This window comes from Actinomadura rubrisoli, from assembly GCF_004349215.1.
Lineage (GTDB): Bacteria > Actinomycetota > Actinomycetes > Streptosporangiales > Streptosporangiaceae > Spirillospora > Spirillospora rubrisoli.
The window spans coordinates 1-42,926 of record NZ_SMKU01000036.1; the positions used below are offsets into that span (position 1 = coordinate 1).

Annotated in this window: 26 protein-coding genes and 1 pseudogene; 16 read left to right on the forward strand and 11 right to left on the reverse strand. The window is 72.2% G+C overall.

Annotation, left to right across the window (positions count from 1 at the left end; all coding sequences use genetic code 11):
- Both E1298_RS10325 and E1298_RS10330 read left to right on the forward strand, forming a co-directional pair.
- Positions 1-500, forward strand: a pseudogene (locus E1298_RS10325) (AAA family ATPase); the annotation flags it as partial.
- Positions 501-537: 37 nt separating this feature from the next.
- Entirely contained in the window at positions 538-1,113 is a 576-nt protein-coding gene (locus E1298_RS10330; protein ID WP_131891731.1) for a hypothetical protein, read from the forward strand.
- On the opposite strand, the gene E1298_RS10335 is transcribed toward E1298_RS10330, so the two are convergent.
- The 6 genes from E1298_RS10335 to E1298_RS10360 all read right to left on the reverse strand — a co-directional run bounded on the left by E1298_RS10335 (position 1,091) and on the right by E1298_RS10360 (position 7,656).
- Positions 1,091-1,765: a hypothetical protein gene (locus E1298_RS10335; RefSeq protein ID WP_131891734.1), complete on the reverse strand. Its 675-nt coding sequence runs from the start codon at positions 1,763-1,765 to the stop codon at positions 1,091-1,093. The genes E1298_RS10330 and E1298_RS10335 overlap by 23 nt on opposite strands.
- A complete protein-coding gene (locus E1298_RS10340) occupies positions 1,765-2,457 on the reverse strand; it encodes a Crp/Fnr family transcriptional regulator (protein WP_207944547.1) in 693 nt (230 codons plus the stop codon). The genes E1298_RS10335 and E1298_RS10340 overlap by 1 nt, the downstream gene beginning before the upstream one ends.
- A 173-nt stretch (positions 2,458-2,630) precedes the next feature.
- Complete coding sequence (locus E1298_RS10345; RefSeq protein WP_131891740.1) at positions 2,631-6,197, reverse strand: WD40 repeat domain-containing serine/threonine-protein kinase; 3,567 nt, start codon at positions 6,195-6,197, stop codon at positions 2,631-2,633.
- A gap of 144 nt (positions 6,198-6,341) precedes the next feature.
- Positions 6,342-6,548 carry a DUF397 domain-containing protein gene (locus E1298_RS10350; RefSeq protein ID WP_131891743.1) on the reverse strand — a complete coding sequence of 69 codons (207 nt, stop codon included), beginning with the start codon at positions 6,546-6,548 and terminating at the stop codon, positions 6,342-6,344.
- Positions 6,549-6,649: 101 nt separating this feature from the next.
- Positions 6,650-6,856: a DUF397 domain-containing protein gene (locus tag E1298_RS10355; RefSeq protein ID WP_131891746.1), complete on the reverse strand. Its 207-nt coding sequence runs from the start codon at positions 6,854-6,856 to the stop codon at positions 6,650-6,652.
- On the reverse strand, positions 6,853-7,656 hold the full coding sequence (locus E1298_RS10360; RefSeq protein ID WP_131891748.1) for a helix-turn-helix domain-containing protein: 804 nt from the start codon (positions 7,654-7,656) through the stop codon (positions 6,853-6,855). The genes E1298_RS10355 and E1298_RS10360 overlap by 4 nt, the downstream gene beginning before the upstream one ends.
- Positions 7,657-7,791: 135 nt before the next feature.
- Between E1298_RS10360 and E1298_RS10365 the strand changes: the two genes are divergently transcribed.
- The 6 genes from E1298_RS10365 to E1298_RS10390 all read left to right on the forward strand — a co-directional run bounded on the left by E1298_RS10365 (position 7,792) and on the right by E1298_RS10390 (position 12,299).
- Positions 7,792-8,121 carry a hypothetical protein gene (locus tag E1298_RS10365; RefSeq protein ID WP_131891750.1) on the forward strand — a complete coding sequence of 110 codons (330 nt, stop codon included), beginning with the start codon at positions 7,792-7,794 and terminating at the stop codon, positions 8,119-8,121.
- Between the two features lie 61 nt (positions 8,122-8,182).
- Complete coding sequence (locus E1298_RS10370; RefSeq protein ID WP_131891753.1) at positions 8,183-8,503, forward strand: hypothetical protein; 321 nt, start codon at positions 8,183-8,185, stop codon at positions 8,501-8,503.
- 224 nt (positions 8,504-8,727) lie between these two features.
- A complete protein-coding gene (gene hisS / locus E1298_RS10375) occupies positions 8,728-10,044 on the forward strand; it encodes a histidine--tRNA ligase (RefSeq protein WP_131891756.1) in 1,317 nt (438 codons plus the stop codon).
- 36 nt (positions 10,045-10,080) lie between these two features.
- Entirely contained in the window at positions 10,081-10,692 is a 612-nt protein-coding gene (locus tag E1298_RS10380) for a hypothetical protein (RefSeq protein ID WP_131891758.1), read from the forward strand.
- Positions 10,693-10,744: 52 nt separating this feature from the next.
- Positions 10,745-11,653, forward strand: a complete 909-nt coding sequence (locus E1298_RS10385) for an LLM class flavin-dependent oxidoreductase (protein ID WP_131891760.1) — start codon at positions 10,745-10,747, stop codon at positions 11,651-11,653.
- Between the two features lie 220 nt (positions 11,654-11,873).
- Positions 11,874-12,299: a hypothetical protein gene (locus tag E1298_RS10390; protein ID WP_131891762.1), complete on the forward strand. Its 426-nt coding sequence runs from the start codon at positions 11,874-11,876 to the stop codon at positions 12,297-12,299.
- A gap of 50 nt (positions 12,300-12,349) precedes the next feature.
- Here the strand turns inward: E1298_RS10390 and E1298_RS10395 are convergent, their stop codons facing one another.
- The gene (locus tag E1298_RS10395; protein ID WP_131891764.1) at positions 12,350-13,318 is read right to left on the reverse strand and encodes an alpha/beta fold hydrolase; all 969 of its coding nucleotides are present in this window, start codon (positions 13,316-13,318) and stop codon (positions 12,350-12,352) included.
- A 267-nt stretch (positions 13,319-13,585) separates the two neighbouring features.
- Here E1298_RS10395 and E1298_RS10400 point away from each other — a divergent pair, with 267 nt between their 5' ends.
- Both E1298_RS10400 and E1298_RS10405 read left to right on the forward strand, forming a co-directional pair.
- Complete coding sequence (locus E1298_RS10400) at positions 13,586-14,971, forward strand: protein kinase domain-containing protein (RefSeq protein ID WP_131891766.1); 1,386 nt, start codon at positions 13,586-13,588, stop codon at positions 14,969-14,971.
- 145 nt (positions 14,972-15,116) lie between these two features.
- On the forward strand, positions 15,117-17,219 hold the full coding sequence (locus E1298_RS10405; protein WP_131891768.1) for a nuclease-related domain-containing DEAD/DEAH box helicase: 2,103 nt from the start codon (positions 15,117-15,119) through the stop codon (positions 17,217-17,219).
- Between the two features lie 65 nt (positions 17,220-17,284).
- Here E1298_RS10405 and E1298_RS10410 read toward each other — a convergent pair whose 3' ends face one another.
- Positions 17,285-18,889, reverse strand: a complete 1,605-nt coding sequence (locus E1298_RS10410; RefSeq protein WP_243725499.1) for a carboxylesterase/lipase family protein — start codon at positions 18,887-18,889, stop codon at positions 17,285-17,287.
- Between the two features lie 242 nt (positions 18,890-19,131).
- Here E1298_RS10410 and E1298_RS10415 point away from each other — a divergent pair, with 242 nt between their 5' ends.
- Positions 19,132-19,959: an SAM-dependent methyltransferase gene (locus tag E1298_RS10415; protein ID WP_131891772.1), complete on the forward strand. Its 828-nt coding sequence runs from the start codon at positions 19,132-19,134 to the stop codon at positions 19,957-19,959.
- A 67-nt stretch (positions 19,960-20,026) separates the two neighbouring features.
- On the opposite strand, the gene E1298_RS10420 is transcribed toward E1298_RS10415, so the two are convergent.
- Positions 20,027-21,064 carry a S1 family peptidase gene (locus tag E1298_RS10420; RefSeq protein WP_131891774.1) on the reverse strand — a complete coding sequence of 346 codons (1,038 nt, stop codon included), beginning with the start codon at positions 21,062-21,064 and terminating at the stop codon, positions 20,027-20,029.
- Between the two features lie 595 nt (positions 21,065-21,659).
- Between E1298_RS10420 and E1298_RS10425 the strand changes: the two genes are divergently transcribed.
- Both E1298_RS10425 and E1298_RS10430 read left to right on the forward strand, forming a co-directional pair.
- Complete coding sequence (locus tag E1298_RS10425; RefSeq protein ID WP_131891776.1) at positions 21,660-21,935, forward strand: hypothetical protein; 276 nt, start codon at positions 21,660-21,662, stop codon at positions 21,933-21,935.
- Between the two features lie 78 nt (positions 21,936-22,013).
- Positions 22,014-22,463, forward strand: coding sequence for a hypothetical protein (locus E1298_RS10430; RefSeq protein WP_131891778.1), 450 nt, complete (start codon positions 22,014-22,016; stop codon positions 22,461-22,463).
- A gap of 7 nt (positions 22,464-22,470) precedes the next feature.
- On the opposite strand, the gene E1298_RS10435 is transcribed toward E1298_RS10430, so the two are convergent.
- A complete protein-coding gene (locus tag E1298_RS10435; protein WP_131891780.1) occupies positions 22,471-22,785 on the reverse strand; it encodes a hypothetical protein in 315 nt (104 codons plus the stop codon).
- A gap of 132 nt (positions 22,786-22,917) precedes the next feature.
- Here E1298_RS10435 and E1298_RS10440 point away from each other — a divergent pair, with 132 nt between their 5' ends.
- The 3 genes from E1298_RS10440 to E1298_RS10450 all read left to right on the forward strand — a co-directional run bounded on the left by E1298_RS10440 (position 22,918) and on the right by E1298_RS10450 (position 29,160).
- The gene (locus E1298_RS10440; protein ID WP_243725500.1) at positions 22,918-23,667 is read left to right on the forward strand and encodes a DinB family protein; all 750 of its coding nucleotides are present in this window, start codon (positions 22,918-22,920) and stop codon (positions 23,665-23,667) included.
- A 308-nt stretch (positions 23,668-23,975) separates the two neighbouring features.
- Positions 23,976-25,865 carry an AfsR/SARP family transcriptional regulator gene (locus E1298_RS10445; protein ID WP_165975398.1) on the forward strand — a complete coding sequence of 630 codons (1,890 nt, stop codon included), beginning with the start codon at positions 23,976-23,978 and terminating at the stop codon, positions 25,863-25,865.
- 256 nt (positions 25,866-26,121) lie between these two features.
- Positions 26,122-29,160, forward strand: a complete 3,039-nt coding sequence (locus tag E1298_RS10450; protein ID WP_165975399.1) for an AfsR/SARP family transcriptional regulator — start codon at positions 26,122-26,124, stop codon at positions 29,158-29,160.
- Positions 29,161-29,230: 70 nt separating this feature from the next.
- On the opposite strand, the gene E1298_RS10455 is transcribed toward E1298_RS10450, so the two are convergent.
- Complete coding sequence (locus tag E1298_RS10455) at positions 29,231-42,922, reverse strand: amino acid adenylation domain-containing protein (RefSeq protein WP_341770612.1); 13,692 nt, start codon at positions 42,920-42,922, stop codon at positions 29,231-29,233.
- Positions 42,923-42,926: the final 4 nt, after the last annotated feature.

Here is a 42,926-nt window from a genome sequence, read left to right on the forward strand (position 1 = left end):
ACATCTCCAAGGGTCAGGGGATGGGGTTCCAGCGCCAAAACGACGAGCAGGGCTCCTACGACCGGATGAAGTCCAAGGTGGCCGAGGAGCTCAAGCAGCACTTCCGGCCCGAGTTCCTCAACCGGGTGGATGACACGGTGGTGTTCCACCAGCTGACGCCCAAGGAGATCATCCAGATCGTGGATCTGATGGTCGCCAAGGTCGATGAGCGGCTCAAGGACCGCGACATGGGGTTGGAGTTGCGGCAGGACGCCAAGGACCTGCTGGCCGAGCGGGGCTATGACCCGGTGCTGGGCGCCCGGCCGCTGCGGCGCACCATCCAGCGCGAGATCGAGGACAACCTGTCGGAGAAGATCCTCTACAGCGAACTCAAATCCGGCCAGATCGTCATCGTCGGAGTCGAGGGCACCGGCGAAGACGCCAAGTTCACCTTCAAGGGCGTCCCCAAACCCACCGGCGTCCCCGACATCCCTCCAGCGGCCGGAATCACGTCCGCCTGAGCGTGCCGCCGGAATCACGCTCCTGGAGGGGATTTCGATGAGCACGCAGCAGGCTTTCTGGCTCGACACCCGGCGGGACAGGGAACTGGGCCAGGGCGGCGGCGGACGCTACGCGGAGCGGGTGGCGGCCAACATCGGCGAGTTCGAGGAGACGTGGGGCGACATCGCGCCGGTCACCTTCGCCTGCGCCGCCTGGCGCGTGGCCACGCCGCCGGTCACCTCGCCGGGCTTCGTGCGCTGGCACCGCCGCGTCCTGTCCGCGACCTGCGTCCGCAACACCTGGGACGGCTCGCTGGTCGCGAAGGTGACGCTCGTGTCGCCGCTGCCGGAGGCCCTCACGGCGACCCGCGCGTGGTGGCGCGATCGCGGATGGCAGGGCTGGCCGGAGATCTTCGGCCAGTTCGTCGAACCGGCGGAACAGGATCTGGCCAAGGTGCCGCACGCCCGCGCGACCCTGCTCGTCGACGCCCCGCTGCCGATGGACGGGCTTCCGAGCGCCCCGGACGGCCCGGACGATCACCCGCAGGAGGCCGCGCACCGGGCGCTGACCGTCATGGTCGGCGGCCTGAACGAACTGCTGTCGCCCGTCCTCACCCAACTGGAAGGCGGCTGAGCCGTTGCGGCGACTGCGCCGGGCCGACGTGTGCGGGGAAGTCGATGAGGTTGTCGGGGATCTCCGCCGCGGACTCGGTGTCCGCGCAGGCGAAGCCCCGGTACCTGATGCCCTTGACGAGGATGCCGACGGACTGGAAGCCGGACGGGTCGAGCGCGCAGAAGCCGGTGCTCACCACGTCGTTGTAGAGGGAGTCGGAGACGATCAGGGCCAGGTGCCGGTCCTGGCGCTCGCTCAGCAGGCGGCGCAGCGGCGCGGCGTCCAGCAGGCGGCTCACGACGATCGGCGCGTCGCCCGCCGGGCCGAACGGCCCCGGCGTCAGCGTGCCGTGGTGGAAGGCCAGCCGGATCCGCAGCCGCTCCTCGTCGGGCCTGCCCCGGTTGAGGTCCGCCAGCGCGGCGGCCAGTTCGGCGGGCAGGGCGCCCACGGCCTTCGGGATCTCCACGTCCTGGGGGAGGACGGCCAGTTCCCCGTCGCCCCGGGGCTGCCGCTGCCAGCCGTCGCGGTCCAGGCCCGTCCGGGCGGCCGCCTGGTCGAGCACGCGGCGCAGATCGCTCTGCACCATGAGCTGGCGCCGGGCGCTCCGTCCGCTGTAGCGCTCGATGTCGACCGCCATGAGCAGCCGGTACTGGAGCCGGGTCTGCGTCGTCATCACGCCTCGTCGGCCAGCTCGGCCCGCGCCCGCAGGGCGTCCAGATCGCGGATCGAGGTGTGCCGGTAGCCGGTCGCGATCAGCCCCTGGGACTTGAACTTGCGCAGCTCCTTGCCCACGGTGTCGGCGTCGGCCCCGGCCAGCGCGCCCAGCTCGTCCTGGGTCAGCTCCACGTCGAAGACGATGCCCTCCGGGCCCGGGTGGCCGTAGGCCCCGGTCAGCTCGACCAGGATCCGGGCGAGCCGCACCCTGGTGGGGTAGCCGTAGAAGTCGGCGCGCCTCCGGTTCGCCCAGCGGAGCCGCTGCCCGATCATGCTCGACACCTTGATGCTCAACTCCGGCGACCCGCCCATCAGCCCCAGGAAGTCCGTCCGCGGGATGATCCGCACCACCACCTCGCCGCAGGCGGTCACGGTGGCCGAACGCGGGGAGCCGTCCAGCGCCGCCATCTCGCCCACCGCGTCGCCGGCCACCCGGATGCCGAGCAGCGCGACGCGGCCGTTGCCCAGGTTGGAGGTGACCTTCGCGAACCCGCTGAGCATCACGACGACGTGCGTCGAACGCTCCTGCTCGCGCAGCAGCACCTCGCCGTGCGCGTACGAGCGGCGGGTTCCCATCCGTGTCAGGCGGGCGCGGGCCCCGGCCGACAGGTCGGCCAGGAGCGTGCCGCGTGGCCAATGCGGTTCGGGCACCGGACTCGCCTGCGGCGAGATCGCCCTATCTATCATGGCTGCCTCCGAGGTACCGGCCGTTCCCATCAGGCCGTCACACGTCCAGCATGGCCTTCGGGGCTGGACGCGAATACGGCCATCACCGGAATGCCACCGATTCCCGCCCAGCGAACGCCCCGCGTCCCCCTGCCGGTTCAGTGGGACGGGCAGGTCCGGCGGTAGTCGAGCCCGGACAGGTTGGCCTTCCATTCCGCCCGGGTCAGGCCGCCGCTGGACTGGCACAGCGCGGCGCTGGTCAGCCCGGCACCGATGGCGTGGGTGAGGACCGTTCCGCTTTCGCTGACACTGGTGAGGGTCCTGCCGTCCGAGGAGAAGGCGAGGGCCCAGACCTCCGTCTGGTGGCCGCTCAGGGCCAGCGCGTAGGCACGGCCGGACTTGACCTCCCACAGCCGGATCTGGCCGGTTTCGTCGCCCGTGGCCAGCAGCGTTCCGTCCGGAGAGAACGCCGCCGCCTTGACGCGGCCCTTGTGCCCGCGCAGGACGAGCCCCTTGGAACGCAGCGTCGTCCCGTCCGTCAGGAGGACCTTCTCGGCTCCGTCGCTGCTCGCGACGGTGCGCCCGTCCCGGCTGAGCGCGAGGACGCTGCGGAGCGCCATGTCACCGCTCTTGGCGAGCACCCGCCCGGACGGGTACTCGATCAGCCCGCTCCCGCCGTCCGCCAGCACGGCCTTCCCATCGGATCGGAAGAGGATGCGCTTGACGAGGGTGTCGGCGGCGGACGGCATCGCGCGGATCTGCCGGAACGTCTTCAGGTCCCAGAACTGCATCTCGGACCCGGTCCCGCGCCTCACAAGAAGGGCCATGCCGAGGCCATCGGGGGACAGCGCCATGGCGAAGATCCGGTCGCCGGCCCCGGGCAGCGCGACCTCGCCGAGCGCGGTGAACTTCCTGGCGTCGGTGATGGTGACCGCGCGGGCGTTCTTGTAGATCGCGAACCTTCCGCCGTCCTCGCTGAAGACCATCCCGTTGTCGTTGCCCGAGTAGCCGTAGTCGTCGGAGAGAGAGAAACCCCGGTTGACGGCCCGCTGCCGCCGCACGTCCCAGAACGGGATCTGGCGTCCGCCGCGGTAGGCCACCGTCGAGCCGTCCGCGGACAGCGCCGCCTCCTGAAACAGGCCGTTCCCCTGGACGACATGGGACCTCAGAAAGCTGCTGACGTCGAGCGACAGCACCTGGCCGGTGGCGGGCTCGATGCAGCGCAGCGTCCTGTTCTCGACGAAGCGGACCAGCGCGCAGCCGTCCCCCGGCGCGTATCGGAGGACGGGCGGCACGGGGAGGCTCAGGGAGCTTCGCGGGAGCCGCCACATGGTCCGCCCCTGCGCCAGGAAGCGGCCGTCCTGGTTGAACGCCAGCGCCGAGTACGAGGTCGCGGGCGTCAGCTTCGTCAGCGGCGTGTCCGTCCGTACCTGCCAGACCAGGACCTCGGCCTTGCCCCGGTTCGGCGCGTGCGCCACCGCGAGCAGCGAGCCGTCCGGGCTCAGCCGCGCCGCGCCGACGTACCGTCCCCTGAGCGCCCTGACCAGGCGGGGCACCGGGATCGGCTTCCTGGCCGCCGGCTGGTCGATGTGCACGTTGCCCTGCGGCGTGACGCCCGCGATCACCTGGCCGTCGTCGCTGGCCGACATGATGTCGACCCCGCGCCTCTCGCGTGCCCAGCTCAGCGGGACCTGCTTGAGAGAGCGCATGTCCCAGACGGTGCGGGCCTCGCGGGTGTCCGCGAACAGGAGGTTCCCGGACGCGCCCAGGTCGATTCCGTCGAAGACCTTCGGGTCGGTCCCCCGCTTTCCGATGGGCAGCCGTCCGCGCTCCTTCCCGGTGGCGGTGTCCCAGACGCGGGCCGTGCCGTCGCCCGCCCACGTGACCAGGGTGCGCGCGTCGTCGGTGATGGCGATGTCGTCGATCCGCAGGCCGCGGATGGTGAACGCGTGGAGCTTGGTGTGCGTGTCGACGTCCCAGACACTGACCGCGCCTCCGGCGGCCTCGTTCCCGGGGACGGGATCGACGACAACAAGGACGCGCCCGTTCCGCGACGGGCTCCGCAGGGGGGAGCCGCTCACCCCCGGCGGTGCGAAGACGTCGCTCTCCCACTGGTAGAGCAGCGCCACCAGCGTCTCCCGCGTCTCCTTGGTGTCGGCCAGGGCGGCGGCGGCCACCGCGAGCCGCCGCGCCGTCCTCGGGTCGTTCTTGCGCGTGGCCAGTGCCACGCCCGCCAGCCGCCGCGCCTCCGCCTCGTCACGCTGGCGCGCCACGGTCTGCCCGCGCTGGAAGACCAGAGCGCCCGCGCCGACCGCCACGACCAGCAGCACGGCCAGGACACCGGACACGGCGGTGCGCACGGTGGACCGGCGCCTCGACGCGGCCCGTCCGGCGTCCAGGAACCGCTGCTCCGCGGTGCTGACCGTGAGTCGCCGCCGTCCGCTGACCGCCCAGCTCAGCGCCCGGTCCAGCCGCGTCCCCTGGAACAGGTCGCCCGGCTTGCGGCCGTGCGCGTCCCACAGCCGGATGGCGGCGACCAGCTCCTGGTGCACGGCCAGACCGGAACGTTCCGCCTCCACCCAGTCGCGCAGCCGTGGCCAGGCCCGCAGCAGCGCGGGCGTCGCGATCGTGAAGTGCCGCCCGTCCCAGACCAGCAGCCCCGCCTCCGCGAACGGCACGAGCACGGCCTCGATCGTCTCGCCGGGCGTGTGCTCGTCGTCGAACTCTTCCCGCGCCGCCGGACGGACCAGGTCGTCCCCCGCCGACACCATGCGCAACAGCACCTGCGGCACCGCCTGCTGCGCCGCCGGGCTCAGCCGCTGGAACACCGCCTCGGCGCGCTCGCCCAGCGTCGGCGCCGCGGCCACGGCCTTCGGCGTGCGGACCGCGCCCGCCGCCTGCACCCCCTGCTCCAGCAGGTCCGCGTCCGGCCCGCCGCCGAGCAGGTCCAGCAGCACCTGCGACGCGCTGGGCCGCCGCTCGGGCTCCTTGGCCAGCGCCGCCCCGACGATCGGACGCAGCCGCTCGGGCAACACCGACACGTCCGGCTCGGTGTTCAGCACCGCGTGCATCAGCCTGGGCAGGGGATCACCGTCGAACGGCGCGCGCCCGGCCGCCGCGAACAGCACGGTCGCCCCCCACGCCCAGACGTCGACCGCCGGGCCGGGACTCTGCCCCCGGAAGACCTCGGGCGCCATGTACCGGGGCGTCCCCTTGATGCCGGTGACGCTCTGGGACATGTCCTCGGTCCGGGCGATCCCGAAGTCGATCACACGCGGGCCGTCCGGCCCCAGGAGCACGTTGGCCGGTTTCAGGTCGCGGTGCACGACCCCGGCCCGGTGGATGGTGGTCAGCGCCGTCGCGATCCCGACCGCCAGCCGGTACAGCTCGTCCGGCCCGTACGCCCCGCCCTCCTCGACCGCCTCCATCAGGTTCGGACCCGCCACGTACTCGCTGACGATGAACGGAGGCGCCGACTCCAGATCGACCGCCAGCACCCGCGCCGTACAGAACTGCGAAACGCGCCGCACCGCGTCGACCTCTCGGACGAACAGCTCCCGGTGCATGGCGGAGTAGTCACCGTGCAACGCCTTGACCGCGACGCGCACGCCGTCCGGCCCGTACCCCTCGTAGACCACCCCCTGCCCACCCGAACCGAGCTTTCCGGCGAGCCAGTAGTCCCCGAGCCGCGTGGGCTCGCCAGGTGCCAATGGAACAGGAGCCACGTGGGCCTCTCCTCGTTGTATTCAAGGTTGATCGCCCGGATACGATGCCGCACTCTAGCCACGAGTTCATGTGGCGTACGCAACAGCCCCCGAACACACGGCGGCCCCGGCGAAGATTCCACCGGGGCCGCCACGAGGATCGAGCTACAGGTCCATGTCTCCAGACTTCACCCGCGCCACCAGCACGGCGAACGCGGCGCGGTCAACGGCCAGGTGCCCGGCTTGCGAATTCTTGCTGTCCCGGATGCCCACGAGCGCGGCTGCCTCCGCAACCTCCACGCACTGCCCAGAGCTGCCACCGCTGCGGCTGCTCTTGCGCCACTTGGCGAACGATGTGTCGGTCCTCTTCACAATTCCTCCAGGTGGTGAATCCGCACCGCAAGAGTATGAACTGACCCCGGATGCATGGCGGCCCCGGTGAAGGTTCCACCGGGGCCGCTACGAGGGTTTGGCTACAGGTTCAGGTCTCCTGACTTCACCTGCGACACCAGCGCGGCGAACGCGGCGCGGTCGACGGTCAGGTGCCCGGCCTGCGGGTTCTTGCTGTCGCGGATGCCCACGAGTGCAGATGCCTGCGCAACCTCCACGCACTGCCCGCTCTCTCCGCCGCTGTAGCTGCTCTTGCGCCACTGGGTGAACGATGTGTTGGTCCTCTTCACAATTCCTCCAACGCTTTGCGGATAGCCGCTACGGAGTCCTCGGCGGTCAGTGCCTTGGATCTGATCAGCTCGAACAGTATGCCAAGTTCGGCAACGTACTCATCATCGTCGATTAGCTGCCCCCGGCCGCCCGCCATCTCGACGTAGCTCACGTCCGGCTCACCCGGCGATGACAGCAGAGTGAACGAACCTTCCGGGCACAGCTCGGCGCTCTCGGGCACGATGTGGATGTAGGCGTGGGGCAGTTCGGCCAGCGTGAGCAGGTGTTCGAGCTGAACCCGCATGACCTCGGGCCCGCCGAACGGACGGCGGAGTATCGAGGCGTCCAGAAGGATAATGATCGCTGGCGGGTCCTCCTGACCCAGGACCTCCTGTCGTTCGAGCCGAGTGTTCACGAGCCGTTCCAGCTTGGTCGGTTGCTCGCCCGCTGCCAGAACCGCACGGGCGTAGTCCGCTGTCTGGAACAGTCCATGAATGACGAAGTTCTGATACGAGCGGATCATGCCTGCTGCGGCCTCCGCGTCAGCGAATTCGGGAAACCCGGCGGGTAGACCCGTCTCTTCCAGGATGCGGGGGTAGAGCGGCGCGAAGAACTGGTCCAGGCCGAATACCCGGTCGAGAGCCTGGAGGTTCTTGAGCGTGGCGCGACGAATTCGGGTCTCGATGCCACTGATCAGGCTGCCCGAGACGTGGATCTTGGCCCCGAGCGCGGGCTGCGACCAACCCCGTTCCTCCCGGAGCCGCTTGAGGTGGTACGCGAGGTAAGCACGGGCCGATTCTGAAGGGTCGATCGGTGCCATGGGGGGCCTCCTGACACCTACACGCGACGCCGTGTAGGCATCTCGTCACTTGTGGTGATGTTCCTATGGCGACTGTAGCCACAGACACAGAGAGTTGGAGGCCAGACAGCCAAACCAGACACGGAGATCGAGACCATGTCTTTCGACACCCGGCGACGGTACTCAACCGCCAGTACGCACGACGCGCCCCCGCCTGCCAGCGGCCCCTACGCTGCAGAGGAAGAGCTACTCGGAGGGATCGCGGCGGAGCTGGAGGCGATGGGCGAGCGCGCCACGATCCGCCGGACGCGCGGCGGGCAGCCGTTCCTGTGTGCCGCCGGGGCAGTGTCGCGGCTCAACGAGGAGATCACCACCGCCCGCAAGGGCGATCGAGTGTGCGCGCTGTGGACGTGGGGCGATGAACTGCCCGACGACCTCCACGAGGCCGCCGCCGCCATCCGCCGCGTCATCAACCCGGAGCTATGAAATGCCGGGCAGGCACGTGGGTCGTTCCGGCGGGTACCTGACGGCTCCACCACCGCCTGAAGTGCAGCGGGCCGATCTCGCGGCCAGGGTGCCGCAGCGCGAGCGGGTGACGTACCTGTCCCACTTGCAGGCCCGGTTCGCCGGGGACGTCAGGACCACCACAGGCTTCGGGGTCATCAACCAAGAACTCGTGCTGAACGTGATACCCGTCCTTCAGAAGGGCACGCGGGGGCCGCTTCCCAAGGCGCGGGTCGTCGGGTGCTGCTACGACCGCCGGTCCGGCGGGTGGTGGTTCTACTGGCTCGCCACGGGCAGACGCATCGCTCCGGCGAACGAGCTGGACGCGGCGGCGCGGATCGTCCTGAAGGCGGGGCCCGCCTGAGTTCCCCGCCGTAGACGGCGCGGCCGATGGGCGTTCGGCCGGGGAAGGGCCGTCCGGCGGGTGAGGGGCCTGGGACCGCGCGACGTGGAGGGGACGCGGCCCCAGGCCCCATTTCAGCCGGGCGGGGGCGGCTTGCCCCCGCCCGGCCCGGACTCCCGGTGCCGGGGAGGGCACTCCATTAGTTTGGAGGCTTCCATAGGCACGTTCGGGCAGAAGGGTTCTCCATGGCATCGCAGCAGTTCGAGCCGCCGTCGGGTACGCGGGACTTTCTCGCGGCCGACCTGCGTCAGCGCGAGCGGGTCTTCCAGGCGGCGCGGCGGGTGTTCGAGCGATACGGCTTCGAGCCCTTGCAGACCCCGGCCTTCGAGCGTCTGGAGACCTTGACCGGCAAGTACGGGGACGAGGGCGACAAGCTCATCTTCAAGATCCTCAAGCGGGGGGCACACGAGGCCAGCGGCGAGGCGGACATGGCCTTGCGCTACGACCTGACCGTGCCGCTGGCGCGGGTGGTCGCGGCATATGGGAGCCAACTCCCCACCCCGTACAAGCGGTACGCGATCGGGCCTGTGTGGCGAGCCGACCGTCCCGGCAAGGGCCGGTTCCGCGAGTTCACCCAGTGCGACGTCGACGTGGTGGGCTCCTCGTCGCCTCTGGTGGAGGCCGAGGTGGTGTGCGCGGGTGCCGATGCCCTGGTCGCGATGGGGGTCGAGGACTTCACGATCCTGATCAACAGCCGCAAGGCGCTGACCGGGCTCATGCAGGTGTACGGCGTCCCCGCGGATCGGGCGGCGGGCGCTTTGATCACGCTGGACAAGCTGGACAAACAGCGGCCGGCGGACGTGGCAGCCGAGCTGGTGGAGGCGCGCGGCCTGGACCAGGGCACCGCTGAGAAGCTGGTGAGCGACGTGACCGCCGACGACGCCACTGACCGGATGCGGGCGGCGCTCAAGGACAGCCCGGAGGGCGCCGAGGGGCTGGCCGAGGTGGACCGGCTGCTGGAGTTGGCGGGGCCGTACGTGGGCGAGGGCCGTATCCGGTTCGCGCCGAACCTGGTGCGGGGCCTGGACTACTACACGGGCGCGATCTGGGAAGTGGTCGCCCCGGGGCTCCCCGGCTCGATCGCCAGCGGCGGGCGGTACGACCACCTGATTCAGGCGATGGGCGGCCCGGACGTGACCGCGTGCGGGTTCTCGATCGGGGTGGAGCGGATCATTGGGGCGCTGGGGGCCGCCGGTGATCAGACCGACCATATCGACGTTGCGGTCACGGTGATGGACGAGGCGTACGTCACAGACGCGCTCGGGTTCGCGCAGGAGCTTCGCCGAGCGGGGTGGGCGGCGGAAGTCTTCCTCGGCGCCAGCCGGAAGTTGGGCAAGCAGCTCAAGTGGGCAGCCGACCGCCGTGCCCGCTATGCGCTGCTCCAGGGGGCCAGTGAGCACGCCGCGGAAGCGGTCACGGTCCGGGACATGGAGACCGGCGACCAGGAGCGGGTTTCGGTCGGCGGCCTCTTCACGGCCCTGGATTCCAAACTCAGGATGTAGGTGCACCCAGCACCTAACACATACCGGAGGTGGATCATGGGCGTTCAAGCCGAGCGGGTCTTCGCCGCCGTTGCCGAGCGGGGGTTTCCCGACCCCTGGGCGGCGTTCGGCGAGCATCTGTCATGGGAAGCCGCGTTCGCCGTCCAGCTCAAGGACCGGATCGACGCGGCCCGTAAGGGGCCGAACGGTCCGGCGGCCGACGAGGCTCTGGAGCTGTTCGCTCGCAAGGCGGCCAACCTGGAGGCGGCCGGGCGGCTGCTGGCCAAGGTCACCGAGGAGTACGACGCCACGGGTACGTGGGCCATCCTGGACGAGCGGGCGGCCCGGCTGGACGTGGCCGACATGACCGAGCGGTGGGCCAGGGGCCTGGTGCACCATCCGTTCCCGATCGCGCTGCGGTCCCTGGAGTTCAACTGGGGCTACATGAAGGAACACGGGGTGCGGGCGTTCTACGAGATGACCGCCCGCTACGTCGCCGATCTTGCTGAGAACACCGCGCGGTGGCGGGCGGCGTTCGTCGTCGAGCGTGAGAGCGGCGTTGTCGACCGCATCACCACCATGGAAGCCGATCTCGCCAGCGAGGAAGCCCCGATGCACTGTGACATATGCAAGAAGACGATTGCGGGGCTGCTTTACCTGGATGGCTGAGTTGTGCGGGGGCGGTCGTTGTGGGTTGTCGGGGCGCTATTAGGATTTGGAGATGCGATTCGCCATCTCCATCCCGCAGGACGTGACCGACCGTGAATTCGACCCTGCCGGGTTCCGCGCCTTCATGGAGCGGGCCGAGGCGTTCGGGTTCGACAGTGCCTGGACGCAGGAACAGGTACTGGGCCCGGCGTCCCGGCTGAGCCCGATCGAGGCCATGACCTATGCGGCCGCGTGCACCGAGCGGATCCGGCTGGGGTGCGCGGTGTTCGTCAGCCCGCTGCACAGTCCCGTCCACCTGGCCAGGAGCCTGACCACGCTGGACCAGCTCAGCCGGGGTCGTGTCGAAGTGGGCGTCGGCATCGGCGGACGAGGCCGGATGCTCGGGGCGTTCGGGGTGGATCCGGACAGCCTGACCGCCCGGTTCACCGAGGGGCTGGATCTGATGAAGGCGTGCTGGACGCAGCCGCGCATCAGCTTCGACGGGCGCTTCTGGCAACTCGACGACGCCTCCATGGAGCCCAAACCGTTTCAGAAGCCGCATCCACCGATCTGGTTCGGCGGCTCCCATCCGGCGGCGTTGCGGCGTGCCGTCCGGTACGGGGACGGGTTCTTCGGCGCCGGGTCGGCGACGACCGCGCAATTCGCCGAGCAGGCGCGCATTGTGCGTGAGGAACTCGCAACGGAAGGACGGGATGCCGGTTTCCGGATCGCCAAACGCGTCTATATCGCGGTGGGCGACGACGCCGCGCGGACCCGGGAGCGGGGGGCCGCCGCTCTGGAGCGGCTCTACGGGCGGGGGGATCTGACTCCCGTCGGCGTTTACGGCCCTCCGGACGCGTGCGCGGAGGGACTGCGCGAGGTGGTGGACGCGGGAGCCGAACTGGTCTTGCTCACCCCGCTCTTCGACGACGCGGAGCAGTTGGAGCGGCTCGCCACTGAGGTCGTGCCACGACTGATTTGAGATGCGCCGAACTGCTTCCGTCTCAGATGTTCAGGGGATTCTCTCTTGACGCTCCGGTCTCTTTGAGAGAGGGATCAGTGTTGTCCACGATGGCCATCGGGGTTGTCGATCAATACCGTGACGTTCGTCTTGTCCACTCTCGTCAGGGAAGGTCGGCTTGAACCCCCATCACTCATCACGCAGAACGGCCAGGGGATTGGCGGTCGCGGGAACCGCGGGCGTGCTCCTGGTGGCAATGGTGCCGGCGAACGCCTCCGCCGAGGACACCGCGGTTCTCAGGCCGCGGCAGGTGGCCACCGCACCGCCCGCCGACGGCCAGGCGGCGGCGCGGGCTCGCTGGTTCACCCTCTGGGCCGGTCAGAAGAGGGTGAACCGCCTGTCTGGATGGACGACGCCGAGCCGCAAGTCCAAGCGTCGTGTTCTGCAGGCCATCGTCAAATGTTCCAGCGGCAGCACCGTGGGCACGTGGCTGTACCACAAGGTGGGCGGTAACTGGAGGCTGAAGAAGGTGAACGGGCCCCGGGCCTGCAACGGCCGCCCGATCTACACTCGCATCTCTGATGCGAAGGTCGGCCGCAGTTACCGCCTCTTCATCGGCGTCAAGCGCACGCAGACGGTCAAGGCGGGGTTGCAGAACTACGGCTGAACCCCAAGAAGGGCCTCGGAGCATTCCCGCTCCGAGGCCCTTCCCGGCGGCTACCGCGAGTGCTTGCGCAGGAACTTGCGCAGTGCGGGGTTGTAGACGTCGGAACGTTCCCAATGCGGTTGGTGGCCGCATTCATTGGCGACCAGCAGTTCGACGTTGCGGAAGTGGCGGCCCATGATCCGCTGCACCGACGGCGGGCTGTAGAGGTCGCCGTCGCCCCACAGCAGCAGGGTGGGCACCCGCAGCCGCTCGACGTCCGTCCAGGTGGGGCTGTTGACGTTCGGCTGGTTGACCTCGGTGTGCAGGGCCCTGTGGTGGATTTCGAGCCATTCCCCGACGCCCTTGGGGTTGATCGCCCGGTAGGACGGTCCGAGCTCGATGAAGTCCGGGGGCATCTCGTTGAAGCCGGCGGGCCGCAGCCGGGCGAGCATGTCGCGGTAGTCCTGGTTCTTCACGCCCGTCAGGCTGCCGCTGATCACCAGGCCGTGCAGCCGGTCCGGATGGGACAGCGCGTAGTCGAGCGCCAGGCCCCCGCCAGCGGCGACGCCGATCGCGTGGAAGCGGTCGATGCCGAGGTGCTCGATGAGGGCGTGCAGGTCCCCGGTGCCGGTTCCCGGCGCGTCCGCGGGCCCCGCGTCGGACTTGTAGTGGCCGCGCCGGGAATAGGCGATCACGCGGTAGCCGGCCTTGGCGAAGTAGGGCTGCTGGTACGGCCAGCTCTCCGCGCTGCCCGTGTAGGGGTGCAGGAAGATGATCGGGGTCCCGCGGCCTCCGGTGTCCCAGTACCACAGACGCGCGCCGGGCACCGGCACGTATCCCTGCGTGGCACGGACCTGCTCGGGGATCGGGATGGGCGTCAGCGGAGAGTCGGGACGGGGGATGGCGGCGGCCACGGCGGTTCCGGCGCCGGCGGCGAGCACCGCGCCGCCCGCCGCGAGCGCCGTGGCACCTCCCAGCAGTCCCCGGCGGCCGATGATCGGAGTCTTCTCTGTCGGCGTGGTGGAGTCCTTCGACGTCACTCAAGACCTCCCAGATCTTGGCGATGGTGACCCGGGCGGGGGGCCGCACACTCAGCAGGAATATAGCCGACTGTTGATAACATCAACACCCTTGGGTGAGGTTGTGTTTGTGTGCTACTGGGGAGGGTGGTGCGATTGAGGTTTCCTGATTGGGGCTGTTGATAAACACAACAGCCCTGGTCGGAGAAACGACCAGCGGTCGACCGGGAAGGCATGAGGAGGCCGCATCGGGCATCCTGGCGTCGGGCCGATCGATCGAGGAGGGGCATGACGGGCAGCACGGCGCCGGAGCCGCCCACGGTAACGCTGACCCTGGTCAAGGGCCGGCTCGACCGCACCGAGTTCGTGTTCGACGAGCGGACCACCTGCGTCCTCGGCCGTGCGGACGACTGCGCGCCCCGGCTGCCCGACGACGAGCATCACCGCACCGTCTCCCGGCACCACTGCCTCATCGACGTCAACCCGCCCGACGTGCGCGTCCGCGACTTCGGCAGCCTCAACGGCACCTACGTCAACGGCAGCAAGATCGGCCAGCGGGAGAAGCACCTGACGGCCGAGGAGGGGGCGGCGCGGTCCTATCCCGAGCACGACCTGGCCGACGGCGACGAGATCCGGCTCGGCGAGACGGTCTTCCGGGTGGACGTCCGGCTCCCGACCGGAGCGGGCACCCGGGTCATGGCCCGGTGCGCGAAGTGCGGCCGCGAGGTCGGCGACGAGATCGGCGCCAGGTCCGGCGAGTACGTCTGCGCGGACTGCCGGCAGGACCCCGCCGCCGTCGCCCGGCTCCTCGTCGACCTCGCGCGGAGCGAGCGCCGCGACCTCGCCCCGATCGCCGGGTACGCCGTCCTGCGGGAACTGGGCCGGGGCGGCATGGGCGCGGTGTACCTGGCCCGCCACGAGGACACCGGCGCCGAGGTGGCGCTGAAGGTGATGCTCCCGAAGGTCGCGGCGAACGCCGTCTCGCGCGCCCGCTTCCTGCGCGAGGCCGAGCTGACCCGCGCCCTGCGGCACCCCAACATCGCCGCCCTGTACGACGCCGGCTCCGCCAACGGCGTCTTCTACTTCACGACCGAGTACTGCGCGGGCGGCAGCCTGGACCGGCTCCTGGCCGACCGGGGCGGCCGCCTTCCCGCCGCCGAGGCCGTCCGGCTCGCCGTCCAGGTGCTGGACGGCCTGGAGCACGCGCACGGCGAGGGCGTCGTGCACCGCGATCTCAGCCCGTCCAACATCCTCCTGCGGGACGCGGGCGACGGCTCCCCGGTGGCCAAGATCGCCGACTTCGGCCTGGCCAAGGCGTTCGACCAGGCCGGCCTGAGCGGCCTCACCCGGACCGGCGCCACCGCGGGCAAGCCCGGCTACATGCCCCGCCAGCAGGTCGTCAACTTCCGGAACGTCGCGCCCGCCGTGGACGTCTGGGCGCTGGCCGCCTGCCTCTACCACGTCCTGACCGGCGAGGTCCCCCGGCGGTTCCGGCGAGGCAAGGACCCCTGGCAGACCATCCTCCAGGAGAAGCCCACGCCGATCCGGCAGCGCGACCCGGACATCCCGCGCGCCCTGGCCGCCGTCATCGACCAGGGCCTCCAGGAACGTCCGTCCATCGGCTTCCAGCACGCGGCCGACCTGCGCCGGGCCCTCCTCGCCGCCACCACTTAATGGGAGCTGCCAGGTCGGCCGCCGGCATCCCCGGCGCGGACGTTCGCGCGTTGCGGCGATAAAACGGTCGATGGACTGCCGATCGGCAATAATCGCTGCTATCTGTTAGGGAACGTGACTTTCTGGCGAAGTCGAGGTCGAGGCGATGGCGGCGGGCGGTTCGGCAGGTGAGAGGGGGCGGCGGGCCAGGGAGGAGGCGCTCGAACTGGCGCGCCGCTCGCGCGAGGCGTACGAGCTGGCCGGACGGTTCGAAGCCGCCGCGGAGGCCGAACGGGTGGTCGCCGCCACGCTCGTCAGCCTGACGGCCGTGGGGTGGCGGCTGCTCGTGGACCGCCGCTGGCCGGGCACCCGCTCGGCGAACATCGACATGATCCTCATCGGGCCGGGCGGCGTCTTCGTCATCGACGTCAAGCGCTGGCGCGACCCGCCGGTCATCGACGGCGGTCACCTGACGGCAGGCGGGGAGAGCCGGGACGCGGAGATCGAGAAGCTGCTGGCCATGACACAGGCGGTCGAGGAGCAGGCCGCCGAGCTGGGGATGTCGCCGGTCGCGCTGCGTCCGCTCATGGTGTTCGCCGGGCACCGTCTCGACGCGTGCCTGGGCAGGGTCCGCCTGCTGGGCCACCCCGATCTCGTCCATGCGCTGGTCGCCGAACCGAAGCGGCTGACCCCGGCCCTCGTGCGGGCCGTCACCCGGCATCTGGCCGAGCTGTTCCCGGCCTACGCGGCCACCGCGCTCACGGAGCGCGGCACCGGCGCCGTGAGTCCGGGGGAGAGCGGGGACGATGCCCTCTTCCAAGCCGAGGACGTCGAGAAGGCGGCTATGGAATCGCTGCTGCACGCGCCGATCGAGCAGTGGATGACGTTCCTGCATCCCGACCAGGTCGCCGTCGCGCGTCGCGACTGGAACGGGCCGGCGCGTGTCAGCGGCCCTGCGGGAACCGGCAAGACCGTGGTCGGGCTGCACCGCGCGGCCCACCTCGCCGCGCGCGGCTCCGGCCGGATCCTCTACGTCACCTTCGTCAACAATCTGCCGCGCGTGCAGAAGCAGCTCTTCGGAAGGATGGCCTCCACGTTCGCCGACCGCGTGGAGTTCTCCAGCCTGCACGGCTGGGCGACGGCGTTCCTGACCGAACGCGGCGTCGGCATGCAGCTGAACGCCGCGCGGGCCGACGACGCCTTCTCGCGCGCGTGGCTGACCGCCGGCCGCGACAGCGCGCTCGCCGAGATCGACCCCGCGCCCGGGTACTGGCGCGAGGAGATCGACCACGTCATCAAGGGCCGCGGCCTGACCTCCCTGGAGGAGTACCGCACCGTCGCCCGGCACGGCCGCCGGACCGCGCTCCAGGCGGCGCACCGGGAGGCCGCCTGGCTGCTCTACGAGGAGTACGAGCTGCTGCGCACGGAGCGCGGCATCGGCGACTTCAACGACGTGCTGCTGGCGGCCTTGGACGAGCTGGGCGAGCGCCCCGCCGATCCGCCGTACTCGGCCGTGATCGTGGACGAGGTCCAGGACCTCACGCTCATCGGCGTCAAGCTGCTGCACGCCCTGGCCGGGGACGGTCCGAACGGCCTGCTGCTCATCGGCGACGGGCAGCAGGCCGTGTACCCGGGCGGTTTCCGGCTCGCCGACGCCGGGATCGCCGTCACGGGCCGCGGCGCCGTGCTGCGCACCAACTACCGCAACGCCGCGAGGATCCTCGAAGCGGCGATGGACCTCGTGTCCGGCGACCCCTTCGACGATCTGGACGGGCCCAACCCGAACGGCCGCCGCGCCGTCGACCTCACCTACCACGACGGGCAGGTGCTCCGGGTCGGCGCCGCGGACGAGGACGAGCACGACCGCCGGCTGGTCGAGGCGATCAGGTCGCTCCCGGAGCGCGGCGCGGACGGTTCCGCATCGTGGGCCGACTCGGTGGTCCTGTGTCGCTCACTCCGGGAGACCCAGCATTACCACCGGCTTCTCACGCGCGGCGGCATCCCCGTGCTGCGCCTTGAGAACTACGACGGACGTCCGGTCGAGGCGATCAAGCTCGGCACCTACCGCCGCGCCAAGGGGCTGGAGTTCAAGCACGTCTTCCTGCCCCGCCACGACAGCGACCTCTCCAACGGCGCGCCCTCGGACGCCGCCGGCCAGGAACGCGCCGAACTGGCCCGCCGGCAGCTGTTCGTCGCCATGACCCGCGCCCGCGACCTCCTCTGGCTCGGCTCCGCCGCCAACGACACCGCCGACCTGGCTCGCCGCTGACCTGGGGACATGACCGTCCGCCGGAGGCGGCGCCCCCGGCGGACGGTCATGCGTCAGAGCCCGGGTCAGCTGGCGGACGGGGTGAGGCGCTGCCAGAAGCCGCAGTGGTGCTGCTCGGCGGTCTCGGAGGTCAGGTGGCTGTCCCCGGCGGGCAGCAGTGACATCTGGGCCTCGTTGTCAGAGGAGAACCGCGTCCATCGCGGGGTGCCGTTCACCGTGGGGTCGCCGGTGCGGGCGAAGCCCGTCCATTGCGCGGTGAGCTGGGCCAGGAAGGGCCGCTGGTTCGGGTTCAGCGAGGTGTGCCCCGGGAAGGTGCCGAAGAACAGGTAGCCGAACTCGCCGACGTGGAACGCGCCGGCCGGCTTCGTCGAGTCGACGAAGGGCAGCGGCGGCGGGTTCGTGTCGTCGAACCGGTAGGCGAACACCGGGACGTGGCGGGCCAGGCGGCGGTTGTTCTGCAGCGCCGGGCAGACGGAGTTGGCGTCGGCGAGGATCGTCCGGGAGGCGATGTACGCGGCGGGCTCGGGGAACCGGGACAGCGGGTAGCGCTTCATCACCTCGGGCGCGTACGACCCGTACTGGCTGCGGATCAGCGCCTCGTACCCGGCGGGGGTCTCGGCCGGAGGGGTCTGGGTCTCGTCCCTGGCCACGCCGTGGATGACCGGGACCTTGTTGAACCGGCCGGCGGCGAACGCCTCGCCGGGCGACATGGTCAGCGTCTTGCCGTCGACGATGGGCGCGAGCGTGCCGTTGTCCGGCTTGAGCCCGTCGCCCGCCTTGTCCAGCAGGGTCTGCACCGGCACCTGGCGCAGGCAGGCGGGGACGTCCGCGGCCCCGGCGCACCCGACGGCCGCGGCGAAGCGGGCTCCGGCGTCCTGCGCCTCGGACTGCGAGGGCAGCCTGGTCGCGCAGTCCTGCGGCTGCCAGGTGGTGTTGGCGCCGCGCAGCGCGCTGTACTCGCCGCTCTCGACGATCCCCTTGTGGAACAGCCCGCGGGCGGTGGGGGACGCCATGTTGGCGCACACGCTGGAGCCCCCGGCGGACGGGCCGAAGATGGTGACGTTGCCCGGGTCGCCGCCGAACCGGGCGATGTTGCGCTGCACCCAGCGGAGCGCGGCCTGCTGGTCCTGGATCCCGTAGTTCCCGGCGTGCCGGCCGAAGGTCTCGTGGGACAGGAAGCCCATGATGCCGAGCCGGTATCCCACCTCCACCTGGATGACCTTGCCCTCGGTGGCGAGACGGGTGCCGTTGGAGGGCTGGCCGAGCCGGAAGCCGCCGCCGTGGAGCTGCACCATGACCGGCAGCGCCTTGCCGTCGGTCCCCTCAGGGACCCGGACGTTCACCCTCAGGCAGTCCTCGTTGGTCGAGCCGGGCCTGAAGTCGGACGGCTGCGGGCAGGCGCTCGGCAGCTCGGTCGCCTGGAGCGGCGCCGTCCAGCCGGGATGCTTTGCCGGTGGCTTCCACCGCAGGTCACCGACGGGCGGGGCGGCGTACGGGATCCCCAGCCAGTTCCTGATGCCGTTGCCGTCGAGGCCGCAGACCGGTCCGCTGTCGGTCTGCACGAGGGTGCCGTCCGAACACGCCGGCGCGGCGGCGACGGGCGCCGCCGTCGCGGCCCGCGCGGCCGTCATTCCGGTGGCGGCGATGGCGATGGACAAAACCAGCTTCAAGGCAGCGCTGCGCCTCATCATGGTCCTCCGGGTCGAAGCCGAACGGATATATGGCTCCCCCGATCACCATTATCGTTCGATACCGTAACATATACGGAGAATTCCCTTTAGTGTGGTGTGCCGGAATTGTGGGGCGACGGCGCATAGGTCTCGGCGGAGGCGGAGCGATAGTGTCTCCGCTGAAGGGGATGGGGCCGCGGCGGCGGCCCACGGCACCCGCGAGCGAGAGGCAGGACCCGGATATGTCGGACGCCCCGCAGGGAACGCGCCCCGACCCAGAGGACCGGCTCGTCCAGATCGAGCTCCAGACCGACCGGCCGCACTCCGCGCGGGTCTACGACTACATCATGGGCGGCAAGGACAACTTCGTCGCCGACCGGGAGACCGCCGCGCAGGTGCTGGCCGACTGGCCGGGCCTGCGCACCTCCATGCTCGCCAACCGGGCCTGCATGCACCGGATGGCCCGCTACCTGACCGGGCTCGGGGTGCGGCAGTTCATCGACGTCGGCACCGGCATCCCGTCCTCACCGAACCTGCACGAGGTGGTCCAGGAGACGGCGCCGGACGCGCGGATCGTCTATGTCGACAACGATCCCATCGTCCTGGCGCACGCGCGGGCGCTGATGACCAGCACGCCCGAGGGCCGCACCACCTACATCCAGGCCGACATGCGCTCTCCCGAGGCGCTCCTCGGCGACGCCGCCCTCCACGAGTCCCTCGACCTCTCCCGGCCGGTGGCGCTCACGTTGATCGCGATGCTCCAGTACGTGGAGGACGCGAAGGGCCTGGTGGACGCGCTCATCGCACCGCTCGCCCCCGGCAGCCACCTCGCCCTCACCATCCCCACCGGCGACCTCGCCCCCGAGTCGCGGCGCCTGGCCAGCGAGTACACTCGCCGCGGCATCCCCATGTACCTCCGTAGCCGCGCCGAGGTGGAAGGTCTCCTCACCGGCCTGGACGTCCTCGACCCGGGCGTCGTCCCGATGCCCCGCTGGCACCCCGCTCCCGGCGACGAGATCCTCCCCGACACCGCCACCAACATGTACGCCGCCGCCGCCCGCAAGCCATAGCCGCCGTGTACGGCTTGCGGCCGGAAAGGAGTGGGGCCCCCGACATGCCGGGAGCCCCACGCAGAACTCACTTCAAGGTGAGCCTCTGGGACTGCAGCGCCTCGTCCAGCGGCTGGAAGAAGGACTGGGTGCCGGACCTGCACGCGCCGGTGGTGCCGCCGGAGGTGATCCCGATGGCGGTGCTGCCGCCCTGGAGCGAGCCGCCGCTGTCGCCGGGCTGGACGCAGGCGGTGGTCTCGATCATGTCGGTGACCGTGCCCTCCGAGTAGTTCACCGTCCGGCCGTAGCCGCGGATCGTCCCGGAGGTCGTGCCGGTCGTGGAGCCCTTCTTGAGGATCTGTGTGCCGACCGCCGGGCGGCCCACCCGGGTGAGGTTGGCGTTGCTGGTCGGCAGCGAGCCGTTGGTGACCCGGATCGTGCCGTAGTCGTTGCCGGGGAAGCTGGTGGCCTGCCTGGTGCCGACGGTCTGGCCGCCCGCGCTCCAGGTGGCGCCGATCCTGGTGCAGTGCCCGGCGGTGACGACGTAGGTCGTCCCGCCGCCGACGCCGATGGCCGACACCGAGCACCGCGAGCCGCCGGTGGTGATCGCGTCGCCGGGTCCGACCATCAGGCGCGGCGCCGCGGGCACGCGCTGGATCCGGACGTTCTTGCCGACCGACCGCACGCGCTTCACGAACGCGTTCGTCGCGGCGTCGTCGGCGCCCTTCGGCACGCTGACGACGACGGAGTTGGAGACCACGTCGACGCCCCAGGACAGCCCGGTCGTCCCCGCGCTTCCCGCGAGGAGGTCGAGCCTGCCCTTGGAGTCGTCCAGCGCCCGCATGCTGTCGTCGACCAGGCGGGACTTGAGGCCGGCGGCCTCGACCTGCTGGGCGGCGGCCGCGGTGGTCACGTTCACGACGAGGTTTCCGGTGCCGTCGACGTAGGCGCCCGCCTGCTGGGAGCCGAGCCGGCCGGTCAGCTGGTCGGCCAGCGCGGTCTGGGAAGGCCGGGCCTGCTGGACGGTCCCTGCCGCGTGCGTGGCGGCCGTCGCCGGAACGGTCCCGACCGCGGGGAGCGCGCTCAGCGCCGCGGCGCTCAGAACCAGGCGTGTGAGGGGCTTCACTTTTGCCCACCTTTCGCCACCGATCGCCCGCGGGCGTCGGCGGCAGCTCGGGGTTGCGGGGGCACGCGGCCCGATCGCGCGAACTCGCTGGTACGGGCCTTGCGATAAAGGTGCCGCGTGGGAGCAAGGTACGTTGATGAGCCTTCAACGACCAGATTTCAAGGCGCGACTGAAATTTCAACTTCCCTTTGATTCGAACGGTCCACGAATGCGCGTCCGCGTTGAATCCCGCGAGCCGAGGGGGCCCTTCGACGTGATCAGGACGGACGATGCGCGTTCCGCCGTCCCGGGGCCGTCCGGCGGTATCATGCGCCGCACCCGGACCGGCGCGCGGCAGGCTCAGCCCCTGTACCGCGCCAGGGCCGCCGTCGCGACTCGGCGGGCACGGCGGTCCGCCCTCCCGGTGACGCCCGCATTCGCATTTCCGGGCGTTCGGCCGGACCCGCTTCACGCCGACCATTCTCCGCGCTCGCGGGCAGCGGCGGCGGACCCGAACACAGTGCCATTCATTTGCCGCCGTGCATCGCGGTGTGCAATTACGTTTTGAGGGTACCGGGCGAGCGACGAGCGAACGTATTCAATTGGAGCGATGCAAATGATGAGAAAAGCCGCCGCCATCACCGCTGTGATGCTCGCGGGATCGCTGCTGTCCACACCCGCCGCCCACGCGGACGGCTCCTACGACTGCTTCTTCGGCGACCGCACGCCCACGCAGGACGGCTACAAGATCTCCGCCCACAGCTGCACCGGCGGGGGCGGCGTCGACGTCACGATCAAGGTGGTGTCCGGCTCGGCGGCGGGCGGCAACCGCTGTAGGACGGCCTTCTCGTGGAACGGCTTCCTGACCGCGAACGGCTGCCGAAAGGAGTGACGCCGTCCGGCTCCGGGCCCTCGCACCGCCGTCCGACGGTAGGATGATCGTCCGGTTTGACGGCAGAAGATGAGGAAGATGCTGTTCTCAATACCCGAGTCCGGTTGGTGGTTGATCGCGGCCGCGGCGACGCTGGTCTTCATGGTCGGCATGCGGGCGCTGTCGTCCGGAATGAAGCTCCCGGACGATCTGCGGGACACGATGAAACAGCAGGGCAAGGGCGGCAGGTGGGCGTTCTACCTGCTGACTCCCGCGTTCGCCGGCGCCGTCCTGGCGACGAGCCTGCTCCGCCCCGAACCGGCCTCTCCGATCCTGTTCCTGTACAGCGTCGCGTTCGCGTCCATCCCGGCTGCCTGCCTCCCGGTTCGCGGGCGGATGCTCAAGACCTACATCGTCCAGCAGCGGAACCCCGGCACCAAGGTCAAGCCCGACCGGCTCGCGATGGCCTGGATCGGCGGTTCCCTGTCGGTGGTGTGCCTCGCGGCCGTGCTCGCGTTGACGACGACCGGCCACGGCCCGCCGGGCTAGCGCGCCGTCAGCCGGCGCCCAGACGGCCCGCGATGATGACGGCCGCGTCGATGATGTGGTCGGCCTCGGCGATCGGCTCGCCCCAGCTGGAGTAGAACCAGAGCCGGTGCGCGTCGTCCTCGCGCGGCTTGCAGGTGATCGTGTCCGCGCGCTGCGGGCCCTGCTCGCAGCATCCGGCCTTGGCCGGGTTGCTCACGATCAGGCCGCGCCGCTGGAGCGCGGTCTTCAGGTCGTAGGTGTGCAGCCGGGTCATGAGCGCGCCGAGCCGCGCGTAGGCGTGCTCGTCCCGGGTCTCGCTCTCCGCTGCCGTCTCGGTCGCCATGGCCGCCTCCTGTCGCGTTGCACGTCGCTGTTCCGGTCACTGCCAGTGAACCCGGGACCCGGGCCGAACAACCAGGCAAACGGCGGGAGATAGCGGGGGACGGCGTCCCCTCGTCCGTGAACGGTCGAAACAGTGCCTTTCAGCGGGACGGACGGAAGGACGATCCGTCGCGACGCCCCCGCCTGCGGCCGTCCCGGCCGTGAGAAGCTGGCGGACCACCAGATCATCCTCCGCTACGGACCGACCACAGTGCCCCCTCCCCGCCTGGTTCCGCTGCTGCGCCAGTTCGACTTCGCATGCGAGCGCCTCACTACCCGCATGGCCGGACCGGTCACACACAGTGGCGACGGCACCGCCACCCGCGCGTCCCCCATGACCGACGACGAGTACCTCTGGGAGCCGTTCCCCGCCTCCTGGTCAGTCCGCCCACGCTCGGACGGTCCCGGACCGCGCGCGACCTTCCTGACCGGCGCCGGCGACTGGGGACGCGACGCCGCGGCCTACCCGCACCCCTGGCCGCCGCCGTTCACCACGATCGCCTGGCGTCTGAGCCATCTCAGCGAAATGCTGGCCCTGCGCGCCGACCACACGGACGGCGGCCACGCGCTGACCCGGAACGACTACCGGATCAGCGGGGACGCCGCCGGGGCGGTCGCGGCCTTCGTCGCCGGTGCCGCTGGTTGGCGGGGGGCGTTGTCGGGGGTTGACGATGCCGCGCTCGACTGTGTGGGGTACTGCACCTTTCCCCATGGGAGTGATCCGGACGAGCCGTTCGTCGACGTCGTCTGGTGGGTCAACCAGGAGGTTCTGCACCATGGAGCCGAGATCGCCCTGCTGCGCGACCTGTACCGCGCGGGGGCGGCCGGTGCGGGCGAAGGATGATCATCTTTAGTGGGTGTTCGTAAGGCGGGGCTGGAATAGGGAATTCAACGCGTGTTGGCGGCGGGAATCGGCGGTGACGATTCTAGAGATCATGTGTCCGCCCTATCGAGTACACTTCGGCGGTATGGGGCGATGGGCGATAGCCCGTAGGAGTGCGGTACCGGGGGACGGGCCCACAACGGTCATGACCAGCGGTAATGCGCGCTCTCTGATGATGGCCTGTGATAGGGATTATGGCCGGACCTGGTGAGCTCGACGCGGCCGCGGGGCGGCGGCCGGGGGCGAGAGAATCTCAGCTCAGGTTCGGTGTGCTGGGCTCGCTTGTGGTGCACCGGGGCGAGCAGGCCGTGCTCGTGGGCGCCGCCAAGCAGCGGTCGCTGCTCGCCGCGCTGTTGCTGCGCGCTGGACGGTCGGTGTCGGTCGACGAGCTGGCCGAGTGCGTGTGGGCTGACAACGCGCCCCGGCGGATGGTGTCCACGCTGCGCGTCTATCTGATGCGGTTGCGGCAGCTCCTGGGGGAGCCGGAGCTGATCGAGACCACCTCGACCGGGTACGTGCTGCGCGTCCGGGACCAGGACCTCGATCTGGGCAGGTTCGAGGATCTCGCCGGGCGGGGCATGGCGGCCTCGGCCGCGGGCGAGCTCGACGAGGCCGTCGCGCTGTTCGATCGGGCGCTGGACGAGTGGCGCGGCCCGGCGCTGGCGGATGTGCATTCGGAGGCCCTGCACCGGGTCGAGGTGCCCCGGCTCCAGGAGCGCAAGCTGGACATCGAGGCCGCGAGGATCGACGCCGTCCTGCGCAAGGGCGGGCACCGCGGCCTGATCGGGCCGCTGAGCCGGCTGACGGAGCAGCATCCGCTCCGCGAGCAGTTCTGGGCCCAGCTGATGCTCGCCCTGTACCGTTCCGGCAGCCGGGCGGAAGCCGTGGACGCCTACCACACCCTGCGCGACCTGCTCGCCGAGCGGCTGGGCATCGATCCCGGGCCGGAGGTGGAAGGGCTCCATTCGGCGATGCTGTCCCGGGACCCGGCCCTCGACCGGGCGCCCGTCGCGCAGGAGCCGACGCCGTCGCAGGTGGCGCCCGTGGTGGCGGACTTCATGGGCCGCGACGCCGAGGCCGAGGTGATCTGCGGGCTGCTCGACGCGGGCGTCACGAGCGCGACCGTGCCCGTGGTGACGGTGTGCGGGCCGCCCGGGGTCGGGAAGACCTCGCTGGCGACGTTCGTGGCCCGGCAGTGCCACGAGCGGTTCCCCGACGGCCAGCTGTTCGCCGATCTGCGCGGCTACTCGGCCGGGGTGCCGCGGTCCACGTCCTCGGTCCTCACCGGTTTCCTGCGCGCGCTCGGCGTCCCGCCCGAGCAGGTCCCGGCGGAGCAGGACGAGCAGGCCGCCGTCTACCGGACGCTGCTGGACGGCAAACGGGTGCTCGTGGTCCTCGACAACGTGGCCCACGCCGAGCAGGTCAGGCCCCTGCTGCCGGGCACGCCCGGGTGCGCGGTCCTGGTGACGAGCCGGCAGGAGCTGCGCGGCCTGATCGTGACGAACGACGCGCGCCTGGTGCCGCTGGGGGTGCTCGCGCCGGGCGCGGCCGTCGCGCTGCTGGCCCGGATCCTGGGCGAGGACGTCTTCGCGGCGCAGTCCGACGCGGTCAAGCGGCTGGCGGAGCTGTGCGGCCACCTGCCGCTGGCGCTCCGCATCGCGGCCGCCAACCTGGTGGGCCGCCCGCAGCTCGACGTGGCCGCCTACGTCCGGGAGTTCCGCTCCGGCGACCTGCTGGCCGCGCTCAGCGCCGAGGGGGACGAGGCGGCCACCCGGGCCGCGTTCGACCTGTCGTACGCGAAGCTGCCGCCGCCGGTCCAGGCGACGTTCCAGCTGGTGGGGCACATTCCCGGCCCGGACTTCACGCCGGAGGCCGTCGCGGTGCTGGCGGACATGCCGGTGGTGCAGGCGGCCCGGCACCTGGAGCGGCTCGCCACGACCAATCTCGTCCAGCGCAAGCCCGGCGGCCGGTACCACCTCCACGACCTGCTCCGTGACTACGCCCTGCTGCGCCGGGCCGAACAGGCCCGCGACGAGCGGGCCCGGACGGTCGGCACCGGGTGCGCGGGCGGCGGTTCCGCGCGCCGCCCGTCCTGCGTCCTGCGAGTCCGGGAATCGGGAGCCCCGCGCCGCGCCCTGTGGCGGTGCTGCCCGAGTTAGCGCGCGCCCATTCGACGGCCGCCCGCGCTTCGGCGCGGGAATTCATGATGATCATCTTGCGCCGGTCGCTCGCACCATGCGCGCAAAGCCTTTCTGGCGCATAGTACGCATGCCTTCACGCTCTGCAAGATCATTTTGTCGTCCGTAATTTGCGGTGAACGAAACGCGGTCGCCGAGCTATGGTCGAGGGCATGGGCGGATCGTTTCCTGCATTGACGTTTCACGAACGGGGGTCGGTCGACGGATGCGTCCACTCATGGAATTCGGTTTGCTGGGGCCGCTGGAGGTCCGCCAGGACGGCGAGGCGGTCCAGGTCGGTGCTCCGAAACTGCGCGTGGTGCTGGCCACGCTGCTGCTGCGCGCGAACCGGGAGGTGACGCTGCACGAGCTGGCGGACGCCGTCTGGGGCGCCGACGTCCCCGCGCAGCCGGTCGCCGCCCTGCGGGTCTTCGTGATGCGCCTGCGCCGGCTGTTCCGCGCGCCCGGAATCCTCCAGACGACGCCGGGCGGCTACCGGCTGGAGATCGACGACGAGGCGCTCGACCTGTACCGCTTCGGCGACCTGGTCGCCCGGGGCACCGAGCTGGCGGCCGGCGGCGAGCTGGAACGCGCCGAGACGCTGCTCGACGAGGCCATGGCGCTCTGGCGGGCGGAGCCGCTGGCCGACGTGCCGTCCGAGACGCTCCACCTGGAGGCCGCCCGCCTCCAGGAGACCCGCCTGCGGGCGGAGCACCGGCGGTTCGAGGTGAAGCTCCGCATGGGGCTGCACCACGACGCCATCGGGCCGCTGCGCGAGCTGACGGCCGAGAACCCGCTGCGCGAGGACCTGTGGGCGCAGCTCATCCTCGCCCTGTACCGCGCCAACCGGCAGGCGGAGGCGGTGGCCGCCTACCAGGCGATCTCCGCCGGCCTCGCGTCCGAGCTGGACGTGGTCCCCGGCCGCCCGCTGCGCGAGCTGTACCAGTCGATCCTGATCGCCGACCCGGACCTCGCGCCGCCGGGCGCCCAGCCCGTGGAGGCCGCCGCGGCCGAGCCGCCGCGGACGGGGTCCCAGCTGCCCCCGGCGATCGGGAACTTCGTCGGACGGGGCGCCGAGATCGAGCGGATCGCCGGGCTCCTGCGGACCGGCGGGCGGGTCGCCGTCCCGGTGGTCACCGTGTCGGGCCCGCCCGGAGTCGGCAAGACCGCGCTCGCCGTGCGCGTGGCGCACCAGCTGCGCGCCGAGTTCCCGGACGGGCAGGTGTACGTCGATCTCCACACGCATTCGGCGGCCCGGCGGCCGTCCACCCCCACGGTGCTCGCCCGCATGCTGCGCACGCTCGGGCACGACACCGACGACATCCCCGTGGACGAGGACGAGCAGGTCGCCGCCTACCGGACGGCGCTGCGCGGCAAGCGCGTCCTCGTCACGGTCGACAACGCCGCCTCGGCCGGCCAGGTCCGCCCCCTCATCCCGAGCGAGCCGGGCTGCGCGATGCTGGTCACCAGCCGCAACGAGCTCACCGAGCTGACCGCGCGCGACGGCGCGCGCCGCGTCCGGCTCGACATGCTGAGCAGCGACGAGTCGATCACCCTGCTCACCGCGATCCTCGGGACGGAGGCCGCCGGGCAGCAGCGCGCGGCGGTCGAGCGGCTCGCCGACCTCTGCGGCCATCTGCCGCTGGCGCTGCGGATCGCCGCGAGCAATCTCGCCGGCAGCCACCGGCCCGACATCGGCGCCTACATCCAGCGCTTCCTCGCCGACCGCCGGGTGCGGGCGCTCACCATGGACGACGACGACCACATCGCCGTCGACCGCGCGTTCGACCTGTCGTACGTCTCGCTGCCCCCCGAGGCCCGCGCGGTGTTCCGGCTGCTCGCCCTGTTCCCCGGGCCCGACGTCGCCGCGGAGGCGATGGCCGTGCTCGCGGACGGCACCCCTCAGGAGGCGACGAAGGCGCTGGAGCAGCTGGCCGCCGCGAGCCTCCTCCAGCGCCTGCCCGGCGACCGCTACCAGATGCACGACCTGCTCTCGGAGTACGCGGCGGAGCGCGCGCAGGCCGAGTACGGCGCCGAGTACTGCGCCGAGGCGCGGGCCCGGCTCTTCGACTGGTACCTCAGCGCCGTCAACGACGCGATCACCGTGCTGTATCCCGAGTTCGTGGCGGCCGTCCGGCGGGCGGCCAAGCCCGCCGACGCCGCTCTGGCCCCGCTCGACCGGCCCCAGGCGCTGCACTGGCTGGACGCCGAGCGCGCCAACCTCGTCGCGATGGTCGAGCACTGCGCGGAGCACGGCCCCCTGCCGATGGCGTGGAAGCTGACCGAGGCGATGGTCTGGCATCTGGGCATCAGCGGGCACCACACCGAGTACCTCGCCGCCGCGCGCGCCGGGCTGCACGCCGCGCGCAGCGCCGGGGACCAGGGCGCCGAGACCACGATGGTGGGCTGCCTGGTCTGGGAGCACCGGCGGCTGGGCGACCTCGACACCGCGCTCGACTACGTCACCGGTGCCCTCGCCGACGTCGACCCCGCTTCCCCCGGACGGCCCGTGCTGGTGGTCTGGCACGGGTCCGTCCGGATCGAGAGGGGCGAGCTCGACCGGGCCCGGGAGTGCTTCGGCCAGCTCGCCGAGCTTGCCGCCGCCGACGCGCTGCCGCCGTTCCTGGCCTGCGCGGCGCCGCTCGGCCTGGGGGCCGCCGAGATGCTGGCCGGCCGCTTGGAGCAGGCGCTGCCGCTGCTGGAGGAGGCGGTCGCCGCGGCCGCCCAGACGCAGCCCACCGTGCAGTGGGTCGAATGCCTCATGGTGGTCGGCCGGTGCCGCTTGCTGATGGGGCAGTGGGAGCGCGCCGCCGAGGTGCTGCGGGCGGCCGCGGACGAGGCCACCAAGCTCGGCACCCGGTACCACCAGTCGGAATGCCTCGCCTACCTGGCGGTCGCGCTCACCGAGATGGGCGACGTGGCCGAGGCGGCCGAGGCGTCCGAGGAGGCGTTCACCCAGTCGCAGGGGCTGCGCAACCGGTGCATCACCATCAGCGTGTGGAACGCTCTGGCCGCGGTCCACCGCAGCCGGGGCGAGTTCGGCGAGGCCGTGAAGGCCCATGAGGCCGCCCTGGCGGCGGCGACCCAGACCACCCTGCATCCCTACGGCATGACCGAGTCCCGTCTTGAACTGGCCCGCACCCACTTCGGCGCGGGCCGTTTCAACGAGACGCACGAGGAGGCGCGGCTGGCCTTGGCCACGGCCCGCGAGTTCGGCTTCGGCCTCCTCCAGGCGCGGGCGTGGCACCTCCTCGCGAAGACCGGCATGGCCTCCTGAGCGGGACGCCCTGAGCGGGACGTGCGGTGTCGGCGCCTCCACGGGGGAGAGGCGCCGACACCGCACGTGGTCAGCCGGTCCCCGTGTTCTCGATCGACGCGTCCTCGACCGGGCCGACCCGCGCCTGCGGGTCGGCGGCGAACCGGCGCAGGATCTCCCCGAATCGGGTCGCGATCCCCTCGGCGGCGTCCTGGCCGAACACGTGCCGGTGGTATTGCAGGCCCACCCGCAGGTGCGGGTCCTCGATCGCCGCCACGCCCAGCGGGTAGTGCGAGCCGCTCGCCATCCCGATGCCGGTGATCTCCACGCCGGCGACGGTGTTGGCCTCCCTCATGCCGGCCCGGTCGATGGGATAGGACTCGAACACCACGAGGGTGTCGAAGCGGGCGCCCGGCCCGGCCGCCTTCGCGATGCCGGACGGCCGGTGGTGATGGTGGTCCAGCAGCGCGGCCTGCCGGGCCTGCACCGCGGCCGCCAGGTCGGCCAGGGTGGCGTCGGGCGCGCACCTCACCCGCACCGGCACGTTGTTGATGAACAGGCCGATCATGGAGTGCGCGTCCGGCAGGGTGGACGGACGGCCCGACACGGTCGCGCCGAACACCACGTCCTGCCGTCCGGTCAGCCGTCCCAGCAGGACGCCCCAGGCCACCTGGACGACGGTGTTGAGCGTGACACCCAGTTCGGCCGCGCGCCGCGCCAGCTCGCGGGCGTCGTCCACCGACAGCGGGACGTCGGCCACGCCGAATCCCGCCCAGCCGTCCGGCGACGGCGTCTCGGGGACGAGCAGCGTCGGCCCGCCGAGCCCGTCGAGCTCCGCCGCCCACGCCCGCTCCGACTCCTCGTGGTCCTGCTCGGCGAGCCACGCCAGGTAGTCGCGGAACTCAGGCGCCGGCGGCAGTGCCGACGGATCGCCGCCGGCCCCGTAGAGGTGCAGCAGCTCCTGCATGAACAGCGGGCCCGACCATCCGTCCAGCAGCACATGGTGGGTGGAGAAGACCAGCTCCGAGCGTTCCGCGCCCAGCGTGACCAGCGCCATCCGCAGCATCGGCGGCGCGGCGGGGTCGAAGTGGGTGCCGAGGTCGTCGGCCAGGAACCGTCGCAGCGCCTCCTCGCGCTCCGCCTCGCCCAGCTCGCTGAGATCGAGGTGCCGCCACGGCAGCGGGACGCCGTCGACCACGAGCTGGACCACGTCCCCGGACTCGGACGCGACGAACGCCGTCCGCAGGTTGGCGTGACGGTCGAGCAGGGCCTGCGCCGCCGCGCGCATCCGGTCCGGCTCCACCTGACCGGACAGATGCAGCACCATCTGCATGTGATAGGCGTCGAACGTGGTGCCGACCTCCATCGCGTGGACGAGCAGCTCCGGCTGGAGCGGGGACAGCGGCCACACGTCCGCCAGGCCCGGGTAGCGTTCCCGCCACACCTCCAGCTCGCCGGGGCTCACCCGCACCAGCGACGTGCCGGACGGGTCCGGGCCGCCGGTGCCGTGCTGTGCCGCGCGCTGGGCGAGCCCTTCCAGCGCGGCCGACCAGAGGCCGACCAGCTCCTCCACCTCGTCACGGGACAGCACTCCCGTGGGGAAGGCGACCCTGGCGTTCAGCCGCGGGCCCTCCTCACCGTCGGACACGTAGGCGTTCACGTCCAGCACCGACAGAGCCGGGACCCCCGGGTCGGGCTCGGCGACCAGCTCGGCCGCGTCGGCGGCCTCGGCCCAGCCCATCCCGCGCAGGCTCCCGGGCATGTCCGCCGCGGAGAACCGGCCCAGGTAGTTGAAGGCGATCTGGCCCGTGGAGTACGGCTCCAGCTCGGCCGCGGTCTCCGGGTTCAGATACCGCAGCAGCCCGAAGCCGATGCCCTTGTCGGGCAGGGCCCCCAGCTGCTCCCCGACCGCCGCGACGACGCCGTCCGCGGCCGGGCCGCCGGTGAAGACCTCCTCCGGGTCGGCCTCGCCGATGTCGAGACGGGCCGGGAACACGCTGGTGAACCAGCCCATGGTCCGGGACACGTCCGCTCCCGGCACCACCTGCTCCTCCCGGCCGTGCCCCTCGACCCGCAGCAGCACCGACGACTCGGCCACGCCCCGCCGCCGTCGCCACTGGACGACCGCCAGCGCCAACCCGGCCAGCAGGCCGTCGTTGACCCCGCTGCGGAACGCCGCCGGGAGCGCGGTCACGACCGCCTCGGTCAGCGGCGCGGGCAGCCGCAGCCACACGGCGTCCACGGTGGACATGACGTCCACGGCCGGATCCAGCCGCCGTGCCCCGAGCAGAGGGTCCGGGCCGTCCATCACCGACCGCCACAGGGGCACCTCGGCGACCCGCGCCGGGTCGGCGGCCTCCTGGGCGAGCGCGTGCGACCACCGCCGCATCGAGGTCCCCACCCGGGGTAGCTCCGGCGCCTTCCCGGCCCGCACCCGCTCCCAGGCGGCCGCGAGGTCCGGCAGCAGGATCCGCCACGACACGCCGTCCACCACCAGGTGGTGCAGGACGATCAGCAGCCGCCCCGGCCCGGGGTCCACCGGCGCGAACCACACGAACTGCGCCATGACCCCGGCGGCCGGGGAGAGCCGGCCGTTGGCCGCGTTCAGCTCGGCGGCGGCCAGCTCCCGCCACCGCTCGTCCCACCGGCCGTCGCAGTCCACGCGGCGGATCAGCCCCGCCGCCTCGACCGAGCCCGGCGCGTCCACCTCCAGGGTCCCGCCGCCGGCGGGCACGAGCCGGGACCGCAGGACGTCGTGGTGGTCCACGACCGCGCTCAGCGTCGCGGCCAGCCCGTCGCGGTCGATGCCGTCCGGCAGCTCCACCATCATCGACTGGGAGAACCGGTCGAACCCGGTTCCGAGCTCCCGGATCCACCGCGCCACCGGCGGCAGGGGCATCGGCCCGACGCCGCCGCCCTCGAACTCCTCCAGGGTCGCGCTCGCGCCGGACCGGCCGTTCACCGCCTCGGCCAGCTTGGCGACCGTCCGGTGCTCGAAGACGTCGCGCGGGGTGATCTCCACGCCGTGGGCCCGCGCCCGCGAGACGACCTGGATCGACTGGATGCTGTCCCCGCCCGTGGCGAAGAAGTCGTCGTCGATCCCCACCCGCTCAAGCCCCATGACCTCGGCGAAGACGGCGGCCAGGACCTCTTCCGCGGCGTTTCGCGGCGCCCGGTAGAGCTCGCCGGTGAACTCCGGGTCCGGCAGCGCGCCGCGATCGACCTTCCCGTTCGGCGTCATCGGCAGCCGGTCCAGGACGACGAACGACGATGGCACCATGAACTCCGGCAGCCGCCCGGACAGGAAGCCGCGCAGCTCGCCCGCCGAGACCCCGGAGCTCAGGTCGAAGCCGCCGCCGCCGAGCCCCTCGGAGCCGCCGGTCTCCAGGAGCCCCACGGGCACCACGTAGCCGACGAGCTGCCTGGCCCCGCTCGTCCCGGCGGCCTCTCGGACGACCACCACGGCCTGCGCGACCCGGGGGTGCGCCGCCAGGGCCGTCTCGATCTCCCCCGGCTCGATCCGGTAGCCGCGCAGCTTGACCTGCGTGTCCACCCGTCCGATGAACTCCAGCTCGCCGCCCGGGTGCCACCGGACGAGGTCGCCGGTGCGGTACATGCGCTCGCCCGGCCCGCCCCACGGGCAGGCCACGAAACGCGAGCCGGTCAGCCCGGCCCGGCCGAGGTACCCGCGCGCGAGCCCGGCCCCGGCCACGTACAGCTCGCCCGCGACCCTCTCCGGGACGGGCCGCAGGAAGGCGTCCAGCACGTACACCCGGGCGTTGGGGATCGGCCCGCCGATCGTCGGCGCCCGGCCGTCGCCCACCAGGGACTCGCAGAGGGTCGGCATCACCGTGGTCTCCGTAGGCCCGTAGGCGTTCGCCATCCGGCGGCCCTTCGACCAGACCGCCACCAGCTCCGGCGAGACCGGCTCTCCGGCGACCGTCAGGGTGGTGACGGTGGGCAGCGATCCCGGCGGCAGCGCCGCCAGCACCGAGGGCGTCATCAGGACGTGGCTCACCCGGTTCGCGTTGATCGTCTCCACCAGCGGCTCCCCGGCGGCCAGCTCGTCCTGGCCCGCCAGGACGAACGCGGCGCCGGAGAACAGCGCCATGCACATCTCCCACACCGAGGAGTCGAAGCTCGGCGAGTTGAACTGGAGCACGCGGCTCTCCGGGGTCACGTCCAGCCCGCCGATCTGGGACGCGAGCAGGCTGGCCAGCCCGACGTGGCTGACCACCACGCCCTTGGGCAGCCCGGTCGATCCGGAGGTGTAGATGACGTAGGCGGCGTTGGTCACCGAGAGCGGGGCGAGCCGGTCGGCGTCGCGCACCGGGCCCGATTCGGCGGCGGCCAGCGCGGTGATGATGTCCGGGTCGTCCACGCGGACCATGGACCCGGCGCGGTCCGGGAGCTGCTCCGCCGTCGCCGCGTCCGCGATCACCAGGTGCGCCTCGGAGTCCTTCACCATGAACTCGATGCGGTCCGCGGGGTAGGCGGGGTCGACCGGCAGGTAGGCGCCGCCCGCCTTGGTCACCGCCAGCGCCGCCGTCCACAGCTCCGGCGAGCGCGGCAGCGTCACCGCGACCACCGACTCCGGCCGCACGCCGCGCTCGATCAGCAGTCGGGCGAGCCGGTTGGCCCGGTTGTCGAGCTCCCGGTACGTCAGCTGCTTCCCGTCGTGCACCAACGCGACCGCGTCCGGCCGCTCGGCCACCTGGCGCTCGAAAAGCTCGGGGATCGTCCCCACCTGCACCGGGACGGCCGTGTCGTTCACGCCTCGCAGCAGCCGGTCCCGCTCGGCCGGATCCAGCACGTCGACGGAGCCGACCGGCATGGCGGGGTCGGCGACCAGCTGCGCCACGACCCGCACGAAACGCGCCACGACGCTCTCGGCCGTCTCCCGGTCGAACAGGTCCGTGGCGTATTCGAGCCGGCCTTGGATCCCGTGCCCGGGGAGGTCGAACATGGCGAACTCCAGGTCGAACCTCGCGACGCCGGTCGAGACCGGTTCGAGCCTGGCCCGCGCGCCCCGGAAGTCGAAGTCCTCCCACGCGATGTTCTGCCAGGCGAACGCCACCTGGAACAGAGGGTGGTAGGCGGTGGAGCGCTCGGGGTTCAGCAGCTCGACCAGCCGCTCGAAGGGCGCGTCCTGGTTGTTGTAGGCCGCCAGGACCTTGTCGCGCACCCGGTCCAGCAGGCCCTCGAACGTGGGGTTGCCCGACAGGTCCGTCCGCAGCACCCACGTGTTGACGAAGAACCCCACCAGGTCCGTCAGGGCGTCGTCGGTCCGGTTGGCGATCGGCGATCCGACCGTCACGTCGTCCCTGCCGGTGAGCTGGTGGAGCAGCACCGCCAGCGCCGACTGGAGCACCATCGCCACGGTCATGCCGTGCGCGCGCGCCAGTTCCTCGGCCGCCGCCAGAACCTGGGGCTCCACGGTGAACTCGACGGAGTCCCCGCGGTAGCTCGCCACCGACGGGCGGGGACGATCGGTCGGCAACGGGAGCGGCTGCGGGACGCCCGCCAGTTCGTTGCGCCAGTACCCGAACTGCTGCGCCGCGACGCTGCCGGGGTCGTTCTCGTCCCCGAGCAGGTCACGCTGCCAGAGCGTGTAGTCCACGTACTGGACGGGCAGCTCCGGCCACTGCGGCGCGCTACCGGCGACCCGGGCCGAATAGGCCGTCGAAAGGTCTCGCACCAGGGGCGCCATCGATTCGCCGTCCATGGCGATGTGGTGGATGAGCAGCACCAGCACGTGCTCGTCCGGTCCGCAGCCGAACACCCACGCCCGCAGCGGGATCTCCGTCGCGAGGTCGAAGCGATAGCGGACGGCCTCGGCCACCGCGGCGTCCACGCCGTCTGGGCCGACGTCGACCGCGGGGACTTGGACCACGGCCTCGTCAACAGGCAAGACCCGCTGGAACGGGACGCCGCCCTCGTCCTCGACGATCACCGTCCGCAGGGTCTCGTGGCGCGCCACCACGTCCCGCACCGCCGCCTCCACCGCACCGGCGTCGAGCGCGCCCGTCAGCCGGACGCGCAGCGGGGAGTTGTAGGTCGCAGACGGGCCCTCGAAGCGGTGGATGAACCACAGCCGCCGCTGCGCGAACGACAGGGGCAGCCGGTCCGGCCGCTCCTGCGCGCGCCGCAGCCTCGGCCGCACCCACAGGCCCGTCGACAGGTGCTCGACCAGCTCGGCGACGGACGGCGACTCGAACACCGCCTTGATCGGGATCTCGACGTTCAGCTCGGCGCGGATCCGGCGGACGAGCCGGGTCGCCAGCAGCGAGTGCCCGCCGAGGTCGAAGAAGTTGTCGTCGGCGCCGACCCGCTCCAGCCCCAGCACCTCGGCGAACAGCCCGCACAGGACCTCTTCCCGCGCCGTCCGGGGCGCCCGGCCGACGAAGCCGCCGGTGTAGTCGGGCGCGGGCAGCGCCCGCCGGTCCAGCTTCCCGCTGGAGTTCAGCGGCACCTCGGGGATGGCCATCACGGCAGACGGCACCATGTACTCGGGCAGCCGCCCGGCCACGTGACCGCGCAGGACGGCCGCCAGCGTCTCGCCCTCCCGCGCCCCGGCCGGCTCGTTGGCCAGCGTCCGGCCGACGCGCCCGGACGGCACGAACCCGCCCGACAGCACCCGGCCGGCCGCCCGGCCCTCGGGGAATACGATGACGTCGAAGCACTCCACGGCGTTGGTCGACCAGGTCACCAGCGCCTCCCAGCCGTGCCGGGCCGCCCAGTCGCGCACCTCCTGCGGGTCGGCCTCCCGGTGGGCGGTCGCCGGCGCGTCGATCAGCGCCGCCGCGGCGGCCGCCTCCACCTCGCCGGTCAGCCTGGCGTTCGGGATCCGTGCGATCCGCACCGGCGCGCCGCCGTGCGCGCGGAGCAGCTCGGCCATCCCGGCGAGGTCCCCGAGCTGCTCGCCCCACACCCAGGCCGGGATGTCGCCGAGCGGCAGGGCGTCCACCGGGGCCTTGTGCAGGACGACCTCGTAGCGGTGCCGGGTCAGCTCGTTGTGCGCCCGCCCGTCCTTGAGGCGGATGTCCGCCGCGCCGGCGCCGTTCCTGTCGGCCCAGCGGGTGAACCATTCCGGATCGAGCAGCAGTTCCTTCTCCGCCCGCATCGCCTTGGCGACGGCGGCCCGCACCACCGACTGCGCCGCGTCCGGGTGCCGCGCCCGCTGCACCCCGGCCCGCAGCAGCCGGAACGAGCCCGCGTTCCGCACGTCCCCGACCACGATCCGGCCGCCCGGGGCGAGCAGGTCCATGGCCTGCCGCAGCACCCGGTCCAGGTAGGCGGCGTCGGGGAAGTACTGCACGACGGAGTTCAGCACCACCGTGTCGAAGTGCCCGCGTGGCAGCCCGGACGCGTCGTCGGCGGCCTGGCACCGCAGCCGCACCCGCTCGGCGTGCCCGGCCCGCTCGACCTGGGCGCGCAGGCGGTCGACCACCGTGGCCGAAAGATCGGTGGCCCAGTACTCCGCCCCGTCCTCCTCCAGGGAGGGCACGATCTTCGACATCAGCAGCCCGGTGCCGACGCCGATCTCCAGGACCCGGCGGGGGGACCACGCCATGATCCGCTCCACCGCAGCGTCCCGCCAGGCCGCCATCTCCGGCAGCGGGATCGGCCCGCCGGTGTAGGCGGAGTCCCAGCCGCCGAAGTCCTCGCCCCACGGCGCGTCCGAGGACGCGTACACGCGCTCGTGGACCTGCTCCCACGCGGCGACCTTGCCGGCCGCGCCGCCCATCCGGGCCCCGGCCTCGCTCGGCACCACGTACGCGACCAGCCGCCGGTCACCGGCCGGGTCTCCGTTCGCGACGACCCCGGCGTTCGCGACGACCCCGGCGTTCGCGACGACCCCGGCGTTCGCGACGACCACGGCCCGGTCGACGGCGGGGTGCGCCGCCAGCGCCGCCTCGATCTCGCCCGGCTCGACCCGGAAGCCGCGGATCTTGATCTGCGCGTCCGCGCGGCCGGCGTACTCCAGCCGGTCGGCGGCGTCCCAGCGGACGAGGTCGCCGGTGCGGTACATCCGCTCGCCCGGCCCGCCGAACGGGCACGCCACGAACCGTTCCGCGGTCAGGCCCGCCCGTCCCACATATCCCCGCGCCAGCGCGGGCCCGGCCACGTACAGCTCGCCGACCACGCCGCGCGGCACGGGCCGGAGCCCGCCGTCCAGCACGTAGACCCGGGTGTTGGCGATGGGCCCGCCGATCGGCGGCACCCGGCCGTCCCCCTCCAGCGGCGGGCTCATCGTGGCGCACACCGTGGTCTCGGTGGGGCCGTAGGCGTTGATCATCCGCCGGCCCGGCGCCCACGCCGCCACCAGGTCCGGCGAGGACGCCTCGCCCGCCACGACCAGCGACTCGACCGTCTCCAGCGCGCCGGGCGCCATCGCCGCCAGCACCGGCGGAGGAAGCGTCACGTGCGTCACCCGCTGGGCGGCGACCGTCCGCTCCAGCGGCGCGCCGGGCGCCAGGGCGTCCTTGTCCGCGAGGACGAGCGCGGCCCCGGACAGCAGGCCCATGCACATCTCCCAGACGGACGCGTCGAAGCTGGGCGAGGCGAATTGCAGCACGCGGCTCTCCGGCGTGACGTTCAGCCGCTCGGTCTGCGCCGCCAGCAGGCTGCTCAGCCCGGCATGGGTGACCGCGACGCCCTTGGGACGGCCGGTCGATCCGGAGGTGTAGATGACATAGGCGGTGTTGGCCGCCGACAGGGCGCGGAGCCGATCGGTCCCGCCCGGTGCCATAGAGCCGGTGGTGTCGGTGTCGGTGTCGGTGTTCAGGACGGGAACCGTGAGGTCGGGCAGCCGCTCCCGGGTCGCCGTGTCGGTGATCATCAGGTGCGCCGCCGAGTCGGCGACCATGAACGCGATCCGGTCGGCGGGGAGGGCGGGGTCCACCGGCAGGTAGGCGCCGCCCGCCTTGAGCACCGCGAGCACCGCGACGATCAGCTGGGGCGAGCGCGGCAGCGCCACCGCCGCGACCGTCTCCGGGCCCACGCCGCGCTCGGCCAGCGCCCGGGCGAGGCGCTCGGCGCGGGCGTCGAGCTCGCGGTAGGTGAGGGACTCCGCGCCGAACACCAGCGCGGTCTCGTCCGGCCGCTCGGCGACCTGGCGCTCGAACAGCCCGGGGATCGTGCCCTCGTCCACCGGGGCGGCGGCCGCGTCGTTCACGCCCGCCACCAGCCGGTCTCGCTCGGCCGGGTCCAGGACGTCCACCGCGCCCGCGGGCAGTTGCGGGTCCGCCACCACCTGCCGCAGGACGCGGGCGAACCGGGCCGCGACCGTCTGGAGGTCGTCCCGGGCGAACAGGTCCTCCTGGTACTGCATGGCGACCCGCAGGTGCGGGTCCTCGAAGGCCAGCACGGCCAGCGGGTAGTGGGTGCCGCCCGCCGTCTTGATCCCGGTAACGCCGACCCCGCTGCCGGTGCCCGCGTCCCTGAGGCCCGCGCGGTCGATGGGATAGGACTCGTATCCGATGACGGTGTCGAACAGGGCGCTCAGCCCGGCCGCCCGCTGGATCTCGGCCAGCCGGTGGTGATGGTGGTCCATCAGCGCGGCCTGCCGGGTCTGCAAGCCGGTCATCAGCTCGGCGAGAGGGGTCGACGGGGAGCACCGCAACCGCACCGGCACCGTGTTGATGAACAGCCCGACCATGGAGTCGACGCCCGGCACCGAGGGCGGACGGCCGGACACCGCCGCGCCGAACACCACGTCCTGCCGTCCGGTGAGCCGTCCCAGCAGCACGCCCCAGGCCACCTGGACGACGGTGTTGAGCGTGACGCCCAGCTCGGTGGCACGCCGCGCCAGCTCGCGGGCGTCGTCCACCGACACCGGGACGTCGACGACGGCGGGCGCCTTGCCGATCTCCTGCGCCCTGCCTCCGGCCATCAGGGTGGGCTCGTCGACCCCGTCGAGTTCCGCCGCCCACACCCTGGCCGACTCCTCGTGGTCCTGCCCGGCCAGCCACGCCAGGTAGTCCCGGAACTCCGGGGCACCCGGCAGCGCGGACGCGTCGCCGCCGGATCCGTAGAGCCGCAGGAGGTCCTGTAGCAGCAGCGGCAGGGACCATCCGTCGAGCAGCACGTGATGGGCGGTGACGACCAGTTCGGAGTGTTCGGCGTCCAGCGTGACCAGCGCCATCCGCAGCATCGGCGGCGCGGCGGGGTCGAAGTGGGTGTCGCGGTCGTCGGCCAGGAACCGCTCCAGCGCCTCCTCGCGCTCCGCCTCGTCCAGCCCGGCGAGGTCGACGTGCCGCCACGGCAGCGGGACGCCGTCGACCACGAGCTGGACCAGGTCTCCGGACTCGTCATTGACGAACGCCGTGCGCAGGTTGGCGTAGCGGTCGAGCAGGGCCCGCCCCGCCGCGCGCAGCCGGTCCGGGTCCACCCGGCCGGACAGATGGACCACCAGCTGCATGTGGTACGCGTCGAACGCGGAGTCGGCCAGCATCGCATGGAACAGCAGTCCCGCCTGCAACGGAGCCAGCGGCCACACATCGGCCAGGCCCGGGTAGCGCTCCCGCCACACCTCCAGCTCGGCGGGGTCCACCGGCACCAGCGGCGCATCGGAGGGACTCCGCCCGCCTCCGCCGTGCCGGGCCTCTCCGGCCGGGTCCCCGGTACCGGCACGGGCCTCCAGCATCTCGGCCAGCCTGGCGACCGTCCGGTGCTCGAAGACGTCGCGCGCGCTGATGCCGACCCCGCGTGCGCGCGCCCGCGACACCACCTGGATCGACCGGATGCTGTCCCCGCCGGCGGCGAAAAAGTCGTCGTCGATTCCCACGCGATCCCGTTCGAGGACCTCCGCGAACACCCCGGCGAGCGTCTCTTCCACGGCGTTGCGCGGCGCCCGGTACGCCTCTGCGGCGAACTCCGGGTCCGGCAGCGCCCGCTGGTCCACCTTGCCGTTCGGGGTCAGCGGCAGCCCGCCCAGCACGACGAACGCCGACGGCACCATGAACTCCGGCAGCCGCCCGGACAGGAACCCGCGCAGCTCGCCCTCCGACACCCCGGCGCTGAGGTCGAAGTCGAAGTCGCGGACGTCCGTCACGTCGCCGAAGCCCGCCTCGTCGGCGCCCACGGGCACCACATAGCCGACCAGCCGCGCGGTCTCGCCCGTCCCGGCCTCGCGGACGGCCACCGCGGCCTGCGCCACCCGCGGGTGCGCCAGCAGGGCCGCCTCGACCTCGCCGGGCTCGATCCGGTAGCCGCGCACCTTCACCTGCGCGTCGGCCCGTCCCCGGTAGCGCAGCTCGCCGTCCCGCGTCCACGCCACGACGTCGCCGGTGCGGTACATCCGCTCGCCCGGAGGGCCGAACGGGCACGCCACGAACCGCTCGGCGGTCAGGCCGGCCCGGCCGACGTACGCCCGGGCCAGGCCCGTCCCGGCCAGGTACAACTCGCCGGGCACCCCGGGAGGCACCGGCGAGAGCCTTTCGTCCAGGACGTAGGTGCGCATGTTGTCCATGGGACGCCCGATGGGGACGTCCCCTCCGTCCCCGGTGGCCCCGGCGGCTCCTGCGGTCGCGTCCTCCGGGGTGCAGGTGGCGAACACCGTCGTCTCCGTCGGCCCGTAGGCGTTCACGAACACGGTGTCCGGGCACGCCTCGCGCGCCCGCTGGAACGCCGCCGCCGAGGCGCGCTCGCCGCCGATCCAGACCTCCCGCAGCCCTGCCAGGCAGGTGACGTCCTCCTGGACCAGGAGGTTGAACAGCGCGGTGGTCAGGAACACCGAGGTCAGCCCGTGCTCGGCCACGTACGCGGCCAGCGTCCCCGGGTCGAGGACCCCCGGCCCGGCCATCACGAGCCGCCCGCCGCGTAGCAACGGGACCCAGAACTCCCAGACGGACGCGTCGAACGTCGGCGCCGAGTGCAGCAGGATCCGTTCATGCGCGCCACCGCGCCAGCGCCGATCCAGGGCCAGTCCCGTGAGGTCGGCGTGGGTGATCGCCACGCCCTTGGGGCGGCCGGTCGACCCGGAGGTGTAGATGATGTAGGCGGTGTTGGCCGCCGAGAGCGCGGGGAGCGGGCCGGTCCCGCCCGGCGTGGTGGCGGCGCCGGTGCCGGACGTTCCTGTGTCGGACGTGTCGGACGTGTCGGACGTGTCGGCGCGCAGCACCGGTATCGCGAGTTCGGGGAGCCGTTCCCGCGTGGCGGTGTCGGTGAGCATCAGGTGGGCTGCCGAGTCGTCCACCATGAACTCGATGCGGCCCGCAGGGTAGTCGGGGTCGACCGGGAGGTACGCGCCGCCCGCCTTGAGGACGGCCAGCAGGGCGACCGCCAGGTGGGGCGACCGCGGCAGCGCCACCGCGACGACCGTCTCGGGGCCCACGCCGTGGGCGATCAGGGTTCGCGCGAGGCGGTCGGCGCGGGCGTCGAGCTCGCGGTAGGTCAGCGTTCCGGCGCCGGAGACCACCGCGATCTCGTCCGGCCGCCCGGCGGCCTGGCGCTCGAACAGCCGGGGGACCGTGACGGTCTCGACCGGGTCGGCGGCGGTGCCGTTCACGCCCGCCAGCAGCCAGTCGCGCTCGGCCGCGTCCAGGACGTCCACCTCGTGGACGGGCAGCCTGGGGTCCGCCACCACCTGCCGCAGGACGCGGGTGAACCGGGCCGCGACGGCCTCGGCCGTCTCCCGGTCGAACAGGTCCGTGGCGTATTCGAGCTGGCACCGCAGTCCGTGGCCGTCCGGATGCTGGGCGAAGCTGAACTCCAGGTCGAACTTCGCGGTCCCGGTCCGGACGGTCTCCAGCGTCGCCCGCGTCCCGGGCATGTCCACGTCGAGCCGCGCATGGCTCTGCCAGGTGAACGCGACCTGGAACAGGGGGTGGTAGGCGGTGGAGCGCTCGGGGTTCAGCAGCTCGACCAGCCGCTCGAAGGGGGCGTCCTGGTTGTTGTAGGCCGCCAGTGCCTTATCGCGCACCCGTTCCAGCAGGCCATCGAACGTGGGGTCGCCCGACAGGTCCGCCCGCAGCACCCACGTGTTGACGAAGAATCCCACCATGTCGGCCATGGCCTCGTCGGTGCGTCCCGCGATGGAGCACCCGATCGTGACGTCCTCGCCCCCGCCCAGGTGGTGCAGCAGCACCGCCAGCGCCGACTGGAGCACCATCGCCACGGTCACGCCGCGCTCGCGGGCCAGCTTCTCCATCGCGGTGTGCAGCGCGGGCTCAAGGTGGAATTCGAGCATGTCGCCGCGGCGGGTGGCGACCGGCGGGCGGGGACGGTCGGTCGGCAACGGCAGCGGCTGCGGCACGCCCGCCAGTTCGTTGCGCCAATACCCGAACTGCTGCGCCGCGACGCTTTCGGGGTCGTTCTCGTCCCCGAGGAGTTCGCGCTGCCAGAGCGTGTAGTCCACATACTGCACCGGCAACTCCGGCCATTGCGGGGCGCGCCCCGCGACGCGGGCCGAGTACGCCGCGGAAAGGTCCCGCACCAATGGCGCCATCGATTCGCCGTCCATCGCGATGTGGTGGATCAGCAGCACCAGCACGTGCTCATCGGGCCCGCAGCCGAACACCCACGCTCGCAGCGGGATCTCCGTCGCCAGGTCGAACGCGTACCGGACGGCCCCGGCCACCGCGGCGTCCACGCCGTCCGGGCCGACGTCCACCGCCGGGACATCGACCACGGCCTCGTCAACAGGCAAGACCCGCTGGAACGGGACGCCGCCCTCGTCCTCGACGATCACCGTCCGCAGGGTCTCGTGGCGCGCCACCACGTCCCGCACCGCCGCCTCCACCGCACCGGCGTCGAGCGCGCCCGTCAGCCGGACGCGCAGCGGG

What these genes read in the sequence shown, in the direction of transcription:
- E1298_RS10450 (WP_165975399.1), top strand. Translation starts at nt 26,122, where the DNA reads ATGGAATTCGGTTTGCTGGGGCCGCTGGAGGTCCGCCAGGACGGCGAG.
- E1298_RS10335 (WP_131891734.1), bottom strand. Translation starts at nt 1,765, where the DNA reads ATGACGACGCAGACCCGGCTCCAGTACCGGCTGCTCATGGCGGTCGAC.
- E1298_RS10415 (WP_131891772.1), top strand. Translation starts at nt 19,132, where the DNA reads ATGTCGGACGCCCCGCAGGGAACGCGCCCCGACCCAGAGGACCGGCTC.
- E1298_RS10435 (WP_131891780.1), bottom strand. Translation starts at nt 22,785, where the DNA reads ATGGCGACCGAGACGGCAGCGGAGAGCGAGACCCGGGACGAGCACGCC.
- E1298_RS10400 (WP_131891766.1), top strand. Translation starts at nt 13,586, where the DNA reads ATGACGGGCAGCACGGCGCCGGAGCCGCCCACGGTAACGCTGACCCTG.
- E1298_RS10380 (WP_131891758.1), top strand. Translation starts at nt 10,081, where the DNA reads ATGGGCGTTCAAGCCGAGCGGGTCTTCGCCGCCGTTGCCGAGCGGGGG.
- E1298_RS10430 (WP_131891778.1), top strand. Translation starts at nt 22,014, where the DNA reads ATGCTGTTCTCAATACCCGAGTCCGGTTGGTGGTTGATCGCGGCCGCG.
- E1298_RS10360 (WP_131891748.1), bottom strand. Translation starts at nt 7,656, where the DNA reads ATGGCACCGATCGACCCTTCAGAATCGGCCCGTGCTTACCTCGCGTAC.
- E1298_RS10385 (WP_131891760.1), top strand. Translation starts at nt 10,745, where the DNA reads ATGCGATTCGCCATCTCCATCCCGCAGGACGTGACCGACCGTGAATTC.
- hisS (WP_131891756.1), top strand. Translation starts at nt 8,728, where the DNA reads ATGGCATCGCAGCAGTTCGAGCCGCCGTCGGGTACGCGGGACTTTCTC.
- E1298_RS10405 (WP_131891768.1), top strand. Translation starts at nt 15,117, where the DNA reads ATGGCGGCGGGCGGTTCGGCAGGTGAGAGGGGGCGGCGGGCCAGGGAG.
- E1298_RS10330 (WP_131891731.1), top strand. Translation starts at nt 538, where the DNA reads ATGAGCACGCAGCAGGCTTTCTGGCTCGACACCCGGCGGGACAGGGAA.
- E1298_RS10425 (WP_131891776.1), top strand. Translation starts at nt 21,660, where the DNA reads ATGATGAGAAAAGCCGCCGCCATCACCGCTGTGATGCTCGCGGGATCG.
- E1298_RS10365 (WP_131891750.1), top strand. Translation starts at nt 7,792, where the DNA reads ATGTCTTTCGACACCCGGCGACGGTACTCAACCGCCAGTACGCACGAC.